This is a genomic window from Brevibacterium sp. H602, from assembly GCF_051172395.1.
Taxonomy (GTDB): Bacteria; Actinomycetota; Actinomycetes; order Actinomycetales; family Brevibacteriaceae; genus Brevibacterium.
Genome location: NZ_JBPIZD010000026.1, coordinates 1 through 46,472, shown reverse-complemented (window position 1 = coordinate 46,472; position 46,472 = coordinate 1). Strand labels below are relative to the sequence as shown.

Sequence of the window (46,472 nt, the reverse complement as noted above, 5' to 3'; positions counted from 1 at the left end):
TTTGCGGTGGTGATAGTGGTGGGGAAACGCCCGGTTAACCGTTCCGATCCCGGTAGCTAAGCCCATTCGCGCTGATGGTACTGCAACTTGGTGGTTGTGGGAGAGTAAGTGACTGCCGCAATATTTTTTGGTGGTGATGGCCTCGTCCAATGTTTTGGGCGGGGCCATTACTGTATTCACCAACGAATGCGGTGGGTGTGCTTGGTGCTACCTGGCGGGGGTACTGCTACCTGGCGCGGGGTTGCTGCACCCCCGTCAGGTAGCAATAGGGGTGGGGGATGTCTTTTGGAGTAGTCCGGAGAACCCTACTTCGGGACAAGTCGTTTTGTCAGTAATGTGAACATTATGACGACGAACGATACTCCACTGCACGTTCAACCAGCAGAGCCGGACGCTCAACAGGCTCGCTCACGGTCGCGCTGGATCGGTATCCTCTGGGCCCTGCATTGGCTGCTGCGCATCGGATTGGCGATCGCGCTCCTGCCCTACGCCTGGACGAAGATCTTCCACGTTCAGATGGGCTATGCGGACTACGCCGACGCATTAGTCCAGTACGGCGAGATGAGCCCCATGGGTCTGCTGTGGCGTTTCACGGCGTTCTCCCCGACCGTTCAATTCCTGGCGGGTCTGGCCGAGCTTCTCGCTGTCATCCTGCTGCTCTTCCGTCGTTCTGCCTGGCTCGGCGCACTCATCGCGGCTCTGGACATGAGCGTGGTCTTCCTTCTCAACCTGACGTTCGACGTGCCGGTGAAGCAGCTCTCAGGAGCGATGGCCCTGGTCGGTCTCGTCCTTCTCATCCCCAACGTGCCCCGAGTCGCGAGATTCGCACTCGGGCGCAGCGTCGGGCCGGCGGTCAGCGGCCTCATCTGGCAGAACCGGATCTTCGTTCGTATCACCCGCTGGGTCTCCCCGATACTCGCTGTCGTCATCATCGTCGGCAGCGGACTGGCCACCGGAATCAGTCTCAACTGGGGCCGGCCTGGGACCCCTGAGGAGATCTCAGGCGTCTATACCGTCACCGCGTCAGGCAAGCCTGCCCCGATCGAAGGCACCGACCATACAACCGCAGACATCACTCAGATCGCTTTCGGGCAGATAGGCTCAGGCAAGGGCAAGAGAATGAGCGTGCGGTACTCCGACGGAGACTTCCAGGACGGTATCTACAGCGTCGAAGGCCAGTCGATCACAGCGAAGCTCTACCCCGTCCGCAAAGGGGCTCAGACGCTTATTCGCGATCCCTCCGGCACGGTTGAGTTCCGGTACTCGAAGGTCGGAGAGGGGGAGTTCTCTCTTCAAGCAGCGGACTCGGAACTGACGCTGCGCAATGATGATGAACGAAGGTTCCTCTTCGACCGAGGCTTCCGCTGGGGACCCGAGACGCCCGTCAACCGCTGAAAGCCGATGAATTATGTGGGGCCCCGCCGATCGGCGGGGCCCCAAGCATCCTTCAGGGATCCAACAGCTCAGCGGCGCATCAGCGTCCGAACAGCTTGGAGAACAGACCCTTCTTCTTCGGCTTGGCCTCCTTGCTCGGCTCTTCCTCGATCGGAGTCTCCGCCTCGGCGGGCTCGACAGATTCGTCTCCGAGCGGCCGCTCGTCTTCCGGCTGGTGCTGTCCGCGTGCGGCGTCCGTAGCCTCCGCCGCAGGCTCTGCAGCTTCGTCGTCCCGAGCCTCGGCCGCCGGGGCCGATTCGGCTGCCGGCTTCTCGTCCGGCACGGATTCTGTGGGCGCAGCTTCCTCTATCTGAGCAGGCGTCGGTGTCGCGGGGGTCGCCGCAGGTGGTGCGGCAACCTCCTTCGCAGCGGGAGCGGACGTCGAATCGGTCGCGCGAGAGGCGGCGGCCGCCTCGGTGGGGGTGCCTGTGGGTTCCGCAGCGGCGTACTGCTCGGCGGCCTCGCCCTCCAGCGGCGCATTCAGGTCGCAGTTGGAGATGCGACGCTGATCGTCGAAAGACAGGTCGGCCGAGCCGTCGGCGAACAGCATCCGCAGGCCACCCTCGGGGAGCTCTGCCGTCGGAATGCCGCGTTTGGCGACGTACGCTTCGATGGCCGCGCGGTGGTCGGTCACCGTCGTCTGCGTCAGTCCCTGCATGAGCGCCCTCACAGAGACCTTGACCTGCGGTGCGGGCAGGGCGATCTCGGCGGCATCGACGAGGAGCCAGACAGTGGTCCCGGCGCCGGCGGCGGCAGGATAGTGGGCCCACTTGTCGGTGGCCTCCTTCGATGCCAGGGTCAGCCGCAGTGCGAGCTCCTCATCGAGGGAGAGCTCAAGTGTCGTGAGCTCGCTGACGTCCTCAGCGGCCCCGAACTTGCGCACCTCGTGGGAGAGCCCGACGACGGCATCGGGGAAGTCATTGACGTTCTCCCAACCCCACAGCCACGTCTTCTCCCTGCCTGACTCCGATCCGAGCAGATGCGGCCGGGTGCGCAGGACGGCGCCCTCGGCCGACGTGAACGTCAGGTGCGGGTCGGAGCTGAAGTCGACTTCCCACTCGGCGTCGGCGATGAGCGCACCGAAATGCGTCTGCACCTCCGTCGAATAGAAGACGGCACGATTGACCAGGTCCTGCAGAGTTGAGCTCATGCTTTCAAGCGTATGCGGGAGCGCCGGAGAATCGAGGAGGCACGCGGTGCGAGGCCCGTGTCAGTGCCTCATGGTGAAGTAGAGGTCTGAGTTTGAAGGCACGATCTGCCGCCTGATCGTCTATCTCTGAGCGGAGAATTCATGTAAGGTATTCTGTTGCGCTTCGCAACTCTCGCGACTCCATCATCAGTCACTCATCACTCAGGACGTTCAACGTGGCATTACTCCGCCTGTCCCTGAAATACGCCAAAAACTACTGGCCGTTCATCACTCTGGTCGTGATCCTGCAGCTTGCCTCGACCATCGCAGCACTGTACCTGCCCAGCCTCAACGCCCGGATCATCGACGAGGGAGTCGCCAAGGGCGATACCGACTTCATCTGGTCGACGGGCATGACGATGCTGCTCGTCTGCCTCGTGCAGGTCGTCACTGCGATCACCGCGATCTACTTCGGCGCCCGCACGGGAATGGGCGTCGGCCGCGACCTCCGCAGAGCCATCTACCGTCAGGTCGACGACCTGTCGATGCTCGAAGTCGGAAAGTTCGGATCCGCCACCCTCATCACCCGCAACACCAACGACGTCCAACAGGTTCAGATGCTCGTGCTCATGACCCTGAACTTCATGGTCTCGACACCGATCATGTGCATCGGCGGCATCATCATGGCCCTGCGGGAGGACGCCGGGCTGTCCTGGCTGGTGTGGGTGTCCGTGCCCGTCCTGTTCATCGTCGTCGCCATCCTCGTCTACCTCCTCATGCCGCTGTTCCGCCGTATGCAGGACCAGGTCGACGACATCAACGGAGTTCTGCGCGAACAGATCACCGGCATCCGCGTCATCCGTGCCTTCGTCCGCGAGCCCTTCGAAACCGACCGCTACGCCGATGCCAACCGTGCCCTGACCGAAACCTCGGTCAAGGTCGGCAACCTGTTCGTGCTCATGTTCCCTGCCATCATGATGATCCTCCATCTCGCGACTGCCGCTGTCCTGTGGTTCGGCGGCCACCGCGTCGACGCCGGACAGATGGAAGTGGGATCGCTGACCGCGTTCCTGCAGTACCTGCTGCAGATCCTCGTGGCCGTGATGATGGGCGTATTCATGATGATGATGATTCCGCGCGCCGTCGTCTGCGCCGAACGCATCGCAGAGATCCTCGACACCCGCAGCACGATGACCATCCCGGCCGGTGTCACGGAGCTGCCCGGTCGCGGTGAGCTCGAATTCCGCAATGTCACCTTCGGATATCCCGGCGCCGAAGTGCCGGTGCTCGAGGGACTGAACTTCACGGCCCAGCCCGGAACGACGACCGCGATCATCGGATCGACCGGTTCCGGCAAGTCGACGATCGTCAACCTCATCCCCAGACTCATCGACCCGCAGGTCGGCGAGATTCTCATCGACGGCACCCCCGTCACCGAGTTCAATCGCCACCAGCTGGCCCAGCTCATCGGTCTGGTGCCGCAGAAGCCGTACCTGTTCTCCGGCACAATCGCCTCGAACCTGCGCTTCGGCAATGAGAACGCCACCGATGAAGAGCTGTGGGAGGCACTGCGCATCGCTCAGGCCGACGACTTCGTGTCCGAGAAAGAAGACAAGCTCTCTGAACGCGTCGCCCAGGGAGGCACGAACTACTCGGGTGGGCAGCGGCAGCGTCTGTGCATCGCCAGAGCCCTGACGGTGAAGCCGCAGATCTACGTCTTCGACGATTCGTTCTCCGCCCTCGACGTCGCCACCGACGCCCGCCTGCGGGCCGCCCTCGACGAATCGACGGGGGACGCCACCGTCATCGTCGTCGCCCAGCGCGTATCGACGATCCGGGACGCCGACCAGATCATCGTCCTCGAGGCCGGGAAGATCGTCGGCCGCGGCACCCATGAGGAACTCGCCGAGGCGAATCCGACCTACCGCGAGATCATCGAGTCCCAGCTGACCACGGAAGAGGTGAACTGACATGGCCGACAACAACTCAACCGAAACTGTGGTGGCGGGGGAAGACGAATACATCCCCAGCGGCGAGGAACTGGAGATGAGCGGAGGCACACCTCCGCGCAAGGCCAAGCACTTCTGGCCGTCGGTCAAGCGTCTGTTCGGACTCATGGCCACGGAGAAGAAGGGCATGTTCTACGTCGTCGCGCTCGTCGTCGGCTCCGTCGTGCTCACCGTCATCGCGCCCAAGGTCCTCGGCAAGGCGATGGACGTCGTCTACTCCGGAGTCATCGGAGCTCAGCTGCCCGCTGGTGCGAACATCGACGACATCATCGCCGGGGCCCGTGCCGAGGGCCGAGACGACTTCGCCGATATGCTCGCCACCGCCGAGGTGGTGCCCGGGCAGGGAATCGACTTCACGGCGCTCGGTCAGATCATCATCGCCGTTCTGCTCATGTACCTCGTGGCCTCGATGCTCATGTGGGCGCAGGGGTATATCCTCAACGCCCTGGTCATGCGCGTGGTCTACCGTCTGCGTGAGGACATCGAACGCAAGATCAACCGGCTGCCGCTGCGCTACTTCGACACCCGTCAGCGCGGCGATGTGATGTCGCGAGTGACCAACGACGTCGACAACATCCAGCAGGCCCTGCAGCAGGCATTCTCTCAGCTCGTGCAGTCGGCGCTGACGATCATCGGCATCGGTGTGATGATGTTCATCGTGTCCTGGCAGCTCGCACTGCTGGCTCTCATCGCTCTGCCGCTGTCGGCGATCATCGCCGGCGTCATCGGCACCCGTTCGCAGAAGCTGTTCAAGGCACAGTGGAAGCACACGGGTGAGGTCAACGGGCACGTGGAAGAGTCGTTCTCCGGTCTTGACATCGTCAGGGCCTTCGGCCGTGATGAGGTCATGCTCGAGGAGTTCGACCGTCGCAACGAATCGCTGTACAAGGCTTCGGCCGGAGCTCAGTTCGTCTCCGGCATGATCATGCCGTCGATGCAGTTCGTGTCCTACCTCAGCTATGTCCTCATCGCCGTCGCCGGCGGCCTCAAGGTGGCGACGGGACAGATGACGCTCGGTGATGCGACCGCGTTCATCCAATACTCGCGCGAGTTCTCGCAGCCGATCTCCGAAATGGCCGGTGTGGCGAATATGCTCCAGTCCGGTGTCGCCTCGGCGGAGCGGACCTTCGAACTGCTCGACGCCGAGGAGGAGGACCCCGACGAGGTGAAAAGGGAGCTGCCCCCGCGCACTCCGGGCAAGGTCGAATTCTCCGAAGTGAGCTTCCGCTACGCTCCGGAGACGCCTCTCATCGAAAAGGTGTCCTTCACCGCCGAACCGGGACATACGGTGGCGATCGTCGGCCCGACCGGTGCCGGCAAGACAACCTTGGTCAACCTCGTGATGCGGTTCTACGAGATCACGGGCGGCACCATCTACCTCGACGGCATCGACACCCGCGACCTCAGCCGGGCCGACCTCCGTTCACATGTGGGCATGGTGCTCCAGGATGCGTGGCTGTTCGAAGGCACGATCGCCGACAACATCCGCTACGGTCGGCTGGGCGCCACCGATGAGGAAGTCGTCTCAGCCGCGAAGGCGACGATGGTCGACAGGTTCGTGCGCCAGCTGCCCGACGGCTATGACACCGTCATCGATTCCGACGGCGGCAGCGTCTCGGCCGGCGAACGGCAGCTCATCACCATCGCCCGAGCGTTCCTCGCCGACCCCTCACTGCTCATCCTCGACGAGGCGACCTCCTCGGTCGACACCCGCACCGAGGTGCTCGTGCAGCAGGCGATGGCAGCGCTGCGAACCGATCGGACGTCGTTCGTCATCGCCCACCGGTTGTCGACGATCCGTGACGCTCACACCATCCTCGTGATGGAAGACGGAGCGATCGTCGAACATGGCAACCACGAGCAGCTGCTCGCGGCAGAAGGCGCCTACCACCGGCTGTACATGTCGCAGTTCCGCGGAGAGGACGCCGAGGAGCAGTTCACTGCCGAGGTGCTCGCCGAAGCCGAGGCAGGTGGGCCGGTCGACGAAGCTGCGGCCTCCGCCAGCGACAGCGCGGACGGGCCGGATGCCGAAGGCGAAAGCCCCGAGGCGCCGGCAGAGGAAGGCCGCTCTCCGCAGGCCTGATGGCTCCGGACAGTGGCAGGGTCCCCGAGCTTGAGCTCGGGGACCCTGCATCGCATTCACCGCAGAAATCAGATGGTGAACGGAGAATCCGACATAACGTTTTTCAGGGCGTGAATGCCGAAATCGATCCGAATGTGACACAGTTCTGACCGTCTTGCCGTGCAGCTCATCGGCCTCGAACAGAAGTTGCTGTGCAGGTGAGAGCGCAGCCTGTGGGACGAACACGTGGTGCGCCATAATCAGGCTGAGCAAACAATATTGCGAAGTGATAAACATTCGGCAAAACACCTCTATCACTTCTGTCATGACCTAAATGAACAAAAGTCGTGCGCTCTCCTCTGCCTGCGTATGGTCCAAGCCATAACTGAAGACGGCAACCGACCAGAACTCTGGAAGGACCATCATGAAACGGTTGGCAATGGCGGCAACGTTCGCTCTGGCACTCTCCCTCGGAGGATGGGGTCAGGCGGCCGCACAAGCAGATGAGCGCACAACTGCGCAGGCGGTCGACGTCCAAGCCGCAGGAGAAGCAGGAAACGGCGACGCAGAATCTCCGGGAACGGAGGACCCGCCCACGGACCCAGGTGGCGACGACGCTGATCCCGGCACACCCACCGAACCCGGTGACGGGGAGGAATCGACCGATCCAGGAGGCGACGAGAACGCAGCCGATCCCAGCGACGGTGAAGAGGCGGCTGACCCTGGCGAAGGCTCGGACGAACCGACCGAGGACTCGACCCCGATCGAAGCCTCGTTCTCACTCGACCAGTCGTCGATGCCCGTCGACGAGGCAGCCGAGGCCATCCCGTACACCATCACCGGGCTGAAGGCCGGAGACACCGTCACCGCCGAACCCGGAGAGAACGGCTCAATCACCGTCGACAGTAACGGAACGTTCAACGGAGAGCTCCGGGGCAACACCGAGCTCAAGGTCGGCGACGTCGTCGATGTCACCGTGACCGTCGCCCGCGACGGCGAGGAGTCGAAGACATTCAGCGGCCGCGTGGAGATCACCGACAGCCAAGATGACACGGATGCGGCCGTCAGCGTCGACCCGCAGAGCCAGGGGATCGACTCGTATCTCGACAACGGTGTCGACATCACCGTGAGCAATTGCGAGGCGGGCGAAGAAGTGACCGTCACCATCGTCCGCAAGGGCGAAGATACGAACATCTGGGAAGAGACGAAGACCGCCGGCGATGACGGTTCGGTCTCCACATCGTTCATGCCCGGCACCGGCGGTGATGGATGGATCGGTGACTTCGTGGTCAGCGCAGAATGCGGTGACATGACCGCGGAGACGACGTATTCCGTCACTGAAGACGACGACAGCTCCGATGCGGATCTCAGCGTCACCCCGGAGAGCCAGAAGTTGGCCGACTTCCTCGAGAACGGTGTCAACATCACTCTCGTCAACTGCCACGTCGACTCCGAGGTGAAGTTCCAGGTGAGCTCAGCGAAGGACCCCGACACCGTGATCTGGGACGAGTCCCAGGAAGCCGGTGAGGACGCAGCCGGGTCCGTCAAGTTCCTCCCTGACGGTGACGGCGGCAAGGGCTGGGTCGGTGACTTCATCGTCATGGCCTCCTGCGGCGACAAGAGTGCAGAGACTACGTTCACGGTCACCGATGACGGCAGCGTCGTCGACCCCAAGCTCTCGATCAACCCCGAAAAGATTTCGGGAAAGGACTTCATCGACCGAGACCAAGGTGTGCAGCTGATGGTCAACGAATGCGTACCGGATGCTGAAGTCCACTTCGAGGTCTACTCCGGGGACAAGAGCGAGAAACTCTACGAACAAACCGCGACGACCAATGAAGAAGGAACGGCCGGAATCCACGTCTACGGTCTCGGGGATGATCCCGCGTACTACGTCGGGACTTACCAGGTCTTCGCCGAATGCATGGACGTCAGCAGGTCAGGAGAGTTCGAAGTCACCGGCGGCGAGTCCGGTGGCGGCAACGGAGGAGACTCCGGCGAAGCCGACGGATCCGGGGGCGGTTCGTCGATGCCTCGCACCGGTGCCGAACTCACCGGTCTGACCGCAGGTGCTCTGCTCATCCTCGGCGGTGGAGCAGCCATCGGCCTGGCACGCCGGAAGAACAAGAGCTGACAGTGACCGGCGACCCGTCGGGTTGGTGACTCCACCCGGCCCGACGGCGAGAAGCGGTCCTGGCGGAAGCGATCGGCCCCGGTTCCTCGACTCCTGGTCGAGGAACCGGGGCCGATCTGTGCTGTCCTCACAGGCAGTGCCGACCAGTTCGCGTGCACGCCCGTTGAGTCTCGTCGGAGCCTTGCCGGTGCAGGAACAACGGGCCTAGCTTGGTCGTCGTGGAGGCAAGGAAGCTTCCACGAAACCGATGAACGAGGAGCACGATCATGTCCAATCCCGGTCAGCCCGAAATCAAACGCGGCGATAAGGGCACCGCGGTCCTTCGCGCCCAGCGAGCTCTGCGGAGAACTCCCGATCTCAGCGTCGCAGTCGACGGTGATTTCGGACCGGACACCGAAGCGGGGGTCAAACGGTTTCAGGAGAGCGCCGAACTGACGGTCGATGGCATCGTCGGAAAGGACACCTGGGAAGCACTTCCGAACGGTGGTCCGATGCCTCTGCTGAAGACGGGGTCGAAAGGCGACGTCGTTCGCGACCTGCAGAAGGTGCTCATCTCTGGTGCAGGCAGCGGCGATTGGCCGTCGCCGGGCGAAGCCGACGGAGACTTCGGGGCCGGCACGAAGGAGTCTGTGGAGGGCTTTCAGAAGTGGGGTGCCGTCGACTCAGACGGCATCGTCGGGGACAGAACCTGGGCTGTCCCACTGCACGCCACGAACAGCACTCTCGAGACCGCCGTCGGACTCGACTGGGCCGAAGACTCAGTCCGGCCAGGTTGCTGCTGACAGTTCTGGTCCCCTGCTTCCGAAGTCGCGAGCAGGGGATCGCGGCCTGAAATCTCCGAAATCGGCAATAACAATTCAGCCTGCCGAACTCTGCGGAGTGATGACGATGTGATCGACAGTCTGATCGCGGCCTGTGCAGCCGTATCAGCTTGCCTCAACCGGAGCAGCCAGCTCCGAACCAACCTCGCTGGAACAACGGAGATGACCAGGAACGACAGCGCCGCCTCGGCGAGAGTGCCGCTGTGGGCGGTGCGTGATTCTGAACGACGGCTCGGCGTTCGAATCGGCAGGTCACGTTGACGTCACGGAACAGGTCGGATTGCTGTTTCGAAGTTGTCATGACCACAATGTTCAGAACTCCACAGATCCCTTTCGTCGTGACTACGGTCGCACCACAACCGAATACGGCCGTTCAACCCGGCGCCGCTTTCAAAGCGTCACCGGCAAGGATGAAAGAAGGATGATCACTATGAAGAAGCTCGCACTCGCCGTGACCGCAGCCCTCGGCATCTCTGCCCTCGCAGACGGACCGGCGGCGGCTCTGAGTCTCGACGCCGCACCTTCGGGCTCTGTGCCAACCGACGAAAGTCACTCGAGCGAATCTGGGGCAGCAGAGGAGGAAGGCTCGGAGGATGACCCCAAGTCTCACGATGAAGATCTGGCGCTGAGGTACGCGACGATGACACTGTACGAGGTCGCGCACGGCAAGGGAATCGAATACACCGTCGACGGGCTCAAAGCAGGGGACGTCGTCACCACCAGTCTCAACGACAAAAAGTCCGTTGTGAAGAAGGACGGGCCGTTCGACGGCTCGGTTGTCGTGGATGAGGAACCGGACGTCCCGACAGCCCTTCCGTTCATGGTCTATGTTGAACGCGACGGCGAGAGAGTGAGGGAGATGTCCACCAGTGTCGGCCTCATGGCGGAGGGCGATCGAGGTGAATACGACGATGGCACTCTGTTGATGAACCCAGAGGAGGACACGAACGACACGGCTCTCGGCACCGACGGAGTCAATCTCACAATGGTCAACTGCTCGGCCGAAGACGAGGTCGTGTTCCGCGTGTTCAAGAAGAACACGGATGGTCAGACGAAGGTCTGGGAAAAGCGCCAACTCGCCGGTGAAGATGAGTCCGCATCGGTCCGATACATAGCGGATTCAAGCAAGGACCTGTGGGGCAAATACGTCATCACTGCAGAATGCGGCGGCCTCGAAGACTCGGCGCCGTTGCAGGTGTACATCGACGAATAGAGGTCCGTGATCACTCAACCCGCAAATAGAATGCAAACGACGCCAGGTCCTCAACTCAGAACAGTGCCTCTGAGTTAAAGACCTGGCGTCGTTCGTCTGTCGGTGCCTCAGGGACCGCCGGCCGGCTCAGCCCTTGGCGACGAGCGTGCGCACGGCCGAGGAGAAGAACCCCTGACCGTCGATTCCGCCGCCGGACTCGGGGCCGAAGCCGGTCTCGACGGCGTGTTCGGGGTGCGGCATGAGACCGACGACGTTGCCTGCTTCGTTCGTGATTCCGGCGATGTCTCGCAGCGACCCGTTCGGGTTGAAGCCCTGGTAGCGGAAGACCACGCGTCCGGTGGACTCGAGCTCGTCGAGCACCTCGTCGGTGGCGACGAATCCGCCCTCACCGTTCTTCAGCGGAATGCGGATCGTCTGACCCTGCTCGTAGTCGCTCGTCCACGCGGTGTTCGCGTTCTCCACGACCAGGTCCTGGTCGCGGCAGATGAAATGCTGGTGATCGTTGCGGATGAGCGCACCGGGCAGCAGACGGGACTCGCAGAGGATCTGGAAGCCGTTGCAGATGCCGAGCGCCGGCATACCGGCATTCGCCGCAGCCACGACGGACTCCATGATCGGCGCGAATCCGGCGATTGCGCCGCAGCGCAGGTAGTCACCATAGGAGAACCCGCCGGGCAGGATGACGGCATCGACTCCGGACAGCGTCGAATCCGCATGCCACAGGTTCACCGGGTTCGCACCGGCGAGACGAACGGCGCGAGCGGCATCGCGGTCATCGAGAGTTCCGGGGAACGTGACGACTCCGACGGAGACACCGGACTCAGGCGTCGCCTCGGCGGTGGGATCAGCCGCGACAGCGGTCACGATGCGTCCTCGGCCACGCGGACAGCCACAACGTTCTCGATCACGGGATTCGACAGAAGCTTCTCTGCGGCTTCGCGTGCCTGGGCGAGGACCTCCTCGGTGGCTTCGCCGTCAACCTCGAGTTCGAACCTCTTGCCCTGACGAACCTCACCGAACCCGGTGAAGCCCAGACGGGTCAGTCCGCCGGAGATCGCCTTGCCCTGGGGGTCAAGGATCTCGGGTTTGGGCATCACCTCAACGACGACACGTGCCATGCGTGTACTGCTCCTTTGTGAAAGTGTTCGGGAGTTCCTCCCGCGCTCACCCAGAGTCTACCAACCACGGCCGAATTCCCCGCCCGCGGTCCGGTCGTCGGACAGGCCGGAGCCCTCAGGAATCGAAGCCCATGCCCACTGCATCGAGGACCTTGAGCAGAGGTCCGCGACGGCCCTCGTTCTCATCGGCCTTGATCAGCGCATTCGTCGTCATCTTGATGCCCAGCCACGCCACCGGCTCGGGCGGGAACGGCAGGGGGAGTTTGCGCACCATCTCGAGCTCGGTCAGCTCGGTGTCCTCACCGGAGAGCAGATCGAGCATGACCGTTCCAGCGAACCGAGACGCGCCCACTCCGAGCCCGGTGAATCCCGCAGCCATGGCGACCTTCTTCCCATAGGCACTGGTGAAGAACGAGAAGAACCGTGAACAGGTGTCGATCGGTCCGCCCCATTTATGGGTGAACTTCAGCCCGGCCAGCTGCGGGAAGGTCTCGAAGAAGTGCTCGGCGAGGGTCTCGAAGGTCTCGGGTCGCTGATCGTATCTCCACGACACCTGCCGCCCGAAGTGGTAGACGGCGTCCCAACCGCCGAAGAGGATCCGGTTGTCAGCGCTCAGCCGGTAGTAGTGGAAGCGATTTGCACAGTCGCCGATGCCCTGACGACCCTCCCACCCGATAGAGGCCATCTGCTCGTCGGTCAGCGGCTCGGTCATCAGCGCATAGTCGTAGACGGGAACCGTATGCAGACTCACCCGTTTGAGCAGCGAGGGGAACACATTCGTCGCCAACGCCACCCGCTTCGCCGTGACCTGGCTGCACGGAGCTGACGCGCAGTCCTCGAGGGTCTCCGCGGTCACGCGGGTCTGGACTCGCACGCTCGTCTTCGCGTCGCTGACATCGGTGACCTTCGTGCCCTCATAGACCTCGACCCCGAGTTCGCGGATGACCCGCAGCAGCTCCCAGCACAGCTTCGCAGGATGGACCAGCGCGACCTCGCGGGAATCCCACAGCGCACCCTTGTACGTCGGCGACTTGACGATCCCCGCGAGCTCCTGCTGGTCGAGGAAGATGAAACCGGAATCGGGATCGTGGGCCTCACGCAGCTCGGCGACCTGGTAGTCCTCGGTGGCGACATCGAGTTCGCCCGTGCGTTCGAACTCGACGTCCATCCCGTACTTCGCCACCGCTGCTTCGATGGCGTCGAGGTTCTCCCGGCCCAGCTGCGCGAGCCGATCGTTCTCCTCCGGCAGGTGGGCTTCCCCGTTGTCGTAGCCGTGAGTGAGGCTGGCCGCGCAGAATCCGCCATTGCGCCCCGAGGCGGCCCACCCGATCGAGTTCGCCTCGACGAGCACGACCCGACGGTTCGGGTCCCGCTCCTTGGCCTGCAGAGCAGTCCACAGACCCGTGAACCCGCCGCCGACGACGAGGAGGTCGGTCTCGCGGTTCTCCTGCAGCGGCGGCAGCGGGTCCGGACGGAGGTCGGTGTCGAGCCAGAACGGAACGGTCGAGGCGTCGGCCAATGCGGCATTGACGTCCATGTCACTTCACTTTCTTCGCAGTGCGGTCGGTGGGCACTCTGCCGGATAGGCAGGTGCGGGGTGGTGCGGAACGGCGGGCCGGCGCGAGCCGGCGAACTTCGGGGCCGCCTCGGTGATGGAGTGCCTCATGCGGCCATCGTCTTGATGATCTCCGTGGCGTTGCCGCCGGCCTTGCGCAGGACGAAGCCGACGAAGCCGAGTGCGGCGAGGGTGAGGACGAACATCACCGTCGACATCGCCGCGACCTCGGGGCGCAGAGCCACGCGGACGGCGGAGAAGATGTAGACCGGCCACGGGGTGTAGCCCGGCTGCTGGACGAAGCTCGAGAGAATCGTGTTGTCGAGGCTGACGGTGAACGACATCAGAGCACCGGCGAGGATGCCGGGGGCCGCGATCGGCAGGGTGATGTCCTTGAACCGGTTCCACGGGGTGGCGCCGAGATCGGCGGCGGCATCCTCGAGCTGGGTGTCCATTCCGGCGAGGCGGGCCCTGACGATGAACGTCACGATCGCCATGGAGAACATCGCGTGCGAGATGATGAGCCTGACCAGGCCGTTGTTGAGCGGTGTGATGCCCCAGTCGACACCGACGGTGACGAACCACGGCAGGAACGAGATGCCGTCGACGATCTCGGGCGTGACCAAGGTCAGTCCAAGGATCGCGGTCAGTCCGAGCGCCCACCAAGCGCCCCTTCTGGCCCTGGCCAGAGCGACTCCGCCGAGGGTGCCGAAGATCGTCGAGACGATGGCGGTGCCGACGGCTGCCTGCAGGCTCGTGACGATGGAGGAGACGATGATGTCGTTGTTGATTCCGCTGATATAGGCGTGCAGGCCGAAGCCGCGGAAGTTCGCGAGCACCTTGCCGTTGTTGAACGAATAGGCGATGATCACCGCGATCGGCACGAACAGGTAGACGAAGACGAGGATGCCCCAGACGTGCAGGGCGATATCGGTCGGTGTCCGACGTGCGAACGTGTTCTTCTTCGGCATCTCAGGCCCTCCCGTCATGCAGCGGAACACTGTTGAGTTCGGCCGTGATCGCCTGCCCGAGCTTGAGCAGTGCGAAGCCGACCCCGACGACGGCCAAGGTGGAGATGATGAGGATCATCGCCATGGCCGCTCCGACCGCCCAGTTCTGTGCGGTGTTGAACTGATTGGCGATGAGCTGACCGACCATGGAGCCGCTCGCTCCGCCGAGGACGGTCGCGGTGACGTAGTCGCCGTTGAGCGGGATGAACACGAGCAGGCAGCCGGAGACGACTCCGGGCATCGCCATCGGCAGCGTGACCCGCATGAAGGTCTTCACCTTCCCCGCGCCGAGGTCGTAGCTGGCCTCGCGCAGCTTCTTGCCCGAGGCATCGATGGCGACGAACAGCGGCAGGATCATCAGCGGCAGATAGTTGTAGACGACGCCGATCTGCACCGCCGTCCGCGTGTAGAGGATGTCGAGGGGGCCGTCGAGCAGCCCGAGCCCCTGCAGCCAGTTCGACAGGAACCCGTCGGGGGAGAGCATGATCTGCCAGCCGAGGGTGCGGACGAGGAAGTTCGTCCAGAACGGCACCATCACCAGGGCCAGAGCTAATGACCTGCGGGCGGGTGCAACCTTGATCGCCAGCCAGTATGCGAACGGCAGGGCGATGATCAGGCACAACAGGGTGCCGAGCAGCGAGATGCGCAGCGTCGCGAAGAAGGTCGAGACGAAGCTCGCGCTCATCGCCTCCGGGTACCGACCGAACGACAGGCGATCGGTGGCGATGGCCGTGAACTGGTCGGGCTTGTATCCGAAGCTGTAGAAGACGATGAGGGCGAGGGGAATGATGAAGAAGAACAGCGCATAGGCCCATGTCGGAAACGACATGGCCGCCGGGCCGAAGAGCTTCGTCGCCGGCTTCTTCGGTCGTGGCTGCTGCGGTCGGGTCTGAGTGCTCATGCTCCGCTCCTGGCCTGGGCGTCGGTGAGGATCTTCGTCCGGATCTGATCGGCCGGAGTCTGCTTGCTCGGTTCGAGTCGGTCGAGGACCTTCTGTGCAGGGAAGATGAGGTCCTGTTGGTCGAGGTCGGCCTTCTTCGCCTGCTCGGCCAGGCCCTTCGTTCCGATCGGGTAGCCGATGTAGTCGAGCTGGTCGACCGCGGTGTCCGGCGAGAGCATGTGGTTGATGAAGGCGTGCGCGGAATCCGGGTGCGGGGCGCCGGTGGCGATCGCCCAGCAGTCCATCCACAGATTCGCCGAGGGGGTCGGAAAGACGAACTTCCAGTTCTCCGGGTCCTTGACCTCGGTCAGGCCCTGCCTGGCATCGCCGTTGAAGGCGTGCAGAAGGGTGAAGCTGCCCTGGATCATGCTTGTGGCGGCGTTGCCGACATAGGCCTTCACGTTCGGGGCCAGGTCATCGACGATGATCTTCCGAGCCTGGTCGAGCTCTCCTTCGTCCTGGGTGTTGAGGCTGAAACCCTGTGCGGCCAGGGCGATCGCCGAGACCTCCCATGGGTCCTCGAGCAGTGCGGTCGTGCCGGCCGCTTCCTTCTGCGCGGCGTCGAGGAAGTCCTGCCAGCTCGTCATCTCCCGGTCGATCTTCTTCGTGTTGTAGACGAACCCGGTGGTGCCCCACGCCTTGCAGATCGAGTACGTGTTGTCCGGATCGAAGTACTGATGCGTGAAGTTCGGGTCCATGTGCTCGAAGTTCGGGATCAGGCTGAGGTCGAGCTCCTGGAGCAGGTCATGTTCGAGCATCTGCGGAATGTTCGACCCCGTCGGCACGACCACGTCGTAGCCGGACGTCCCGCGCGAGGTCGAGAGCTTCGCGACGAGCTCCTCGTTCGACCCGTAGGCGTCGACCTGGACGAGGATGTCGTTCTGGGATTTGAAGGCGTCGAGAAGTTCGGGGTTGTCGTAGTCGCCCCACGAGTAGAGGTTGAGCTTCGATTCGAGCTTTCCGTCGGTCGGCGGCGATGCCGCCATCTTCGTGGTCTTCCCACACGCGCTCAGTGCCCCGAGTCCGACGACGCCGAACCCGGCCAGCAGCGCTCGCCGGCTCAATCTCGCCGAGGCGGCCCGCGGGGCCAGGAACGTCACATCGGGTCTCTGCCGAACCATTTCAGGCACCGCCTTCGAGGAGGGACGTGACCGCGTTCGGCTCACGGTCGTACACGGCCACGGCGTCGGCGTCCCAGCTCAGCTCCACCTCGGTGCCGGCGCTGATCGGCTCCCGCCCGGCGGCAGGCACGCGGGCGAGGAGCTCATCGTTGTCGCCGACGACGATCATGTACTGGATGACATCGCCGAGGAACGAATACGAGATGACGGAACCGCGCGCCGTGTTCGCCTCCCCGGAGTTCTCGCCCGCCGGGGCGACGTGCATTCGTTCGGGACGGATGGCCGCGCGCACTCGGTCACCGACCTCGAGATCACGTGGCTCTCCGGCGGCGGTGGCCGGTCTGAGCGTCCGCGTCGGGGCAGTGAGCACGGCGTTGGCCGTGCGCAGGGTCACGGCCGACGAATCGGTCGACGCCACCTCGGCGGGAATGAAGTTCTGTTTGCCGATGAAGCCCGCGACGAAGCCGTTGTGCGGATTCGCGTAGATGTCCTCACCGGACCCGATCTGCTGGATGACTCCGTCGTACATGACGACGATGCGATCGCTCATCGCCAGTGCCTCATCCTGATCGTGGGTGACGAAGACGAAGGTCGTGTCGAGCTTCGTGTGGAGGCGTTTGAGCTCGAGCTGCATCTCCTCACGCAGCTTCCTGTCGAGTGCCGACATCGGCTCGTCGAGGAGGAGGACCTGCGGGCGATTGACGAGAGCACGGGCCAGGGCGATGCGCTGCTGCTGACCGCCGGAGAGCTGCTCGGGCTTGCGTCCGGCGAAGTCCTCCATCTGCACAAGGGCGAGGGCGTCGCGGACCCGCTGCGCGATCTCCGGTTTCGGGACCTTCGCCTGCTTGAGCCCGTAGGCGATGTTGTCGGCGATGTTCATATGCGGAAACAGCAGGTACGACTGGAACACCGTATTGACCGGACGGCGGTGCGGCGGCAGAGACACGATGTCCTTGCCGGCGAGCAGGATCGCACCGTCGGTGGGGGTTTCGAAACCGGCGATCATCCGCAGCAGGGTGGTCTTTCCGCAGCCGGAGGGGCCGAGCAGGGAGAGGAATTCGCCCTTGCGGACGCTCAGATCGAGGCGTTCGATGGCGGTGTTGTCGCCGAAGACCTTCTTCACGCCCTGGATCTCGAGATGGTCGAGTCCGGTCTCCGCGGAGGGCACCGAGGTGGCTGTACTGGTCATGATGGCCTTTCGTCTTCAGCTGGCTGAGCCGGTGGTGGTCGAGGCGGACGGCGTGGTCGGTGCCGGCGTGTGAGGCGGCAGGGCATCGTGGACGATGCGCCCGTCGCAGATGGTCAGTTCGTTCGTGATCCCCGCGATATCGGTCGGCGGCAGCGTGAAGGGGTTGGCGCTGGCCAAGGCGAGGTTGGCCGGCTGACCGGGGCGGATGCAGCCGTTGTCGGCCGAACGCAACAGGTGTGCCGAACCCGCGGTGTAGGCACGCAGCGCCGTCATCAGGTCGATCGCCTCGTCGGGCAGCAGCGGCGACTCATCCGCGGCGGTCGGGTGCGAGCGGTTGAGGGCGACATGGATCGCGTCCCACGGGTTCGCCGTCGACACCGGCCAGTCCGAACCCATCGCCAGATGGGAACCGGTGCGGTTGAGAGACCCGAAGGGATAGAGCCAACCGCTGCGCTCGGCGCCGAGGAAGGGCAGGTTGAGGTCGATCATCTGCTCGTCATGGCAGGCCCACAGCGCCTGCAGGTTCGCAGTGACGCCGAGTTCGGCGAAGCGGGGAACATCGGCGGGATCGACGACCTGGACATGGGCGATATGGTGACGGCGTTCGCCGGGCTCGGCTGCGCTGGTCATCCCATGGCCGGCGGTGCTCTGGCTGCGGACGGCCTCGAAGGCGTCGAGCGCGGCCTTGACCGCGGCATCGCCGATCGCATGGCAGTGAATGTCGAAACCGGCCGCATCGAGGGCCGCGAACGAGGCCTCGAGGTGGGCGTGAGTGAAATAGCTCGTTCCGAATCCACCGCAGGTGCACGTATATTCCGTCGTCATCGCTGCGGTCCGGGACTCGACGATCCCGTCGAGCATGAACTTCACCGAGGTGGCGCGGAAGCGACCGTCGACGCGTGCGAGATCGGTCAGTCGGGCCACCTCGGCGTCGATGTCCTCGACTCCGCGCGGCCACCACAGGCTGCCGACGACCTCGGACCGGAGTTCGCCCGATTCCGCTGCCCCGACGTAGGTGTCGTACGGGTCGCGGTGGCCGCCGTAGTCGCCGACGATGGCGTCCATCCACGCGGTCACACCGAGCGAGTTGAGGTAGCGCTGACCTTCACGCAGACCCGCCAGGACTTCCTCATCGGAGGCGGCGGGAACGTGGGCGGAAACGAGGTCGATGGCCGATTCGTGCAGGCACCCGGTGGGTCGGCCCGCGGAATCGGCAACGATGACGCCGCCGGCAGGTGCCGTGCACGTCTCGTCGAGTCCGGCCGCAGCCATCGCCCGCGTATTCACCCAGGCCGAGTGGTGGTCGGCGCTGAGCAGGATCGCCGGCCGATCGGGACAGACCTCGTCGAGGATGTCGGCGGTCGGGTCACCCCCGGGGAAGTGGGCCATCGACCATCCGCCGCCGATGACCCAGTCGTTCGCGGGGTCGGTCGCGCCGCTGTCACGGGTCGTCTCGGCGACATAGTCGCGGATCATCTGCAGCGCCGCCTCGAGGCTGTCCGCTCCGCTGATATCGCAGGCCAGGGCCTCCTGACCGCCGAAGGTCGTGTGCACATGCGCATCGACGAAGCCGGGAGTGAGCAGTTTGCCGGCGGCGTTGATCGTGCGCGACGCAGGCACAGCTGCAGGTCCGGTGCTGATCTCGGTGATGATCCCATCGCGGATGCTCACGCGATTCTCGGGGCGCAGAGCCTCACCGTCGAAGATCGCGACGTCGAGGATATCGAGGTCCAATGCTGCCTCCCGACTGAAGTGTCGTGTCAGAGGCGGATCGCAGAGCCCGCTCTCTGAGTGTGTTGTGGATCACTGTGAAGTCACCTTAGCGGAACTTCCCCCGCGATTCCACTGATTCCGTTGCAGAAATGTGCGTCAAGTGAGGGAAACTGCAACACGGATTGTCAGTAGCGCTGATTCAGCGTCTCACACTGCGATATTCGCACAGGAGTCGTTGGCGGCTCGGCTGTCGGCGAAGGCGGGCGGCGGCGAGAGGTCGCTGGCTGATGCGGGCCGGAGGAGGGGACGACGAAGCCGCGGGGCACCGACTTGTCGTCGATGCCCCGCGGCTTCTGTGGGATTGAGAGCGGAGCGCTTCAGCCGGGGAAGGTCTCCCCGGTGAGCTTCTCGAATGCCTCGATATAGCGGGCACGGGTCTTCTCGACGACCTCAGCGGGCAGTGCCGGGGGAGGAGTGTCCGATGCCTTGTCCCAGCCGGACTCCTCGGTCAGCCAATCGCGGACGAACTGCTTGTCGAAGCTCGACTGAGCCTTGCCCGCCTCATAGCCCTCGGCGTCCCAGAAGCGGGAGGAGTCCGGCGTGAGCACCTCGTCGCCGAGCACGATCGTGCCGTCGGCCAGGGTTCCGAACTCGAACTTCGTGTCGGCGAGGATGATCCCGCGCTCCCGGGCGATCTGCTCGGCACGCTGGTAGATCTCCACGGTCAGGTCGCGCAGCTTCTCCGCGGTCTCGGTCCCGACGGTCGCGGCGACGGCCTCGAAGCTGACGTTCTCATCGTGCTCGCCGAGCTCAGCCTTCGTTGCCGGAGTGAAGATCGGCGGCTCGAGGCGATCGGCCTCGACGAGTCCGGCCGGCAGCTGGATGCCGCAGACCGATCCGGTGGCCCGGTAGTCCGACATTCCCGAACCGGTGAGATAGCCGCGAGCTACGCATTCGACGGGGAACATGGAGAGGTTCTTAACGATCAGCCCGCGACCGGCCACGGCCTCTGGCACATCCGAGCTGATGACATGATTGCCGATGACATCGGCGAGCTGATCGAACCACCACAGGCTCAGTCCCGTGAGCACCTTGCCCTTGTCCGGGATCTCCGAGTCGAGCACCCAGTCATAGGCGGAGATCCGGTCCGAGGCGACCATGAGCAGCTGTTCGGCACTCGCGGCATCGACGGCGTCGGCGGGAATGTAGAGGTCGCGGACCTTCCCCGAGTACATGTGCTTCCAGCCCGGCAGCACCGGGGCGACCGGTGCGGGGGCGGCGTATCCGGAGGCGAGCTCGATACGTCCGGCGGCGGCCGCCTCGGCGATATCGGTGCGGTGCTGCTCACCGTCCCACTTGATCTGGTCGACCGCGGCATAGGCCTTCGCCCGGGCATCGTCGAGGTCGTCACCGAGCGAGACGACGGAGAGCACGCGGCCGCCGGAGGTGACGATGTCTCCGGTCTCGGCGATGTCCTTCGTGATCACGGCGTCTTCGGGGGCGAATCCGCCGCTGGGACCGGTCGCGAGTTTCGTGCCCGCGTGCAGGACGCTGATGTCGGGCAGGGTCGCGGCGGTGTCGAGTCCGCGGATGATGTCTCCGGTGCTCGGCGTGCCCGGGTAGTTCTCGGCGGCCATGACCACGGTCACCGAGGAGCGCGGATCCCATTCGAGGGGTGCGGTCTCGTTCAGGCGGCCTTCGGCAGCGGCGAGCAGCGTCTGGCCCAGGGAGCTGGACAGGCGGGCGAGCACCGACTGGGTCTCCGGATCGCCGAAGCGGACGTTGAACTCGATGACGCGCAGGCCCTTCGACGTCAGCGCGAGTCCGCAGTAGAGGAGTCCGGTGAACGGAGTGCCGCGGCGGGCCATCTCATCGACGACCGGCTGGGCGACGGTGTCGATGATCTCGTCGACGGTGCCGGCAGGCAGCCATGGCAGCGGCGAATACGCGCCCATTCCGCCCGTGTTCGGGCCGGTGTCACCGTCTCCGATGCGTTTGAAGTCCTGCGCCGGAGCCAGCGGCACGGTGGTCTTTCCGTCGCAGAGGACGAACAGGGAGACCTCGGGGCCGTCGAGATAATCCTCGATGACGACCCGGTCGGAGACCTCGAGGCAGGAGCTCGCATGCGTCAGCGCGGCGTCGAAGTCATCGGTGACGACGACTCCCTTGCCGGCGGCCAGGCCGTCGGCCTTGACCACGTGCGGGGCACCGAATTCGCGCAGCGCGGCCGCCGCCTCGTCGGTCGAATAGGCGACGACGGTGCGTGCAGTCGGCACGTTCGCGGACTCCATGACCTCCTTCGCGAACGCCTTCGAGCCTTCGAGGTGCGCGGCTTCGGCGCTGGGGCCGAAGACGGGGAAGGAGGCTTCGCGCAGAGCGTCCGCAACTCCGGCGACCAGCGGGGCTTCGGGCCCGATGACGACGAGATCGACGTCGAGGGTCTCAGCCAGCGCGGTCACGGCGGCGGCATCCGAGGCATCGACCGCCTCGGTGTGGGCGATCTGCGCGATACCGGGATTGCCGGGAGCGGCGATGATGGCGTCGACCTGCGGGTCGCGCGAGAGAGCGAGGACGAGGGCGTGTTCGCGGGCGCCCGAACCGATGACAAGAACCTTCACGCCACCAGCCTAAAGGGTCGTAGGCTTGAGTGCGTGACCTTCTCGACATTCACCCCCGCACAGGCCGCCGAGCTCGCCGTCGTCGAGCGCTCCGGCTTCATCGAATCCCGGCACATCGGGTCCGCGGTCGTCCTCGACCCGGAGGGATCTCCGCTGATCAGCCTGGGTTCCCCCGAGGCTGCAGTGTTCACACGCTCGAGTCTCAAACCGCTGCAGGCGATCGCCGCGATGAGCCTCGGAGCACAGCTGACCGGTCCCGCCGCGGCCTTGGCCGCCGCCTCGCACAAGTCCGAAGCCGGGCACGTCGAGGTCGTCGAAACGATGCTGGAGACAGCAGGGCTGAGCGTATCCGACCTGCAGTGCCCGTCCGCCCATCCCGCCGACGGCGCCTTCCGTCGTCAGTTGCAGGAGGAGGCCCGGGCCGCTGGGGAGGACAGCACCGACCCGCGCTCGCCCCTGTACTTCAACTGCTCCGGCAAGCACGCTGCGTTCCTCGCCGCCGCTCGCGCCATCGGCGCCGACACCTCGACCTACCTGTCCCCGGATCATCCCGTGCAGCAGAAGGTCGCCGAGGTGGTCGCCGCCTTTGCGTCCGAAGAGCCGTCCGCGGTCGGCATCGACGGCTGCGGAGCCCCCGTGTTCGCGCTCAGCCTCACCGGTCTGGCGCGAGCCATCGGCCGGGTTGTCCGGAGGGGCTGCTCCGACGTCGACGGTGCAGCCGCCTCGGAGATCGGGGAGAGCGCAGGGCAGGCGTGGACGGATTATGCGCAGGAAGCACGCACCCTCACCGAGGCGGTCTTCGCCGACCCATGGACGATCGAAGGACACGGCCGACCGAATTCAACCGTCATCGACCGACTCGGCGTCTTCGCCAAGGGCGGGGCCGAAGGAGTCATCGTCATGGCCACCCGGACCGGGTACGCCGTCGCCGTGAAATGCCTCGACGGAAGTTCCCGGGCCACGGGACTTGTCGCCCTCACCCTGCTCCAGCGGGCGGGAGCGTTCGACGCCGAACCGGGAGCCGCCTCGGCGCCGGAGGACGACACTGTGGACGCCGTGATCGCAGCGATCACGGACCGGGTCACCGGGGGCACGGATTCCGAGGGGCGGACGAACGTTGTCGGACGCCTGGAGCTCGGGGAAGATATTGCCACAATCGGTGAGAGGAAGAGGGACTGATGGCGATTCGCAGAAGGATCGACCCCGCTCAGGGGCGCAGCGCACTCGAGATGTGGCTGACGCAGGCGAGGCTCGACGCGGCCCCGGCCGACCGATCGACCACCGCCACCGCAGTGCGCTTCACCCTCGAAGAGCTCGCCTCCCGCGCCGAAGGCAACAGCGTCGAAGTCCGGGTCCCGCCGTTCGGCGTCACCCAGTGCATCGCCGGTCCCCGGCACACCCGCGGCACCCCGCCGAACGTCGTCGAGACCTCCGCCGAGGTGTGGCTGGGCCTGGTCACCGGACGCACCGACTTCGCGACCGCCCTCGCCGCCGGGGACATCGATGCCTCGGGAACTCGAGCCGACCTCGGCGATTTCCTGCCCCTCTTCACTCCTGCAGAACTCGAGGCCTGAGCATGAGCGCACAGATCACGCAGACGACGTCGTTCATCGGCGGGCGGCATGTGCCGTCCCTGCTCACCTACGCCAATATCGACCCGGCCACCGGCGGTCAGCTCGGCGATATCGCCCGCGCCGGGGCCGATGAAGTCGATCGGGCGGTGCAGGCTGCGGCGAAGGCACAGCAGGAATGGAAGCGCTCGAGCCCCGAACAGCGCTCCCGCCTGCTCATCGCCACCGCGGCCGTCATCACCGCCAACCGCGACGATCTGGCCCGCATCGAATCCGAGGACACGGGCAAGCCGCTCACCCAGGCCTATGCCGACGTCGACGTGTGCGCCCGCTACTTCGAGTTCTACGGGCACACCATCGAGTCCTACTATGGTCACGCGATCCCGCTGGCCGAGGACATGCACGTCTACACGCGCCGAGAGCCCTTCGGCGTCACCGGGCACATCGTGGCTTGGAACTATCCGCTCCAGCTCATCGGCCGTGCCGCCGCCACCTCGCTGGCCACCGGCAACTGCGCCGTCGCCAAACCCGCGGACGAGACCCCGCGCTCGACCGTGCGGTTGGCTGAACTCATCCACTCCGTGGGCTTCCCGGCCGGAGCCTTCAACGTCGTCACCGGACTCGGCGCCGAGGCGGGAGCGGCGTTGAGCGCCCACCCCGGGGTGGCACATCTGGGCTTCGTCGGGTCGACGCAGACCGGTTCGGCCATCGCCCACGCCGCCGCCGATCGAGTCGTGCCCACGGTCCTCGAACTCGGTGGGAAGTCCGCGAACATCGTCTTCCCCGATGCCGATATCGATGCGGCGATCCCGTCGCTGGTGCGCTCGATCATCCAGAACGCCGGGCAGACCTGCTCGGCCGGATCCCGGCTCATCGTCCACCGCGACATCCACGCCGAGGTCGTCGACAAGATGGCCGCGGCCATGGCGAAGGTGACCATCGGCTACGGCCTCGACGACCCGATGCTCGGGCCCCTGATCTCGGCCAAGCAGCACGAGCGGGTGGACGGGTTCCTCACCACAGTCGATTCCGGGCAGATCGTCACCGGCGGAACACGGCCCGACGGGCTCGCCGACGACCTTGCGGCCGGGGCGTTCATCACCCCGACCATCGTCGACTCCGTCGACCCGGCGTCCCGGATCGCCCAGGAGGAGGTCTTCGGTCCCGTCGTCGTGACCCTGCCGTTCGCCGATGACGACGAGGCCGTGGCCCTGGCCAACGGCACCGACTACGGTCTGGTCTCGGCCCTGTGGACGCAGAACATCTCCCGTGCCCACCGACTGGCCGCCGAGGTCGATGCCGGTCAGATCTTCGTCAACACCTACGGTGCCGGCGGGGGAGTCGAACTGCCCTTCGGCGGGTTCAAGAAGTCCGGCTACGGACGCGAGAAATCCATCGAAGCCCTCGACGAATACACGCAGACGAAGACCGTCGCCATCAGACTGTGACGGTGCAGAGGAGGGCGGTGCTGAGGTGACCTTCCCGGTCCTCGGGCTCGTCCTCATCGCGTCTGTCGCCCACGCCGTCTGGAACCTCGCCGCGAAGTCCGTCACCGGCAAGGGCTATGCCTTCGTGCTCGCCTACCACGGGCTCTCAGCGCTCCTGCTCGCCCCGGTCGCGGCCGTCATCATCGCCACCGGAACCCAGTCGCTGAACTGGGGTCTGGTCGGTGCGGCGGCGCTGAGCGCGGTCTTCCACATCGCCTATTCCGTGGCCCTGCAGTCCGGCTACGATCACGCCCCGCTCGGCGTCGTCTACCCGACGGCGCGCGGCATCGGGCCGGTCGTGACGATCATCATCGCCGTGGCCTTCCTCGGTGAGCGTCCCACCCTCGCCGAGGTGGTCGGAGCCTTCACCGTCATCGCGGGAATCGCTGTCGTCACGATCCGTCCCCGTGGCGGCGACGGCACCACCAGCGGTGACGGTCTGCGCCGGGGCCTGACCTGGGGTGGGCTGATCGGGGCGTTCATCGCCTCATACACGCTGTGGGACGACTTCGCCGTCAATCATGTCAGCGACTCTCCGCTGCTCTACTTCGCCGTCTCCGAAGCCTGCGTCGGGCTGATCATGACCGCGGGAGTCTTCGCGCTTCCCGGCGGGCGGGAGAAGCGCGCCGATTTCAGAGAGATCCTGACGAGCCACAAACGCGCGCTCGTGACCGTGGCGATCCTCTCGCCCCTGGCGTATGTGCTCGTCCTCTATGCGATGCAGCAGGCACCGGTGGCGCTCGTGGCCCCTGTGCGGGAGACCTCAATCATCGTCGGCACCCTGCTGGCGTGGTGGTTCTTCGGAGAGAGGAACGTGGTGCTCAAACTCGTCGGTGCCCTCATCGTGGTCGCAGGCATCGGGCTCATCGCCCTCGGATGAGAGGGCCGCGGATCAGCGGCGGCGGCCGGGCTGGCGGCGGTTGACCCGCACCACCCGCACCGGGCACACGGCGTGGGAGAGCACGCCCTGCGACGTCGACCCGAGGACGGTGGCGACGAACCCGCCGCGGCCACGGGAGCCGATGACCAGGAGATCGGCGGTGTACGTGGCCGACACGAGCACCTCGGTGGCAGGTGCATCGAAGATCGAGAACCGCACCTCGAGATCGGGGAAGTCTCCCTTGAGCGACTCGGCAGCAGCGGTGAAGGCCTTCGCCGCCTCGTCGTACATCCGGATGAGATGCTCCTCGCTGGGCATCCACTCGGGCGAGAGGATATGCGTGGCGGTGACCCCGACGAGGCGCAGCGGAACACCGTAGATCGCGGCCTGAGCGGCCGCGGCACGCAGCACCGGGGTGTCGGTCTCGAAGGGATCGACGGCGGCGACGACCTCACCGGAGAAGTCGGGACGCGACCGTCCGTCCGCCTCGGCGGAGGGATCATCGGTCGTGCGGACGGGATCATCGATGGGCAGGGGAGTCGTCGGCATGATCCGGGTCGGCCACGTGCTCGGGACGACGAGGGTGGGGCACTGCGAGTGCGCGGGCATGGCCAGGGCCACGGATCCGAGGAGGCGACCGGCGAATCCGCCGCGACCGCGGGCGCCGACGACGGCGAGGGCGGCGTTCTTCGAATGCTCGACCATCACTCCGGAGGCGTCACCGGGCACGATCGTCGTCGACACGGGAACGCCGGCCTTGGTGACGGTGGCGGCGGCCGCCTCGGCGATGTCTTCGACGGTCTTCTTCACGGCGTCGTCGAAATCGGCGGGGTAGACGATATCGGCCTGGCTCATATTGACGCCGGGGACGGTGTAGGCGGAGACGATGCGGATCTCTGCGGAGGTCTTCTGTGCGTGCGTGATCGCCCACTGCAGGGCGCATTCGGCGTTGTCGGAACCGTCGATGCCGACGATGATCGTGTGGGACATATCGCAAACCTCTGTCTTCAGTGACCGTCAACCTGGGTGAGTCCAGTTTAGTTGTGTCCAGTTTATGGGAAGTGGCGTGAGACTGCCTGGGAAGAACCTCAGGCTGACTCGACTAGACTGTTCGGGACCTGTTGTTCCGGGGCATTCCCGGCGATCCATCGGCCCCATCCGGCCACGTGTCCAAGGAGATCATGAAGGACCAGATCGACGTCTCCGTCCGTCGCAGCCCCAAGTACTCGGTGTTCATGGGCATCGGTGCGGTGCTCGGCATCGCGATCGCTGGAATCCTCGCGATCTTCGTCGACCCGGCCGATATGCCGATGGGCTATACGGTGGCCAAGGGGGTGGGCCTGATGCTGCTCGTCCTCGGGATCGGCGGACTGTTCCTCGGCGGACTCGTCGCCCTCATCCTCGACTGGAGGGGACGGAAGAAGGCGAGGGAGTTCCGGGTCGATGCGCAGATCGACATGGTCGACGATCCGAAGGAGATCGCACGCCGCCGCATCGCCGAAGCCCGCGGGGAGGACCCGGATGCCGGAGCGGCTGAGGACCCCGACGCCGGTGCCGACGAGGGCACGGCCGCCTCGGCGAACACGGACTCCGCACCCGCAGCCGACACGCATGCTCAGCCCGCAGCCGACGACGAGGACGACGCGGAAACCGGACGGGATTCGGCCCCCGGTTCCACAGTCTGAGCACCGGGTCAGAGCGCAGTTGCGGGTATGAGACAATTTCACTCGTGGCAAGAGGAGACGGGCAGCTGACGCACGAAATCGACCCCCAGGACCGCGGACCGCAGGATGAATGCGGTGTGTTCGGAGTCTGGGCCCCCGGCGAGGAAACCGCCAAACTCACCTACTTCGGGCTCTATGCCCTGCAGCACCGCGGACAGGAATCTGCGGGAATCGCTGCCAGCAACGGCAAGCAGATCCTCATCTACCGTGACATGGGCCTGGTTTCCCAGGTCTTCCATGAGCGCGATCTCGAGCTTCTGCAGGGCCATATCGCCGTCGGGCACACGCGGTATTCGACGACCGGATCCCCGTCGTTCGAGAATGCTCAGCCCACTCTGGGGCCGACGCCGTTCGGCACCGTGGCACTGGCGCACAACGGCAATCTGACGAACTTCGACGCTCTCGAAGCCATAGCCGATGCCCGCCGCGACCACGCGACGAAGGTCGTCGAGGAGGCCACGAAGAAGTCGGCCCGCACCCGGCCCTTCCGTGATTCCTCGAATGACACCTCCCTGGTCACCGAGCTCTTCGCGACCGAAGACGGAGAGAACCTCACCGAGGCGGCGCTGAGTCTGCTGCCGCATGTCGAAGGCGCGTTCTCGCTGGTCTACATGGACGAGCACACCCTCTACGCCGCGCGTGACCGGCACGGGGTCCGACCCCTGTCGCTGGGCCGGCTGGAGAACGGCTGGGTCGTGGCCTCGGAGACCGCGGCACTCGACATCGTCGGTGCTAAGTTCGTCCGCGACATCGAACCCGGTGAGCTCATCGCCATCGACGAAGACGGTCTGCGTTCGCACCGCTTCGCCGAACCGAGCCAAGCTCGCTGCGTCTTCGAATACGTCTACCTCGCGCGTCCCGACAGCAAGCTCAACGGCAAGAACGTCCACGCCGCACGGACCCAGATGGGCCGCCAGCTGGCCGAGGAGTACCCGGTCGACGCCGACCTCGTCATCGCCACCCCGGAATCGGGCACCCCTGCGGCCGTCGGCTACGCCGAGGCCTCGGGCATCCCGTTCGGCCAGGGGCTGATGAAGAACGCCTATGTCGGACGCACCTTCATCCAGCCTTCGCAGACCCTGCGGCAGCTGGGCATCCGCCTCAAGCTCAACCCGATCCGGGAGAACATCGAGGGCCGACGCCTCGTCGTCGTCGACGATTCGATCGTGCGCGGAAACACTCAGCGCGCCCTGATCCGCATGCTGCGGGAGGCCGGAGCGGCCGAGGTCCATGTGCGCATCTCATCCCCGCCGGTGAAGTGGCCGTGCTTCTACGGCATCGACTTCGCCACCCGTGCCGAGCTCATCGCCAACGGCCTGACCACGAACGAGATCTGCGAGAACCTCGGCGCTGACTCTCTGGGCTATATCTCTCTGGACGGCATGATTGCCGCCACCCAGCAGGAGCGCAGCCAGCTGTGCACCGCCTGCTTCTCGGGCGAATACCCGATTCCCGTCAACAACACCCCCGCCGACAAAGGATGCTGAGTTGAGTTCCGACGCGAACCCGAAGTCCACCACCTATGCCGCCGCAGGCGTCGACGTCGAGGCCGGAGACCGCGCCGTCGAACTCATGAAGGCCGCCGTCTCGGCCACCCACAACTCCTCGGTCGTCGGTGGGATGGGCGGATTCGCCGGACTCTTCGACGTCTCCGTGCTCAAGGACTTCGAGCGTCCGCTGCTCGCCTCGTCGACCGACGGAGTGGGCACGAAGGTCGCCATCGCTCAGGCCATGGATAAGCACGACACCATCGGCTACGACCTTGTGGGCATGGTCGTCGACGACATCATCGTCTGCGGTGCCCGACCCCTGTTCATGACCGACTACATCGCCTGTGGCAAGGTCGTGGCCGAACGCATCGCCGATATCGTGCGGGGAATCGCCGACGCCTGTGCCTCGGCCGGTGTCGCCCTGGTCGGCGGGGAGACCGCCGAGCACCCGGGGCTGCTCGGAGTCGATGAGTACGATGTCGCCGGTGCCGCCACCGGTGTCGTCGAGGCCTCGAAGCTGCTTGGACCCGAGAAGGTCCGTGCCGGTGACGTGCTCATCGGTCTGCCGTCCTCGGGCATCCACTCCAACGGCTACTCCCTGGTCCGCCACATCATCGCCGAGGCGGGATGGGGCCTGGATAAGCATGTCTCGGAGTTCGGGCGCACCCTCGGTGCGGAGCTGCTCGTTCCCACTCATGTCTACACCGGAGAGCTCGCCGCTCTCTTCGACGCACTGCCCGATGCGGTGCACTCGGTCTCGCACGTCACCGGCGGAGGACTCTCGGCCAATGTGGCCAGGGTTCTTCCGCAGGGTCTGGTCGCGAAGATGTCGCGTGCCTCGTGGGAGGCCCCGGCGGTGTTCTCCGTGCTCGGCGACCTCGGCGGAGTGCCGCAGGACGACCGCGAACGCACCTGGAACCTCGGCGTCGGCATGGTCCTCGTCGTCGACGCGGCCTCCGTTGACGGTGTGCTCAAGGCGAGCCCCGGAGCCTGGGTGCTCGGCGAAGTCGCTGCCGATGACGGTTCTCTGGCGACCGATCCCTACTATGTGCAGGGCGCCAAGGGCGTCGACGGCGGCGCCGCGATCCTGCAGTAGCACTCGAGCGGCTCGCGCGGCGGCTCAGCAGCTCTCAAGCGGCTGGCCTGGTCGCGGGGCATCCCTCACCCGTACTCTCACACCCTCGTGTTCCTGCACGGGGGTGTGCTGCTTGCGGTGTGTGATGGACGCGGGAGTGGAGGAATTACACTCAACGGTGCGTGATGCTCCTCGGTCACAGCCGCCTCGGCGGGCACGCGACCGTCAGCGCGCACGACAGAGGGCGGGGACCGAAGTCCCCGCCCTCTGTGCGTGTCAGATCAGCCGTGTGCGGCTGGACTCATCCCAGTTCAGCGCTCGTACTCGTCGTCATCGTCGACGTTGTACTTGTCGGCGTAATCCGAGTAGTCGGGTTCATCGTCGTACGGATCGGACGGACCGGACTTGCTCGCGTCGGCGCCCAGCTCCTGCTGGAGTCTATTAAGGTCGGTATCCGGGCTGTAGTACTTCAGCTTCCGAGCTACCTTGATCTGCTTTGCCTTTGCGCGGCCGCGACCCACTGGCGTGACCCCCTCCGTCGTCAATGGGGCGAATGGCCCCGGACTAGATCTCTGCTATGCGCTTAAATCCTACCTGTTCATACTGGGAAGTTCCATTTTGTGAGTGGACCTTGGATAGGCTGAACCCATGGCCTACCGTCGCGATTATGTCGTCACCCTGCGGATCTTCGAACCCCTTGTGGTGCATTCCGAATTGCAAGACAGGCAGGTGGAGGACAACCGGTCACGCATTGAGGAGCAGATTTCCCACGACGCTGACAAGCGCTTGATCTCCCTGCCGCCTTCGCCCGTGGCTGATTCCTTTCGGCGCACTCCGATCTACCTTCCGGCGTCTCAGACCGCGGACGGGGTGGACCGCTTCTGCCCTGCTCAGGAGGACATCCGCGGATGGGAGGCGCTCGATTCGCTGGCCGAGCACACCTCGAAGGCGACCTTGGACATCGTCGCTCCGAAGTCCGCTCGCCGGCGTGCCGCCAGCCGTCGTGCGGAGTGGCTCCAGGATGCCAAGGACACGCGGATCTTCACCCGGGTCTCTGCCTGGGACGTGCCGCCGTCGTGGTGGCTGTTCTTCTCCCTGACCGAGGACCAGATCATCACCGAGGAGACCGACGAGGGGCTCCGCGTACTCATCCGCACGGACATCCTGGCCGCCTCGGCGCGCATGGAATGGGCTTCGGAGACGATCGCGGACACCTCGAAGGTCGTCGATATGGTCGAGCAGACCTCGGTTCTGGCCGAGTGGATCGACACCTTCGACATGAACTCGGTCCTCGAACTCGACCTCGGCGGGATGTCCGATGTGCTGTGGCCGAGCGAAGCTGCGGAACTCGTCGACTCGTGGGTCACGGCACTGAGCAACAACGATTCCGAGTCCGCGGTCGCCGCCTTCCAGAAGTATGCGGCCGGCTGGGAGCAGCTCAACCTCTACGCCCGCAGCTCCTGACCTGAGTTGCTACCTGACGGGGGCTGAGCAACCTGGCGCCAGGTTGCTCAGCCCCCGTCAGGTAGCAAGAAGGGCGGATAGGATTGTCTGCGAACGAGCCGCACCCGAGAGGACGAGTCCCGCAAGCGTATGGAAGAGAAGAAGCGCCGTCTCCTGACGAGCCAGGATCCCGCCGCTCAGGGGCCTGATCCCGCCCGGTCGAAACTCTCGACCCCGGTGAAACCGCTGTCGAAGGTCTCCATCGGCTGGCGCATCGTCGTTCCCGCCATCGCCTTCGTCATCCTCACCTGCGGACAGTTCCTCAACACGAACGACTTCTTCCCGCTCGGATCGCTCACCCAGTACGCCACCGCCAAAGACCTCAACGGGACCGTCAACTCCACGTGCATCGAAGCCCAGTTCCCCGGCGAGGACGAACCGCGCCGCCTCGGGTTCAACGCCGCGACCGTCGGCATCGAACGCGGTGACGTCGAATCCCAGCTCGACCGGGTCATCGCCCACCCCGAACTCCTGCAGTCGATGGCCGACTCGTACATCCGGCTGCACCCGGACGAACCGAAACCCGAAACGATGGTCCTCTGCCGCACCACCACACAGCTGAAGAATGGCCTGGCCGTCGGCGAACCCGAACAGACGACGCTGGCGAAGTGGGAGGTCCGATGAGCGGCATCCCGACCCTGAGTTCGACCCCCACCGAGGCGGCCCCCACGAATCCGTTTCTCCGCTGGTTCATGCCCGAGGTCCCCTTAGCCCGGGTGGCCGTGTTCCGCGTCTTCATCTACCTCTTCATCATCATCGATGTGCTCACGATCTCCGGTGACGTCATCGCCCACGGCTGGACGCCCGAGTTCTACCAGCCGCTGTGGCTGGCGAGGTTCCTCCACATCCCCGCCGTCAGCGTGCTCGGCGCACAGATCCTGCTCACCCTCATCATCGTCTTCTCCCTGCTTGCCGCCGCCGGAATCCTCCAGCGCCTCAGCGGCTGGGCCGTCGCGCTCAGCTGCGGCGCATGGATGTTCTACACGCAGGGCTACGGCTACGTCGCCCACGATCATATGGCACTCGTCATCGCCGCCTTCGTCCTGCCGACGGTCGGAACTGCGCGCTTCCGGGACGTCGGCACCGCCTCGGCGCGGGCCGGCTGGGCGCTGCGGATGGTGCAGATCGCCGTCGTCCTCACCTACTTCTACTCGGTGGTGATGAAGTGGATCGCCTCGGGCAACATCACCCACTGGGCCAACGGCGCGGTCATCATCTGGGCCCTCATGCGCCGCGGCGCCGAATGGTCGAAGCCGTTCCTCGAATTGCCCGGCCTCCTCATCGCCGCGCAATGGGCGACACTCGTCTTCGAGTTCCTTTCGCCCGTTGTGCTGTTCCTCAAGCGCAAGTGGCTGTACGGGGCCGTGGCGTTCTTCTTCCTCTTCCACCTCATGACCTACCTGGCGCTGGGCATCCACTTCCTGCCGACCGTCATCTGCTGGGCGGCGTTCCTGCCCCTGGAGAGGCTCGTGCCGAAGCGCTTCACCAGCATAGGCACCGCCTAAACCGCGGCGTCGTCGACCCGGCTGAGCGCGCTGATCACAGCACGTACTGCGACACGTTCGGCCGTGTCCGGACGCAGCACGGCTACGATCCAGCGTGTCGTCGTCACCCCCGTCAGCGGCACCAGCGACAGTCCCGCATCGCGCGGCGTCGTGAACCGGGGGAGGAGCGCGACCTGGTCCGAGGAGGCGACGATCGCTTCGATGAGCCGGTTGTCCCGGATGCGTTGGACGACGTCGAGGTCGCGACCGGTGAGATGCTCGATCGAGGTGAGGATCGTGTCGAAGGGGTATCCGCGGGGCACTCCCACCCAGCGACAATCGACGACATCGTCCGGGGTCAGCTCGGCGCGATCGGCGAGCCGATGGTCGATGGCGAGGGCCACGTCGATGGGTTCGCGGGCGAGCGGGACGACGGTGAGCCCGTCGGTGCCCAGGGGTCGTTCGGCGACGAGGCTGTGTGCGACGACGATATCGACATCTCGGGTCAGTCCCGCGAATTCGTGCTCGGCGAGGTCGACATCGTCCATGCGCAGATCGATGTGCGGGTGGTCTCCCCGCAGCCTGCGCAGTGCATCGGGGAGGAGGTGGGTGAGGGCGCTCGGCAGCCCGGCCAGGGTGATCTCTCCGACAGCTTCGCCGAGGTGGCCCTCCCATTGGGCCTGCACCCGGGCGAGCGTGCGGGCCACGTCCCGACCACCGTGGGCGAGCAGCCGTCCCGCGGCTGTGAGCGTGAGTCCGCGACCGGCGGGCTCGACGAGAGCGTGGCCGATCTCGCTCCCGGCCTGCCTCAGCTGCTGAGAGACGGCCGACGGGGAGCGATGGGTGACATCGGCGACGGCGGTGACGCTGCCGTATTCGTCGAACAGGCGCAGCAGCTCGAGATGTTTCGGATCAATGACCATGAAGTCATGCTACAGAGTCGATGAAGCACTCTGCGATTGTGCTTCATAGTTGTTGCGGTTGAGAATGGGGCCATGTCGTTCAAGCACTGTCTGCTCGCCGCCTCGGTAGCGGTGATATGGGGACTGAATTTCCTCGCCATCGATCTCTCCCTGGCCCAGTTCCCGCCCTTCTTCCTCGTCGCTCTGCGCTTCGCCCTGCTCGCGGTCCCCGCGCTGCTCTTCGTACCGAAGCCCGACGTCAAAGCGCGGTGGATCATCGGCTACGGACTCGGCTTCGGACTGCTGCAGTTCCTCTTCCTCTACTGGGCGATGGCCGCCGGCATGCCCGCAGGCCTCGCCTCCCTCGTCCTCCAAGCTTCGGGCCCCTTCACGGTGCTGCTGGGCATGACGTTTCTGCGCGAGAGGGTCCGCGGTTCGCAGATGGCCTTTCTGCTCGTCGCGATGGCAGGGCTCGCCGTCGTAGGCTGGCAGCGCTTCGACTCGAATGCGAGTCTCCTGCCCTTCCTCCTCACCCTCGCCGGGGCTTTCGGCTGGGCGATCGGCAACATCTGCAACCGGCAGGCTCACACCACCGAGCCGATCAAGCTGACGATGTGGATGTCCGTCGTCCCACCCCTGCCGATGCTGGCGCTCTCCCTCGCAGTGGAAGGACCTGGGAGGGTCGGGGCGTCGTTCGCGGGGCTGACTACCCCGACCGGACTTCTTGCCATCGCTGGCCTGATCTACACCACGGTCGTCGCGACGATCATCGGGTCGGGGCTGTGGTCGTGGCTGATGTCGCGCAACCCGGCCGGCGTCGTCGCACCGTTCTCGATGCTCGTTCCTGTGGTCGGGATGAGCGCGGCGTTCGTCTTCCTCGGCGAGCGAGTCAGCCTCGGGGAGCTGTGCGGAGCCGTCCTCGTCATCATCGGGGTCCTCGGAGCGGGCCTCAAGGCTGCGAAGGGGGCCCGAATTCTCGCCGCCGCCGAGGTTGCCGTGCCGGTGAGTGCGCGAGCGGAGGATTCCGACGCCAGCGATTCCATCAGGACCAGTTGACGGGCATTCGCGTAGCCTGAGGTCATGACCGCCGATGATGCGCCTCCGACTCTTCATGACGACCGCCTGTCCGTCGAGGATCTGCTCGCGTCCCCGCGGGGACGCTCGCTCGTGTTCGGGCTGGCTCTCGAGCAGGTCGAGAGTCTTCCGTGGACTCGCGATGAAGAAGCCCCAGGTGTGGAGGCGGTGGTGCGCAATCTGAGGTGCCTGTGCCCGGTTGCGCCGACTTGGAGTGTTGTTAAGGAAGCCATATCTGACGTAGTCGACGCTGCAGTGTATTGGCAGCCTCCTGATGATGACGATTGGGGGACCGCGGAAATCGGCGAGGTTCGTGAGATTCTGCGTCCCTTCGCCGAGACGCTCGTTTCCACGGGCTTGCTAGATGCCTGGTCGAAGCCACTCGATCCCGATGATCAATGGGCGCTGGCCTGGGACGACAAAGATCTCAACGAAGTCAATGGACGCCACACAGAACTGCCCGCGGTCTTCGACCTCGAGACGGGCCCGACGGATGCGAGCATAGAAATCACGCTGACCGATCTCTATCCTCCTCTCGACGGGCTCGGAACGAGGCTTGCCTGGGGTTTGAGCGAGTGGCTCGCAGATGTCCTCACTACTGAAACTGAGTACCGTCACGATTTCGCCAAGAACCCGTATATGGAGCTCTCCGGCGAATGGTGGTCGACCCCACCCCACGGTCTCTGGGGGTCGACGGGAACGTGGCCGGATGGGACTCTGATCGGCGTCGAACTCGTCGAGGACGATTTCGGTCTCGAACGTGCCCGAGCCTGCCGTCTGAAACTGCGCCCGGATGCCCGCATCGCCGAGATTCGCGGACCTGAGGATTGGGCGGATCTGTGCCGGCGCTATCCGCTCGACGTCACCGCGCAGCGCCGCCACGTGTGGTTCGAGACCACAGGGCGCAAGGGTCGGTGGGTCATTCCCGATTGGTCACGGGCGGCCGAGGAATTCGACGGTGTACACGTGGGTCTGGCCGGCTATCTGCGCGCGGCCGGTGCGGTCATCGATGTGGCGGAGGGCCGCCTCGGCGAGGAACCGGAGACCGTCCCCACGGCAGGTAACACGGACGATCGGACAGCGAGTGTCCTGGCGGGCTGGCACCCGGATACGACGTTCTGGCTGAACAACGTCATCGAAGCCGTCACCGAGGTGGCCGAATGGCGCTATGACGGCGACGCTGATCGGTGGGTGCGGGGCAGAGTCAGCTGAATGAAAGTCAGTCGCCCGGCGACAGGCTGGGCGCCTCGTCGATGCCGAAGCGGGTCTTGAGAGCCCGACGGGCGGCGAACCAGCCGTTCATTCCGTGCACGCCCGGGGCCGGCGGAGTCGCCGCCGAGCACAGGAACGCGCCGGGCACGCCGAGGCTGTAGGAGTCCCAGGTCAGGCGGGGGCGGGCCATCATTCGGTAGAAGGACACGACGCCGGTCGCGATGTCCCCGCCGATGTAGTTCTGATTGTGTCCGGCCATCTCCGATGCGGGGATCGCGTTGTGGGCGACGATGCGGTCGCGGAAGCCCGGGGCGAAGCGTTCGATCTGCCTCGTGACGTATTCCGTCGGGTCGAGCGGGCAGTCGAAGGGCACGTGCGCGTACGTCCACAGTGGGCGCAGGCCATTCACCTCGCGTGATGGGTCGAACACGGTCGGGTCGGAGACGAGGCACACGGGATCGGCCGGCATGCGTCCGTTCGTCACCTGTGCCTCGGCGGCGGCCATCTGCGCTCGTGAACCGCCCACATGGATGGTCCCGGCGCGGCCCACCTCGGGGTCGGACCAGGGGACCGGTCCGTTGAGGACGAAGTCGACCTTGGCCGCGGCATTGCCCTGTTTGAATCCCCGCAGGCTCTTGTCGACCTGGGCCGGCAGCAGGCCGGAGAAGATCTGCGCCGCACCCAACGCCGAGGTGTCGAGCAGATAGGCGCGGGCCTTGGGCAGGTCGGTGACGTGGGCGACCGGGGAGTCTGCGTGCACGGTGCCGCCATGGGCTTCGAGATCGGCGACGAGGTGGTCGATGATCGCCTGGGATCCGCCGACGGGACCCGGCCAGCCGCCGGCGTGGGCGACCGTGGAGAGCATCGTGGCGGTGGCAGCCGTGCCCATCGCCGGCAGCCCGCCGATGGCATGTGCGGCGACCCCGGTGAACAGGGACTGCGTCGACTCATGGGACAGCGGAATGTTCCAAGCGGGGCTCGCCTGGCTAAGCAGCCGAAGACCGAACTTCACGATGTTCGCGACGCCTGGAACGTCGCGCAGGGTCTCGGGCACCGAGCGTTTGTCACCGAGGGAGAGCCAGATCGCGTCATCGACACGTTCGAGGAGCGGGGCGAAGAATCGCCGCCATTCCGGGCCTGCCTCGCCGAGGCGGTCGGCCGTTTCGTCGAGATCGTGGAATGCCAGCGCGGCGGGTTTGTTATCCAGCGGTTGGGCGTAGGAGATATCGGGAGTCGTCAGCTCTATGCCGCGAGCGCGCAGGTCGAAGTCGACGAAGAAGGGACTGGCGATGGCCAGCGGGTGGACGGCCGAGCAGATGTCGTGAGTGATGCCTGGGGCCAGTCCGAGGTCGAGGGTGCGGGCACCGCCGCCGATCGTCGGCTGAGCTTCGAACACTTCGACGCTCAGCCCGGCGCGGGCCAGGGTGACGGCGGCGGCCATGCCGTTGGGACCACTTCCGACGACGACTGCATCAACACCAGTGCTCATGAGGCCAGTCTAGGGGAGTGGGGTGGGCGGTCGCGGTGTGCAGTCTCGGGAGGCTGAGTGCGGCTCAGCTGCCGTACGCGGTGTCGAAGAAGGCGCGTTCGAGATCGACGGCCTCCGCCCATTGCCGGCTGGTTGATCGCAGCAGTGCCGATACCACTCCGTCAGCGGCCACGGTGATCGACGTGTCCAAGTCTGTGGTGGTCATTGCGATTCCGCTCCCTCCGCCGGTGCTCACCTGTTCAGGTGCGGCCGATCCAGATCGCGATTGTCGAGCACCCATGTTGCCTTCTCCCACGGATCTGCCTCGGAGAAGTACAGTCGTTGACCGCCGACATAGCGATGATTCGATGTGGCCTCGGGATCGGCGTCGAAGGCTCCGGCAAACCGGTCGTTTCCTCGTGGGACCGAGACTTCGAACGGAACATCGACCCACACACTCGCATCCCAGAGATCCACGAGCTCGGGCCGGTGGAGGAAGATTCCCTCGATGAGGAGGACACAGTCGTTCGGCAGACTCAGAGGCTCCGGAGCAATCGGCCGATCCGCCTCGACGTCCCACACAGCTGGAACGATCGAGCCGCCTCGTCGAAATGGTTCGACGACGGAATCGACGAATGCTCCGTAGTCATAGGAACGGCGATAGAAGGTGTCGGGCCCCTTGCCTCGGGCGTAGCGGATCGCCCGAGCGTGGTGGAAGCCATCGATGCTGATGGCGGTGACCCGGCGGTCGGAAATATGTCCAGGAACGTTCGCAACGGTCTTGGCCAAATTCACGAGCTCGTGAGCGAGCATTGTCTTCCCGGCCCCATCGACCCCATCGAGGGCAATGAGCGCACGTTGCCCCGGCCGGACTGCGCGGAGCTCAGCCAACAGGTGTAGTAGGACCGTGTCCCGGGACCTCACCGGGCTGTGGACCCGGCGGGGGAGACCGACTGTGGGGCCGCCTCGGCGAGGGTGTCGGCGATGAAATCGGCGATACGGTCCGCGGCAGGCTGACGACTTGCCGACTTTTCGGCGGACTCGACGGACGGGTTGTAGTTCGTGTTCGTGTTGATGTCGTAGACGACCTGACGGCCGTCGGCGGTCTCGATGAACTCGATGCCGGCGATCTCGATGCCGAGGTCGGCCAACAGTGTCTCGAGCCGGGCGATGAGCGGTGTTCCGGCCGTGATGTCCTCACGGCGGGCGAACTGGGGGACCGCCTCGACGTCGGGATCGGCCCCGGCACCCGGGATCGCGCAGGCATCGGCCGGGCACAGTTCGAACGATCCACCTGAGACGTCGACGCGCACCGCATAGTGGAAACGTCCGCCGATGAACTCGGCACGGGTGATGAACGGCTGGGCAGGCTGCACATACTCCTGGATGAGGGTGATGCCGTCGATCGGCGCGTTCGCGCCACCGGGTGCGAACTCATCGGCGGCCGCCTCGAGCTCGGCGTGGGAATCGAAGCGACGCACACCGAGGCCCTTACCGCCCTGATTGTGCTTCGTGATGAATGGGGGAGTGAAGCCGGCCGCGGCCTCGACGAGCGCTCGCGGTCCGAACGCGGCCGCGGTGCGCGGAACGTCGAAGTCCCGGCCGGCCAGCTCGCGATGCTGACGGACCTTGCTCACCTCGAGCTCGTAGACGTCTCGTCCGTTGATGACCCGGCGGCCGGCGGCGGCGAGCCAGTCGAGGACGGCACGCCCGTACTCTTTCACATGCGGATCGGTGCGGGTGTGCGCCGACGCCGACAGTCGTGACCAGAACAGACCTTCTGGTGGTTCGGCTGCGAGGTCGATCGTGGTCTCGGGCAGAAGCCATTCGACATGTGCGACACCGAGGCGGTCGAGCGCCTCGGTGAACGGGGCGATCCATTCCGGATTGTCGTGGATGATGTAGACCGCCGGATCACCGATGACGGGCAGGGCATGAGAACTCATCGCGAACCTTCACTATGGGGAGCCGGCGCGATCGCTCGCCCGGCGGATCTGCTCAACGATCCTACGCCACCCCGACCGTCGTTGGCCCCTTCGTCATGTCCGTGCTGCGGCGTAGACTCAGGTCATGGCTATCGCAAAGCAACCTGTGGTCGTACTCGATGCTCCTGACGCCGCCGAACTCGCAGAGTTCTACGGGCAGCTCCTCGATTGGAAGGTCGCGGTCGAGGAGGACGGCACCTGGGCGGAAGTCACCTCCGATTCCTGGCCCCCGCTGTGCATTCAGCAGGTCGAGGACTATCACGCGCCCAGCTGGCCTGGTCCGGCCCACCCGCAGCAGATGCACCTCGACGTCATCGTCGACGACCTCGATGTTGCTGAGGAGTCCGTGCTCGAGATCGGTGCGGGCAAAGCCCCCGAACAGCCGGGAGAGACGTTTCGCGTGTTCCTCGACCCGGCCGGTCACCCGTTCTGCCTGTGCAAAGGATGACCACACCATCACCGAGGCGGCCCCACCCGCCCGTGGCGCGCTGAGTCATGCGGGCGCTCGCCTCCTTCGATGACCGTGATCCTGTCCCGTGGGCCAATGGTGCCGGTCAGACCACTGAGCTCGTCTCCCTGCCTGACTCCGCGCAGCTGACTCCGGGGCTGCGTCCTTGGCGGTTGAGCATCGCTCGACTCGAACATGTGGGCCCGTTCTCAGCGCTGCCCGGAATGGCGCGCACCTTCCTCCCCACCGCCGAGGTGGTCCTGGAGATCGACGGACACGTGCACCCGGTGCCGGCGCTCAGTCCGGAGCACTTCCACGGAAGTCAGAACGTGAGCCTCGTCGGATTGGCAGAACCCTGCTTCGCCATCAACCTCATGGTCGCTGACGACGGCGCCGTCGACTCCGGCGCTGGTGCGGGTGAAGGATCCGCCTCGGCCCACGGAGAGCTGCAGATGAGCATAGGTGAGCAGTTCCCGGCCAGCAGATTCCGGTTTGTGCTCGCTCTCGAAGCGGGGTTGGATCTCCCGCGTTTTCAGCTGCTCGAACTCGAGCCGGACGAGGATGCGCCAGAGGAGGTCTCGGTGGCCGTCCTCCACTCCGAAAGTGGCGACGCGCACATCTGAGAAATCGGTGAGAACCTACTGTAGTGGGCGACACATTCCTGCGTATCGTCCCAGGTGACAGTGTCGTTTCCGAGCATTTCCATCAGGCCTTTCTCAGCTTCGGATGGGTAGTGTCAGGATCCCCGAACGTGCATGTTCGAGAATGGTTCTCCACCGGAAATTGGAGGAACTTTGACGGTCGGCGACAGCGGCAAGAACAGACAGTCCGAGCACAACGACGAAACTCGTCTGCCGGGGCATTCCCAGACCCTGCCGCTGATCACCGAAGAGATCGTCAGTTCCCACCCGGCCCCCGCGGCCGAACCCACCGAACACGTCGTCACCAAGGTGATGCCGCCTAATCCGATCCGCCACGACGGCCAAGCCGCACAACAGCCGACGAAGGCGTTGCCGGACACATCCGCTGCCTCACAGACGCCTGCTTCGGCCACGGCTGCCTCTCCGACCGCCGTCGCCGAAGCGGCAGAGACAGCCGAGGACAAGAAGGAGGAGAAATCCTCAGAGGGCCGGATCTCGGCCACTCAGCTGCTGGCCGGCGCCGGCGCCGCGGCGACCTCCTCGGTCATCGGTGGTCAGCTCGGCGTCGCGGGCACGGTCGTCGGTGCCGGAGTCGCCAGCATCGTCACTGCTCTGGCCGTCACTCTCTACGGTCGCAGCCTCGACAAGGGCAAGGAGAAGATCCAGGAAGTCGGGTCCAAACTCGCTCCAGCAGTCAAGGCGAAGATCGCGAAGCAACCCAACGGGAAGTCCACCGCCGTCGATCCCTCACTCGCCGAAGATTCGGCCTTTGCTCCACCGGAACCTGCCGGCGGCAACGCGACCGCGGCATCCGCCTCGGTGCCGGACGACAGCACAGCCGAGGACAGCGACGGCAGTGAAACCGAGAGCGAGCCCCGCTCCTGGTGGCAGAAGCTGCGCCGCAAGCGGGTCCTCTATCCGCTGACGATCGGCGTTGCCGCCTTCGGGATCGGACTCGGCGCGGTCGTCGTGGCCGAGAACTTCACCGAAGCCGATATCTCACCGGGCACCTCGCAGATCTCACGATCGGTGACCGGGCAGTCGACGAACGACGAATCCGTCACCGACGACGGGACCTCGGATTCCGGAACGGGAGGGGACGAATCGTCGAGCGGATCCGGTTCGAACGCCGACGCCAGCCAGGGCTCGTCGAGCAGCGGATCGACCACGCAGAACGGTCAGTCCACCTCGGCGGGGGAGACCGGCACCGAAGGTGCGACAGAGGGCCAGAGCTCACAGGGCTCGGAGACAACGACGGGCACGAGTGACTCCACCGGCGACTCGACGACCACGGACGGGACCGATGCGAGCAGCGGTTCCACCTCGACCGACGGCACCGGCAGCACCGGGAACACCAACGGCAGTGCAGGCTCGGGGTCGGGATCGGACGGCTCGGGCAGCGGTTCGGGCGGTGGTGCGGCAGGCTCCGGCGATTCCGGAACCGGTGGATCGACGGGCGGTTCTGGCGGCGGATCGGCCGCCTCGGCGGAGGGGTGAGCCGACCAACACCGGCAGCGGGAATTTAGACAGCCGACCCTGGGTTGTACATGGCAGAGAACATCGTTAAGTTGAAAGTGACTCCGACGAGGTTCCGCCGAAGTCGGGAAATCGAGATCAGGCGAACGGCGCTCAGCCGGTCGATCAGCTGCACCGGCGGGAAGCACTTCTCACCGGTGGCAGTGATCGTTGACTGAATGTCGACGCCTGAAATCAAACGGTTGAAGGAGATGTGATGACGCAACATACAGATCATGAATACGCCGGACACGACAATAGGAAAGCCTCGACGACCGAATCCGGTGCGCCGAGGGAATCGGACGCTCACTCGCTGAGCGTCGGCGCGAACGGACCGCTGCTGCTCCACGACGTTGCGCTGGTCGAGAAGCTTGCTCGCTTCGACCGTGAGCGTGTGCCCGAACGCAGCCCCCACGCCAAGGGATCCGGCGCTTTCGGTGAGCTCGAAGTCACCGAAGACGTCTCCAAGTACACGAAGGCCGACTTCCTGCAGCCGGGCAAAAAGACCCCGATGCTCGCCCGCTTCTCCACCGTCGCCGGTGAACTCGGCTCGCCCGACTCCTGGCGTGACGTGCGCGGATTCGCGCTGAAGTTCTACACCGAAGAGGGCAACTTCGACATGGTGGGCAACAACACCCCCGTGTTCTTCGTCCGCGATCCCATGAAGTTCCCCGACTTCATCCACTCGCAGAAGCGCACCCCCGATTCGGGTCTGCGCAGCAACAACATGCAGTGGGACTTCTGGGCGCTCTCGCCCGAGTCGGCTCACCAGGTCTCCTACCTCATGGGACCCCGCGGCCTGCCCAAGAGCTGGCGCCACATGAACGGCTACTCCTCGCACACCTACATGTGGGTCAACGCCGAGGGCGAAAAGTTCTGGGTCCAGTACCACTTCCACACCGACCAGGGCGTGGAGAACATGAGCAACGAGGAAGCCGGTCGGATGGCCGGCGAGGACGCGGACATGCACCGCCGCGACCTGTTCGATGCCATCGAGCGCGGGGACTACCCGTCCTGGACCTTCAGCGTGCAGATCATGCCGTACGAAGAGGCCAAGGACTACCGCTTCAACCCCTTCGACCTGACCAAGACCTGGTCGAAGAAGGACTACCCGCTCATCAAGGTCGGCAAGTTCACCCTCAATGAGAACCCCTCGAACCACTTCGCACAGATCGAGCAGGCTGCATTCAGCCCCTCGAACACCGTGCCGGGAACCGGTCTCTCGCCGGACAAGATGCTGCTGGGCCGCGTGTTCTCCTACCCGGATGCACAGCGCAACCGCATCGGCACGAACTTCAACCAGCTGCCGGTCAACGCTCCTGCCACGAAGACGAACTCGTACGACAAGGAAGGCCAGATGCAGTACCACCACTCGGGTAATGCACCGGTCTACGCCCCGAACTCGTACGGACGCTCCTACCAGGACGAGCAGGGCCCGGTCGACAACGGCTGGGAAGCCGACGGCGAGCTGGTGCGCAGCGCCTACAGCCTGCACGCCGAGGACGACGACTTCGGCCAGGCACACACCCTGGTCCGTGAGGTTTACACCGAGGAGGAGCGCCAGGGTCTCATCGAGACCGTCGCCGGCGCACTCTCCGACGGAGTCGAGGAACCGGTGCTGTCGAACGCCATCCAGTACTGGAAGAACATCGACGCCGAAGTCGGCGCAGCCATCGAGGCCAAGGTCAAGGGCTGAACAGCCTGAGATCTTGAGCGCCTGACCGCTCGGAGTTCGGCACGAGACGGCGGCCCGGACACTATTCTCTTCGGAGGGAAGTGGCCGGGCCGCTGTGTCTTTCCCAATTGCTACCTGAGGGCGGCCCAGCAACCTCGCGCGAGGTTGCTGGGCCGCCATCAGGTAGTTCGTGGAGTTCAACTGAGGTGGGCGGCGCGTTGGGCGATGCGACCGCCGGCGAGGACCATCTCGACCTGACGCGGCGACAGGCCATGGCGGAATTCGAACTTTCGGCCGGCCGCCTCGGCGGTGATCGTCGTCCCTTCGCCGAGCTCATCGCGCAGACCACGGAACTCAAGCACATCACCCTGAGACAGGGATTCGTAGTCGGCGTCGTTGGTGAATTCGAGGGCGAGGACGCCGAAGTTCGCGAGGTTCTGCCAATGGATCCGCGCCAACGACTTCGCCACCACGACCCGCAGTCCGAGATAGCGCGGAGCGATGACCGCATGCTCGCGAGAGGACCCCTGACCGTAGTTGTCCCCACCGACGATCGCGTGCCCTCCGACGTGGTCGGCGGCACGGGTGGCATAGGTGTCATCGACCTGGATATAGACGAACTCGGAGATCTTCGGGATGTTCGACCGATACGGCAGAACGCGGGATCCGGCGGGCATGATCTCATCGGTGGAGACGTTGTCGCCGACCTTGAGCAGGATCTCCAGATCGATGTCATCGGGCAGCGGTTCGAAGTCCGGCAGGGTCGAGATGTTCGTTCCCTTCACGAGCTTGACCGACCGGGCTTCCTCCGGTCCCAGCGGTGGGACGAGCATCTTGCGGTTCGCGGAGTACTTCTCGGGTAGCCGCACCTCGGGATAGTCCATGTCGAGATCGCGAGGATCGGTGATCTTCCCGGTCAGCGCGGCAGCGGCTGCGGTCTCCGGCGAGCACAGCCACACGGCGTCCTCGTCGGTGCCGGACCGGCCGGGGAAGTTGCGCGGCATGGTGCGCAGACTATTGCGCCCGACCGCCGGTGCCTGGCCCATGCCGATGCAGCCCATGCAGCCGGATTGGTGAATCCTGGCCCCGGATCCCACCAGTGAGGTCAGCCATCTGCCGGCGATGAGGTCGGCAAGGACCTCTCGTGAGGTGGGGTTGATATCGAGCGAGATCTGCTGATGGATCTGGCGGTCGGCAAGTGTTTCGGCGACGACGGCGAAGTCCCGCAGCCCTGGGTTCGCCGAAGAGCCGACGACGACCTGGAAGACGTCCTCACCGGCGACCTCGCGCACCGGAGCGACGTTGCCCGGAGACGACGGCGCGGCGATGAGCGGTTCGAGCTGCGAGAGATCGATGCTGTCGGTGAGATCGTATTCCGCGCCTTCATCGGCTTCGAGGCGGGTGAAGTCCTCGCCGCGGTCGACGGCCTCGAGGTAATCGCGGACAGCATCGTCAGCCGGAAAGACCGTGGCGGTGGCGCCGAGTTCGGCTCCCATGTTCGCAATCACGTGACGATCCATGGCCGTGAGATTCCGCAGCCCGTCCCCGTGGTATTCGATGATCTTTCCGACTCCGCCCTTGACGCCATGGCGACGCAGCATCTCGAGGATGACGTCCTTGGCTGAGACCCAGTCGGGCAAGGTGCCTGTGAGTTCGACGCCCATGATCTGCGGGGCGCTGATGAAGAGCGGCTCACCAGCCATGGCCATGGCGATTTCAAGTCCGCCGACGCCGATGGCGAGCATTCCCAAAGCGCCGGCGGCGCAGGTGTGGGAGTCCGAGCCGATGAGAGTCGTCCCGGGCTTTCCGAACCGGGACTGGTGGACCGGGTGGGAGACGCCGTTGCCGGCAGGGGAGAACCACAGTCCGAAGCGTGCCGCCGCCGACCGGAGGAACTCGTGGTCCTCAGGGTTCTTCTCATCGGTCTGCAGCAGGTTGTGATCGACGTACTGCACGGACAGGTCCGTGCGGATCCGGTCGAGGCCGAGCGCCTCGAGTTCGAGCATGACCAGGGTGCCCGTCGCATCTTGGGTGAGCGTCTGGTCGATCCGGATCCCGAGTTCGCTTCCGGGAGTGAGCTCCCCGGACTCCAAATGCGATCGGATGAGCTTCTGAGCAACGTTCTCAGCCATTGTCCGCCTCCTTCGGCAGTCAGGGATCCACCGAAACCACACGGCTTCCGGTGGTCAATCCACGCTAGTCCTCCACACGAGGGTTCTCAAGGTCCGTCGCATCGGCCGACCGGCAATGCGGGTCTCAGAACTACCTGACG

The 46,472-nt window shown here is 65.2% G+C and carries 40 protein-coding genes and 1 rRNA gene; 23 read left to right on the top strand and 18 right to left on the bottom strand.

The window, feature by feature from the left end:
* Positions 1-2: 2 nt before the first annotated feature.
* Both rrf and ACSBQT_RS15795 read left to right on the top strand, forming a co-directional pair.
* Positions 3-121 (top strand): 5S ribosomal RNA (gene rrf, locus ACSBQT_RS15800).
* 224 nt (positions 122-345) lie between these two features.
* Positions 346-1,395, top strand: coding sequence for a DoxX family protein (locus ACSBQT_RS15795; protein ID WP_435002092.1), 1,050 nt, complete (start codon positions 346-348; stop codon positions 1,393-1,395).
* Positions 1,396-1,474: 79 nt separating this feature from the next.
* Here the strand turns inward: ACSBQT_RS15795 and ACSBQT_RS15790 are convergent, their stop codons facing one another.
* On the bottom strand, positions 1,475-2,584 hold the full coding sequence (locus tag ACSBQT_RS15790) for a DUF6882 domain-containing protein (protein WP_435002091.1): 1,110 nt from the start codon (positions 2,582-2,584) through the stop codon (positions 1,475-1,477).
* A gap of 215 nt (positions 2,585-2,799) precedes the next feature.
* On the opposite strand from ACSBQT_RS15790, the gene ACSBQT_RS15785 reads away from it, so the two are divergent.
* From ACSBQT_RS15785 to ACSBQT_RS15765, 5 genes are all read left to right on the top strand, one after another.
* Positions 2,800-4,533 carry an ABC transporter ATP-binding protein gene (locus tag ACSBQT_RS15785; RefSeq protein WP_435002090.1) on the top strand — a complete coding sequence of 578 codons (1,734 nt, stop codon included), beginning with the start codon at positions 2,800-2,802 and terminating at the stop codon, positions 4,531-4,533.
* A gap of 1 nt (position 4,534) precedes the next feature.
* Entirely contained in the window at positions 4,535-6,655 is a 2,121-nt protein-coding gene (locus tag ACSBQT_RS15780) for an ABC transporter ATP-binding protein (protein ID WP_435002089.1), read from the top strand.
* A 403-nt stretch (positions 6,656-7,058) separates the two neighbouring features.
* Entirely contained in the window at positions 7,059-8,768 is a 1,710-nt protein-coding gene (locus ACSBQT_RS15775) for a hypothetical protein (RefSeq protein WP_435002088.1), read from the top strand.
* Positions 8,769-9,034: 266 nt separating this feature from the next.
* A complete protein-coding gene (locus tag ACSBQT_RS15770) occupies positions 9,035-9,550 on the top strand; it encodes a peptidoglycan-binding domain-containing protein (RefSeq protein WP_435002087.1) in 516 nt (171 codons plus the stop codon).
* Positions 9,551-10,019: 469 nt separating this feature from the next.
* The gene (locus ACSBQT_RS15765; RefSeq protein WP_435002086.1) at positions 10,020-10,802 is read left to right on the top strand and encodes a hypothetical protein; all 783 of its coding nucleotides are present in this window, start codon (positions 10,020-10,022) and stop codon (positions 10,800-10,802) included.
* Positions 10,803-10,928: 126 nt separating this feature from the next.
* On the opposite strand, the gene purQ is transcribed toward ACSBQT_RS15765, so the two are convergent.
* The 9 genes from purQ to purD form a co-directional block, all read right to left on the bottom strand.
* Positions 10,929-11,666 carry a phosphoribosylformylglycinamidine synthase subunit PurQ gene (purQ, locus tag ACSBQT_RS15760; RefSeq protein ID WP_435002085.1) on the bottom strand — a complete coding sequence of 246 codons (738 nt, stop codon included), beginning with the start codon at positions 11,664-11,666 and terminating at the stop codon, positions 10,929-10,931.
* Positions 11,663-11,920 (bottom strand): phosphoribosylformylglycinamidine synthase subunit PurS, encoded by a 258-nt coding sequence (gene purS / locus ACSBQT_RS15755; RefSeq protein ID WP_025780534.1) that lies wholly within the window; start codon positions 11,918-11,920, stop codon positions 11,663-11,665. Before purS ends, purQ begins: the two co-directional genes overlap by 4 nt.
* Positions 11,921-12,035: 115 nt before the next feature.
* Positions 12,036-13,457: an NAD(P)/FAD-dependent oxidoreductase gene (locus tag ACSBQT_RS15750; RefSeq protein WP_435002084.1), complete on the bottom strand. Its 1,422-nt coding sequence runs from the start codon at positions 13,455-13,457 to the stop codon at positions 12,036-12,038.
* Between the two features lie 125 nt (positions 13,458-13,582).
* Complete coding sequence (locus tag ACSBQT_RS15745) at positions 13,583-14,446, bottom strand: ABC transporter permease (RefSeq protein WP_139470423.1); 864 nt, start codon at positions 14,444-14,446, stop codon at positions 13,583-13,585.
* A 1-nt stretch (position 14,447) separates the two neighbouring features.
* On the bottom strand, positions 14,448-15,386 hold the full coding sequence (locus tag ACSBQT_RS15740) for an ABC transporter permease (protein ID WP_435002083.1): 939 nt from the start codon (positions 15,384-15,386) through the stop codon (positions 14,448-14,450).
* Positions 15,383-16,546, bottom strand: coding sequence for a polyamine ABC transporter substrate-binding protein (locus tag ACSBQT_RS15735; RefSeq protein ID WP_435002082.1), 1,164 nt, complete (start codon positions 16,544-16,546; stop codon positions 15,383-15,385). Before ACSBQT_RS15735 ends, ACSBQT_RS15740 begins: the two co-directional genes overlap by 4 nt.
* A 1-nt stretch (position 16,547) precedes the next feature.
* Positions 16,548-17,735: an ABC transporter ATP-binding protein gene (locus tag ACSBQT_RS15730; protein WP_435002081.1), complete on the bottom strand. Its 1,188-nt coding sequence runs from the start codon at positions 17,733-17,735 to the stop codon at positions 16,548-16,550.
* Between the two features lie 15 nt (positions 17,736-17,750).
* Complete coding sequence (locus ACSBQT_RS15725) at positions 17,751-19,469, bottom strand: amidohydrolase (protein WP_435002080.1); 1,719 nt, start codon at positions 19,467-19,469, stop codon at positions 17,751-17,753.
* A 356-nt stretch (positions 19,470-19,825) separates the two neighbouring features.
* On the bottom strand, positions 19,826-22,066 hold the full coding sequence (purD, locus tag ACSBQT_RS15720; protein WP_435002079.1) for a phosphoribosylamine--glycine ligase: 2,241 nt from the start codon (positions 22,064-22,066) through the stop codon (positions 19,826-19,828).
* Positions 22,067-22,099: 33 nt separating this feature from the next.
* Between purD and ACSBQT_RS15715 the strand changes: the two genes are divergently transcribed.
* From ACSBQT_RS15715 to ACSBQT_RS15700, 4 genes are read left to right on the top strand one after another with little or no spacing between them, the layout of a single operon-like run.
* Complete coding sequence (locus ACSBQT_RS15715) at positions 22,100-23,245, top strand: asparaginase (protein ID WP_435002078.1); 1,146 nt, start codon at positions 22,100-22,102, stop codon at positions 23,243-23,245.
* The gene (locus ACSBQT_RS15710; RefSeq protein WP_435002077.1) at positions 23,245-23,640 is read left to right on the top strand and encodes a sterol carrier family protein; all 396 of its coding nucleotides are present in this window, start codon (positions 23,245-23,247) and stop codon (positions 23,638-23,640) included. The genes ACSBQT_RS15715 and ACSBQT_RS15710 overlap by 1 nt, the downstream gene beginning before the upstream one ends.
* A gap of 2 nt (positions 23,641-23,642) precedes the next feature.
* Positions 23,643-25,085, top strand: coding sequence for an aldehyde dehydrogenase family protein (locus ACSBQT_RS15705; protein WP_435002076.1), 1,443 nt, complete (start codon positions 23,643-23,645; stop codon positions 25,083-25,085).
* Between the two features lie 25 nt (positions 25,086-25,110).
* A complete protein-coding gene (locus ACSBQT_RS15700; protein ID WP_435002075.1) occupies positions 25,111-26,004 on the top strand; it encodes an EamA family transporter in 894 nt (297 codons plus the stop codon).
* A 12-nt stretch (positions 26,005-26,016) separates the two neighbouring features.
* Here the strand turns inward: ACSBQT_RS15700 and ACSBQT_RS15695 are convergent, their stop codons facing one another.
* On the bottom strand, positions 26,017-26,994 hold the full coding sequence (locus tag ACSBQT_RS15695) for a universal stress protein (RefSeq protein ID WP_435002074.1): 978 nt from the start codon (positions 26,992-26,994) through the stop codon (positions 26,017-26,019).
* 191 nt (positions 26,995-27,185) lie between these two features.
* On the opposite strand from ACSBQT_RS15695, the gene ACSBQT_RS15690 reads away from it, so the two are divergent.
* Genes ACSBQT_RS15690 through purM form a run of 3 tightly spaced genes read left to right on the top strand, consistent with a single transcriptional unit; the run spans position 27,186 to position 30,314 of the window.
* Entirely contained in the window at positions 27,186-27,689 is a 504-nt protein-coding gene (locus ACSBQT_RS15690; RefSeq protein WP_435002073.1) for a hypothetical protein, read from the top strand.
* A gap of 44 nt (positions 27,690-27,733) precedes the next feature.
* Positions 27,734-29,215: an amidophosphoribosyltransferase gene (gene purF, locus ACSBQT_RS15685; protein WP_435002072.1), complete on the top strand. Its 1,482-nt coding sequence runs from the start codon at positions 27,734-27,736 to the stop codon at positions 29,213-29,215.
* A gap of 1 nt (position 29,216) precedes the next feature.
* Complete coding sequence (gene purM, locus ACSBQT_RS15680) at positions 29,217-30,314, top strand: phosphoribosylformylglycinamidine cyclo-ligase (protein ID WP_435002071.1); 1,098 nt, start codon at positions 29,217-29,219, stop codon at positions 30,312-30,314.
* Between the two features lie 290 nt (positions 30,315-30,604).
* Here purM and ACSBQT_RS15675 read toward each other — a convergent pair whose 3' ends face one another.
* The gene (locus ACSBQT_RS15675) at positions 30,605-30,814 is read right to left on the bottom strand and encodes a DUF3073 domain-containing protein (protein ID WP_264800667.1); all 210 of its coding nucleotides are present in this window, start codon (positions 30,812-30,814) and stop codon (positions 30,605-30,607) included.
* Between the two features lie 127 nt (positions 30,815-30,941).
* On the opposite strand from ACSBQT_RS15675, the gene ACSBQT_RS15670 reads away from it, so the two are divergent.
* The 3 genes from ACSBQT_RS15670 (at position 30,942) to ACSBQT_RS15660 (ending at position 33,301) form a co-directional block, all read left to right on the top strand.
* Positions 30,942-31,757, top strand: a complete 816-nt coding sequence (locus tag ACSBQT_RS15670; protein ID WP_172175322.1) for a hypothetical protein — start codon at positions 30,942-30,944, stop codon at positions 31,755-31,757.
* Between the two features lie 129 nt (positions 31,758-31,886).
* Positions 31,887-32,420, top strand: coding sequence for a hypothetical protein (locus ACSBQT_RS15665; RefSeq protein WP_435002070.1), 534 nt, complete (start codon positions 31,887-31,889; stop codon positions 32,418-32,420).
* A complete protein-coding gene (locus ACSBQT_RS15660) occupies positions 32,417-33,301 on the top strand; it encodes a hypothetical protein (RefSeq protein ID WP_435002069.1) in 885 nt (294 codons plus the stop codon). The genes ACSBQT_RS15665 and ACSBQT_RS15660 overlap by 4 nt, the downstream gene beginning before the upstream one ends.
* On the opposite strand, the gene ACSBQT_RS15655 is transcribed toward ACSBQT_RS15660, so the two are convergent.
* Positions 33,298-34,203: a LysR family transcriptional regulator gene (locus ACSBQT_RS15655; RefSeq protein WP_410710945.1), complete on the bottom strand. Its 906-nt coding sequence runs from the start codon at positions 34,201-34,203 to the stop codon at positions 33,298-33,300. The genes ACSBQT_RS15660 and ACSBQT_RS15655 overlap by 4 nt on opposite strands.
* 72 nt (positions 34,204-34,275) lie before the next feature.
* Between ACSBQT_RS15655 and ACSBQT_RS15650 the strand changes: the two genes are divergently transcribed.
* Positions 34,276-35,238, top strand: coding sequence for an EamA family transporter (locus ACSBQT_RS15650; protein WP_410710944.1), 963 nt, complete (start codon positions 34,276-34,278; stop codon positions 35,236-35,238).
* A 24-nt stretch (positions 35,239-35,262) separates the two neighbouring features.
* Positions 35,263-36,468, top strand: coding sequence for a hypothetical protein (locus ACSBQT_RS15645; RefSeq protein ID WP_410710943.1), 1,206 nt, complete (start codon positions 35,263-35,265; stop codon positions 36,466-36,468).
* 7 nt (positions 36,469-36,475) lie between these two features.
* On the opposite strand, the gene ACSBQT_RS15640 is transcribed toward ACSBQT_RS15645, so the two are convergent.
* The 4 genes from ACSBQT_RS15640 to ACSBQT_RS15625 form a co-directional block, all read right to left on the bottom strand.
* Positions 36,476-37,957: a phytoene desaturase family protein gene (locus tag ACSBQT_RS15640; RefSeq protein ID WP_410710942.1), complete on the bottom strand. Its 1,482-nt coding sequence runs from the start codon at positions 37,955-37,957 to the stop codon at positions 36,476-36,478.
* Positions 37,958-38,021: 64 nt separating this feature from the next.
* The gene (locus ACSBQT_RS15635; protein WP_410710941.1) at positions 38,022-38,162 is read right to left on the bottom strand and encodes a hypothetical protein; all 141 of its coding nucleotides are present in this window, start codon (positions 38,160-38,162) and stop codon (positions 38,022-38,024) included.
* 26 nt (positions 38,163-38,188) lie between these two features.
* Positions 38,189-38,827 (bottom strand): uridine kinase, encoded by a 639-nt coding sequence (locus ACSBQT_RS15630; RefSeq protein WP_435002068.1) that lies wholly within the window; start codon positions 38,825-38,827, stop codon positions 38,189-38,191.
* A 29-nt stretch (positions 38,828-38,856) separates the two neighbouring features.
* Positions 38,857-39,882, bottom strand: a complete 1,026-nt coding sequence (locus tag ACSBQT_RS15625) for an ATP-grasp domain-containing protein (RefSeq protein WP_435002067.1) — start codon at positions 39,880-39,882, stop codon at positions 38,857-38,859.
* Between the two features lie 124 nt (positions 39,883-40,006).
* Here ACSBQT_RS15625 and ACSBQT_RS15620 point away from each other — a divergent pair, with 124 nt between their 5' ends.
* The 4 genes from ACSBQT_RS15620 to ACSBQT_RS15605 all read left to right on the top strand — a co-directional run bounded on the left by ACSBQT_RS15620 (position 40,007) and on the right by ACSBQT_RS15605 (position 44,221).
* Positions 40,007-40,369: a VOC family protein gene (locus ACSBQT_RS15620; protein WP_435002066.1), complete on the top strand. Its 363-nt coding sequence runs from the start codon at positions 40,007-40,009 to the stop codon at positions 40,367-40,369.
* 47 nt (positions 40,370-40,416) lie between these two features.
* Positions 40,417-40,992: a HutD family protein gene (locus ACSBQT_RS15615; protein WP_435002065.1), complete on the top strand. Its 576-nt coding sequence runs from the start codon at positions 40,417-40,419 to the stop codon at positions 40,990-40,992.
* A gap of 171 nt (positions 40,993-41,163) precedes the next feature.
* Entirely contained in the window at positions 41,164-42,507 is a 1,344-nt protein-coding gene (locus tag ACSBQT_RS15610) for a hypothetical protein (RefSeq protein ID WP_435002064.1), read from the top strand.
* 235 nt (positions 42,508-42,742) lie between these two features.
* Positions 42,743-44,221: a catalase gene (locus tag ACSBQT_RS15605; RefSeq protein ID WP_435002063.1), complete on the top strand. Its 1,479-nt coding sequence runs from the start codon at positions 42,743-42,745 to the stop codon at positions 44,219-44,221.
* A 176-nt stretch (positions 44,222-44,397) separates the two neighbouring features.
* Here the strand turns inward: ACSBQT_RS15605 and ACSBQT_RS15600 are convergent, their stop codons facing one another.
* Positions 44,398-46,332, bottom strand: a complete 1,935-nt coding sequence (locus tag ACSBQT_RS15600; protein WP_435002062.1) for an aconitate hydratase — start codon at positions 46,330-46,332, stop codon at positions 44,398-44,400.
* Between the last annotated feature and the right edge of the window lie 140 nt (positions 46,333-46,472).

What these genes read in the sequence shown, in the direction of transcription:
- ACSBQT_RS15635 (WP_410710941.1), bottom strand. Translation starts at nt 38,162, where the DNA reads ATGACCACCACAGACTTGGACACGTCGATCACCGTGGCCGCTGACGGA.
- ACSBQT_RS15750 (WP_435002084.1), bottom strand. Translation starts at nt 13,457, where the DNA reads ATGGACGTCAATGCCGCATTGGCCGACGCCTCGACCGTTCCGTTCTGG.
- ACSBQT_RS15745 (WP_139470423.1), bottom strand. Translation starts at nt 14,446, where the DNA reads ATGCCGAAGAAGAACACGTTCGCACGTCGGACACCGACCGATATCGCC.
- ACSBQT_RS15770 (WP_435002087.1), top strand. Translation starts at nt 9,035, where the DNA reads ATGTCCAATCCCGGTCAGCCCGAAATCAAACGCGGCGATAAGGGCACC.
- ACSBQT_RS15625 (WP_435002067.1), bottom strand. Translation starts at nt 39,882, where the DNA reads ATGAGTTCTCATGCCCTGCCCGTCATCGGTGATCCGGCGGTCTACATC.
- ACSBQT_RS15640 (WP_410710942.1), bottom strand. Translation starts at nt 37,957, where the DNA reads ATGAGCACTGGTGTTGATGCAGTCGTCGTCGGAAGTGGTCCCAACGGC.
- ACSBQT_RS15775 (WP_435002088.1), top strand. Translation starts at nt 7,059, where the DNA reads ATGAAACGGTTGGCAATGGCGGCAACGTTCGCTCTGGCACTCTCCCTC.
- ACSBQT_RS15655 (WP_410710945.1), bottom strand. Translation starts at nt 34,203, where the DNA reads ATGGTCATTGATCCGAAACATCTCGAGCTGCTGCGCCTGTTCGACGAA.
- ACSBQT_RS15600 (WP_435002062.1), bottom strand. Translation starts at nt 46,332, where the DNA reads ATGGCTGAGAACGTTGCTCAGAAGCTCATCCGATCGCATTTGGAGTCC.
- ACSBQT_RS15705 (WP_435002076.1), top strand. Translation starts at nt 23,643, where the DNA reads ATGAGCGCACAGATCACGCAGACGACGTCGTTCATCGGCGGGCGGCAT.
- ACSBQT_RS15620 (WP_435002066.1), top strand. Translation starts at nt 40,007, where the DNA reads ATGGCTATCGCAAAGCAACCTGTGGTCGTACTCGATGCTCCTGACGCC.
- ACSBQT_RS15605 (WP_435002063.1), top strand. Translation starts at nt 42,743, where the DNA reads ATGACGCAACATACAGATCATGAATACGCCGGACACGACAATAGGAAA.
- ACSBQT_RS15665 (WP_435002070.1), top strand. Translation starts at nt 31,887, where the DNA reads ATGGAAGAGAAGAAGCGCCGTCTCCTGACGAGCCAGGATCCCGCCGCT.
- ACSBQT_RS15695 (WP_435002074.1), bottom strand. Translation starts at nt 26,994, where the DNA reads ATGTCCCACACGATCATCGTCGGCATCGACGGTTCCGACAACGCCGAA.
- ACSBQT_RS15795 (WP_435002092.1), top strand. Translation starts at nt 346, where the DNA reads ATGACGACGAACGATACTCCACTGCACGTTCAACCAGCAGAGCCGGAC.
- ACSBQT_RS15765 (WP_435002086.1), top strand. Translation starts at nt 10,020, where the DNA reads ATGAAGAAGCTCGCACTCGCCGTGACCGCAGCCCTCGGCATCTCTGCC.
- ACSBQT_RS15735 (WP_435002082.1), bottom strand. Translation starts at nt 16,546, where the DNA reads ATGGTTCGGCAGAGACCCGATGTGACGTTCCTGGCCCCGCGGGCCGCC.
- purS (WP_025780534.1), bottom strand. Translation starts at nt 11,920, where the DNA reads ATGGCACGTGTCGTCGTTGAGGTGATGCCCAAACCCGAGATCCTTGAC.
- ACSBQT_RS15710 (WP_435002077.1), top strand. Translation starts at nt 23,245, where the DNA reads ATGGCGATTCGCAGAAGGATCGACCCCGCTCAGGGGCGCAGCGCACTC.
- ACSBQT_RS15790 (WP_435002091.1), bottom strand. Translation starts at nt 2,584, where the DNA reads ATGAGCTCAACTCTGCAGGACCTGGTCAATCGTGCCGTCTTCTATTCG.
- ACSBQT_RS15645 (WP_410710943.1), top strand. Translation starts at nt 35,263, where the DNA reads ATGACCGCCGATGATGCGCCTCCGACTCTTCATGACGACCGCCTGTCC.
- ACSBQT_RS15650 (WP_410710944.1), top strand. Translation starts at nt 34,276, where the DNA reads ATGTCGTTCAAGCACTGTCTGCTCGCCGCCTCGGTAGCGGTGATATGG.
- ACSBQT_RS15730 (WP_435002081.1), bottom strand. Translation starts at nt 17,735, where the DNA reads ATGACCAGTACAGCCACCTCGGTGCCCTCCGCGGAGACCGGACTCGAC.
- ACSBQT_RS15780 (WP_435002089.1), top strand. Translation starts at nt 4,535, where the DNA reads ATGGCCGACAACAACTCAACCGAAACTGTGGTGGCGGGGGAAGACGAA.
- ACSBQT_RS15740 (WP_435002083.1), bottom strand. Translation starts at nt 15,386, where the DNA reads ATGAGCACTCAGACCCGACCGCAGCAGCCACGACCGAAGAAGCCGGCG.
- ACSBQT_RS15670 (WP_172175322.1), top strand. Translation starts at nt 30,942, where the DNA reads ATGGCCTACCGTCGCGATTATGTCGTCACCCTGCGGATCTTCGAACCC.
- ACSBQT_RS15615 (WP_435002065.1), top strand. Translation starts at nt 40,417, where the DNA reads ATGCGGGCGCTCGCCTCCTTCGATGACCGTGATCCTGTCCCGTGGGCC.
- ACSBQT_RS15690 (WP_435002073.1), top strand. Translation starts at nt 27,186, where the DNA reads ATGAAGGACCAGATCGACGTCTCCGTCCGTCGCAGCCCCAAGTACTCG.
- ACSBQT_RS15660 (WP_435002069.1), top strand. Translation starts at nt 32,417, where the DNA reads ATGAGCGGCATCCCGACCCTGAGTTCGACCCCCACCGAGGCGGCCCCC.